The organism is Enterobacter sp. BRE11 (assembly GCF_031844285.1).
Lineage (GTDB): Bacteria > Pseudomonadota > Gammaproteobacteria > Enterobacterales > Enterobacteriaceae > Pantoea.
Genome location: NZ_JAUZUX010000008.1, coordinates 171,130 through 224,257 on the forward strand (window position 1 = coordinate 171,130; position 53,128 = coordinate 224,257).

Annotated in this window: 53 protein-coding genes and 1 pseudogene (1 of these 54 cut by a window edge); 32 read left to right on the forward strand and 22 right to left on the reverse strand. The window is 57.8% G+C overall.

Annotated features, from left to right (window positions below; translation table 11 throughout):
* From Q9R34_RS10485 to coaD, 7 genes are all read left to right on the forward strand, one after another.
* A protein-coding gene (locus Q9R34_RS10485) for a glycosyltransferase family 9 protein (RefSeq protein WP_485893482.1) crosses the window boundary here: on the forward strand, positions 1-586 show its 3' portion. The gene continues 524 nt to the left of window position 1, outside the view; the window shows 586 of its 1,110 coding nt (coding positions 525-1,110); its start codon lies off the left edge, out of view; the stop codon is at positions 584-586.
* The gene (locus Q9R34_RS10490) at positions 583-1,581 is read left to right on the forward strand and encodes a glycosyltransferase (RefSeq protein WP_485893484.1); all 999 of its coding nucleotides are present in this window, start codon (positions 583-585) and stop codon (positions 1,579-1,581) included. Before Q9R34_RS10485 ends, Q9R34_RS10490 begins: the two co-directional genes overlap by 4 nt.
* Before the next feature lie 72 nt (positions 1,582-1,653).
* A complete protein-coding gene (rfaQ, locus tag Q9R34_RS10495) occupies positions 1,654-2,730 on the forward strand; it encodes a putative lipopolysaccharide heptosyltransferase III (protein WP_485893486.1) in 1,077 nt (358 codons plus the stop codon).
* On the forward strand, positions 2,723-3,856 hold the full coding sequence (locus Q9R34_RS10500) for a glycosyltransferase family 4 protein (protein WP_485893488.1): 1,134 nt from the start codon (positions 2,723-2,725) through the stop codon (positions 3,854-3,856). Before rfaQ ends, Q9R34_RS10500 begins: the two co-directional genes overlap by 8 nt.
* Positions 3,857-3,941: 85 nt before the next feature.
* Positions 3,942-5,216: a lipid IV(A) 3-deoxy-D-manno-octulosonic acid transferase gene (gene waaA, locus Q9R34_RS10505; protein ID WP_485893490.1), complete on the forward strand. Its 1,275-nt coding sequence runs from the start codon at positions 3,942-3,944 to the stop codon at positions 5,214-5,216.
* Positions 5,216-5,992: a glycosyltransferase family 2 protein gene (locus Q9R34_RS10510; protein ID WP_485893492.1), complete on the forward strand. Its 777-nt coding sequence runs from the start codon at positions 5,216-5,218 to the stop codon at positions 5,990-5,992. The genes waaA and Q9R34_RS10510 overlap by 1 nt, the downstream gene beginning before the upstream one ends.
* Complete coding sequence (gene coaD, locus Q9R34_RS10515; protein WP_485893494.1) at positions 5,989-6,468, forward strand: pantetheine-phosphate adenylyltransferase; 480 nt, start codon at positions 5,989-5,991, stop codon at positions 6,466-6,468. Before Q9R34_RS10510 ends, coaD begins: the two co-directional genes overlap by 4 nt.
* Here coaD and mutM read toward each other — a convergent pair whose 3' ends face one another.
* From mutM to radC, 4 genes are all read right to left on the reverse strand, one after another.
* Positions 6,469-7,278 carry a bifunctional DNA-formamidopyrimidine glycosylase/DNA-(apurinic or apyrimidinic site) lyase gene (mutM, locus tag Q9R34_RS10520; RefSeq protein ID WP_485893496.1) on the reverse strand — a complete coding sequence of 270 codons (810 nt, stop codon included), beginning with the start codon at positions 7,276-7,278 and terminating at the stop codon, positions 6,469-6,471.
* Between the two features lie 69 nt (positions 7,279-7,347).
* A complete protein-coding gene (gene rpmG / locus Q9R34_RS10525) occupies positions 7,348-7,515 on the reverse strand; it encodes a 50S ribosomal protein L33 (protein ID WP_001051798.1) in 168 nt (55 codons plus the stop codon).
* Positions 7,516-7,526: 11 nt separating this feature from the next.
* Complete coding sequence (gene rpmB, locus Q9R34_RS10530; RefSeq protein WP_010616494.1) at positions 7,527-7,763, reverse strand: 50S ribosomal protein L28; 237 nt, start codon at positions 7,761-7,763, stop codon at positions 7,527-7,529.
* A 243-nt stretch (positions 7,764-8,006) separates the two neighbouring features.
* Entirely contained in the window at positions 8,007-8,663 is a 657-nt protein-coding gene (gene radC, locus Q9R34_RS10535) for a RadC family protein (RefSeq protein ID WP_434126453.1), read from the reverse strand.
* 184 nt (positions 8,664-8,847) lie between these two features.
* On the opposite strand from radC, the gene coaBC reads away from it, so the two are divergent.
* The 3 genes from coaBC to slmA all read left to right on the forward strand — a co-directional run bounded on the left by coaBC (position 8,848) and on the right by slmA (position 11,212).
* Positions 8,848-10,077, forward strand: coding sequence for a bifunctional phosphopantothenoylcysteine decarboxylase/phosphopantothenate--cysteine ligase CoaBC (gene coaBC, locus Q9R34_RS10540; RefSeq protein WP_434126509.1), 1,230 nt, complete (start codon positions 8,848-8,850; stop codon positions 10,075-10,077).
* On the forward strand, positions 10,046-10,504 hold the full coding sequence (gene dut / locus Q9R34_RS10545) for a dUTP diphosphatase (RefSeq protein WP_434126454.1): 459 nt from the start codon (positions 10,046-10,048) through the stop codon (positions 10,502-10,504). Before coaBC ends, dut begins: the two co-directional genes overlap by 32 nt.
* A gap of 111 nt (positions 10,505-10,615) precedes the next feature.
* Positions 10,616-11,212: a nucleoid occlusion factor SlmA gene (slmA, locus tag Q9R34_RS10550; protein WP_485893513.1), complete on the forward strand. Its 597-nt coding sequence runs from the start codon at positions 10,616-10,618 to the stop codon at positions 11,210-11,212.
* A 60-nt stretch (positions 11,213-11,272) separates the two neighbouring features.
* On the opposite strand, the gene pyrE is transcribed toward slmA, so the two are convergent.
* The gene (gene pyrE / locus Q9R34_RS10555) at positions 11,273-11,914 is read right to left on the reverse strand and encodes an orotate phosphoribosyltransferase (protein WP_434126457.1); all 642 of its coding nucleotides are present in this window, start codon (positions 11,912-11,914) and stop codon (positions 11,273-11,275) included.
* A 49-nt stretch (positions 11,915-11,963) separates the two neighbouring features.
* Positions 11,964-12,680, reverse strand: coding sequence for a ribonuclease PH (gene rph / locus Q9R34_RS10560; RefSeq protein ID WP_033754298.1), 717 nt, complete (start codon positions 12,678-12,680; stop codon positions 11,964-11,966).
* Between the two features lie 144 nt (positions 12,681-12,824).
* Between rph and Q9R34_RS10565 the strand changes: the two genes are divergently transcribed.
* On the forward strand, positions 12,825-14,009 hold the full coding sequence (locus tag Q9R34_RS10565) for a NupC/NupG family nucleoside CNT transporter (protein WP_434126458.1): 1,185 nt from the start codon (positions 12,825-12,827) through the stop codon (positions 14,007-14,009).
* A 35-nt stretch (positions 14,010-14,044) separates the two neighbouring features.
* Here Q9R34_RS10565 and Q9R34_RS10570 read toward each other — a convergent pair whose 3' ends face one another.
* Positions 14,045-14,476 carry a DUF3574 domain-containing protein gene (locus Q9R34_RS10570; protein WP_485893516.1) on the reverse strand — a complete coding sequence of 144 codons (432 nt, stop codon included), beginning with the start codon at positions 14,474-14,476 and terminating at the stop codon, positions 14,045-14,047.
* Between the two features lie 158 nt (positions 14,477-14,634).
* On the opposite strand from Q9R34_RS10570, the gene Q9R34_RS10575 reads away from it, so the two are divergent.
* Positions 14,635-15,498 (forward strand): YicC/YloC family endoribonuclease, encoded by an 864-nt coding sequence (locus Q9R34_RS10575; protein ID WP_434126461.1) that lies wholly within the window; start codon positions 14,635-14,637, stop codon positions 15,496-15,498.
* A gap of 375 nt (positions 15,499-15,873) precedes the next feature.
* On the opposite strand, the gene Q9R34_RS10580 is transcribed toward Q9R34_RS10575, so the two are convergent.
* Complete coding sequence (locus tag Q9R34_RS10580) at positions 15,874-16,233, reverse strand: HVO_A0114 family putative DNA-binding protein (protein WP_485893518.1); 360 nt, start codon at positions 16,231-16,233, stop codon at positions 15,874-15,876.
* Positions 16,234-16,237: 4 nt separating this feature from the next.
* Positions 16,238-16,519, reverse strand: a complete 282-nt coding sequence (locus tag Q9R34_RS10585) for a toxin-antitoxin system TumE family protein (protein WP_485893520.1) — start codon at positions 16,517-16,519, stop codon at positions 16,238-16,240.
* 563 nt (positions 16,520-17,082) lie between these two features.
* Here Q9R34_RS10585 and lpxP point away from each other — a divergent pair.
* From lpxP to Q9R34_RS10615, 6 genes are all read left to right on the forward strand, one after another.
* A complete protein-coding gene (gene lpxP, locus Q9R34_RS10590) occupies positions 17,083-18,006 on the forward strand; it encodes a kdo(2)-lipid IV(A) palmitoleoyltransferase (protein WP_434126464.1) in 924 nt (307 codons plus the stop codon).
* Positions 18,007-18,117: 111 nt separating this feature from the next.
* Positions 18,118-19,254 carry an alanine racemase gene (locus Q9R34_RS10595; RefSeq protein WP_485893522.1) on the forward strand — a complete coding sequence of 379 codons (1,137 nt, stop codon included), beginning with the start codon at positions 18,118-18,120 and terminating at the stop codon, positions 19,252-19,254.
* A 126-nt stretch (positions 19,255-19,380) separates the two neighbouring features.
* Positions 19,381-19,776 (forward strand): polyketide cyclase, encoded by a 396-nt coding sequence (locus Q9R34_RS10600; RefSeq protein ID WP_485893524.1) that lies wholly within the window; start codon positions 19,381-19,383, stop codon positions 19,774-19,776.
* Between the two features lie 433 nt (positions 19,777-20,209).
* Entirely contained in the window at positions 20,210-20,473 is a 264-nt protein-coding gene (locus tag Q9R34_RS10605) for a hypothetical protein (protein WP_434126467.1), read from the forward strand.
* Between the two features lie 71 nt (positions 20,474-20,544).
* Complete coding sequence (locus tag Q9R34_RS10610) at positions 20,545-21,189, forward strand: oligosaccharide flippase family protein (RefSeq protein ID WP_485893526.1); 645 nt, start codon at positions 20,545-20,547, stop codon at positions 21,187-21,189.
* A 373-nt stretch (positions 21,190-21,562) separates the two neighbouring features.
* Complete coding sequence (locus Q9R34_RS10615) at positions 21,563-22,180, forward strand: trimeric intracellular cation channel family protein (RefSeq protein WP_033754272.1); 618 nt, start codon at positions 21,563-21,565, stop codon at positions 22,178-22,180.
* On the opposite strand, the pseudogene ligB reads toward Q9R34_RS10615, so the two are convergent.
* Positions 22,121-23,864 (reverse strand): annotated as a pseudogene (ligB, locus tag Q9R34_RS10620) (NAD-dependent DNA ligase LigB); the annotation flags it as partial. The gene Q9R34_RS10615 and the pseudogene ligB overlap by 60 nt on opposite strands.
* A gap of 242 nt (positions 23,865-24,106) precedes the next feature.
* On the opposite strand from ligB, the gene gmk reads away from it, so the two are divergent.
* From gmk to Q9R34_RS10655, 7 genes are all read left to right on the forward strand, one after another.
* Positions 24,107-24,730, forward strand: coding sequence for a guanylate kinase (gene gmk / locus Q9R34_RS10625; RefSeq protein ID WP_033754269.1), 624 nt, complete (start codon positions 24,107-24,109; stop codon positions 24,728-24,730).
* Between the two features lie 54 nt (positions 24,731-24,784).
* Positions 24,785-25,060 carry a DNA-directed RNA polymerase subunit omega gene (gene rpoZ, locus Q9R34_RS10630; RefSeq protein WP_013511051.1) on the forward strand — a complete coding sequence of 92 codons (276 nt, stop codon included), beginning with the start codon at positions 24,785-24,787 and terminating at the stop codon, positions 25,058-25,060.
* 20 nt (positions 25,061-25,080) lie between these two features.
* Positions 25,081-27,189, forward strand: a complete 2,109-nt coding sequence (spoT, locus tag Q9R34_RS10635; RefSeq protein WP_434126471.1) for a bifunctional GTP diphosphokinase/guanosine-3',5'-bis pyrophosphate 3'-pyrophosphohydrolase — start codon at positions 25,081-25,083, stop codon at positions 27,187-27,189.
* A 3-nt stretch (positions 27,190-27,192) separates the two neighbouring features.
* Positions 27,193-27,891 (forward strand): tRNA (guanosine(18)-2'-O)-methyltransferase TrmH, encoded by a 699-nt coding sequence (gene trmH, locus Q9R34_RS10640; RefSeq protein ID WP_434126473.1) that lies wholly within the window; start codon positions 27,193-27,195, stop codon positions 27,889-27,891.
* Entirely contained in the window at positions 27,888-29,966 is a 2,079-nt protein-coding gene (gene recG / locus Q9R34_RS10645) for an ATP-dependent DNA helicase RecG (RefSeq protein ID WP_485893530.1), read from the forward strand. The genes trmH and recG overlap by 4 nt, the downstream gene beginning before the upstream one ends.
* Before the next feature lie 125 nt (positions 29,967-30,091).
* Complete coding sequence (locus Q9R34_RS10650) at positions 30,092-31,477, forward strand: nucleobase:cation symporter-2 family protein (protein ID WP_485893532.1); 1,386 nt, start codon at positions 30,092-30,094, stop codon at positions 31,475-31,477.
* 120 nt (positions 31,478-31,597) lie between these two features.
* Positions 31,598-33,277, forward strand: coding sequence for an AsmA family protein (locus Q9R34_RS10655; RefSeq protein WP_485893534.1), 1,680 nt, complete (start codon positions 31,598-31,600; stop codon positions 33,275-33,277).
* Between the two features lie 35 nt (positions 33,278-33,312).
* Here the strand turns inward: Q9R34_RS10655 and fabY are convergent, their stop codons facing one another.
* The 5 genes from fabY to typA form a co-directional block, all read right to left on the reverse strand.
* Positions 33,313-34,260, reverse strand: a complete 948-nt coding sequence (fabY, locus tag Q9R34_RS10660) for a fatty acid biosynthesis protein FabY (RefSeq protein ID WP_033754253.1) — start codon at positions 34,258-34,260, stop codon at positions 33,313-33,315.
* A gap of 59 nt (positions 34,261-34,319) precedes the next feature.
* Positions 34,320-34,757, reverse strand: a complete 438-nt coding sequence (dtd, locus tag Q9R34_RS10665; RefSeq protein WP_485893537.1) for a D-aminoacyl-tRNA deacylase — start codon at positions 34,755-34,757, stop codon at positions 34,320-34,322.
* Entirely contained in the window at positions 34,754-35,623 is an 870-nt protein-coding gene (locus Q9R34_RS10670) for a virulence factor BrkB family protein (protein WP_485893560.1), read from the reverse strand. The genes dtd and Q9R34_RS10670 overlap by 4 nt, the downstream gene beginning before the upstream one ends.
* Before the next feature lie 3 nt (positions 35,624-35,626).
* Positions 35,627-36,223 carry a glucose-1-phosphatase gene (gene yihX, locus Q9R34_RS10675; protein WP_485893539.1) on the reverse strand — a complete coding sequence of 199 codons (597 nt, stop codon included), beginning with the start codon at positions 36,221-36,223 and terminating at the stop codon, positions 35,627-35,629.
* A gap of 220 nt (positions 36,224-36,443) precedes the next feature.
* The gene (gene typA, locus Q9R34_RS10680) at positions 36,444-38,264 is read right to left on the reverse strand and encodes a ribosome-dependent GTPase TypA (RefSeq protein WP_434126485.1); all 1,821 of its coding nucleotides are present in this window, start codon (positions 38,262-38,264) and stop codon (positions 36,444-36,446) included.
* A 435-nt stretch (positions 38,265-38,699) separates the two neighbouring features.
* On the opposite strand from typA, the gene glnA reads away from it, so the two are divergent.
* The 4 genes from glnA to Q9R34_RS10700 all read left to right on the forward strand — a co-directional run bounded on the left by glnA (position 38,700) and on the right by Q9R34_RS10700 (position 43,025).
* Entirely contained in the window at positions 38,700-40,109 is a 1,410-nt protein-coding gene (glnA, locus tag Q9R34_RS10685; RefSeq protein ID WP_371244677.1) for a glutamate--ammonia ligase, read from the forward strand.
* A 221-nt stretch (positions 40,110-40,330) separates the two neighbouring features.
* Positions 40,331-41,380, forward strand: coding sequence for a nitrogen regulation protein NR(II) (glnL, locus tag Q9R34_RS10690; RefSeq protein ID WP_434126489.1), 1,050 nt, complete (start codon positions 40,331-40,333; stop codon positions 41,378-41,380).
* Between the two features lie 7 nt (positions 41,381-41,387).
* The gene (gene glnG, locus Q9R34_RS10695; protein ID WP_033792920.1) at positions 41,388-42,797 is read left to right on the forward strand and encodes a nitrogen regulation protein NR(I); all 1,410 of its coding nucleotides are present in this window, start codon (positions 41,388-41,390) and stop codon (positions 42,795-42,797) included.
* Positions 42,798-42,899: 102 nt separating this feature from the next.
* On the forward strand, positions 42,900-43,025 hold the full coding sequence (locus tag Q9R34_RS10700) for a YshB family small membrane protein (protein ID WP_143807603.1): 126 nt from the start codon (positions 42,900-42,902) through the stop codon (positions 43,023-43,025).
* A 23-nt stretch (positions 43,026-43,048) separates the two neighbouring features.
* Here Q9R34_RS10700 and hemN read toward each other — a convergent pair whose 3' ends face one another.
* Positions 43,049-44,422 (reverse strand): oxygen-independent coproporphyrinogen III oxidase, encoded by a 1,374-nt coding sequence (hemN, locus tag Q9R34_RS10705; RefSeq protein ID WP_485893543.1) that lies wholly within the window; start codon positions 44,420-44,422, stop codon positions 43,049-43,051.
* A 229-nt stretch (positions 44,423-44,651) separates the two neighbouring features.
* Positions 44,652-45,170, reverse strand: a complete 519-nt coding sequence (yihI, locus tag Q9R34_RS10710) for a Der GTPase-activating protein YihI (protein ID WP_434126494.1) — start codon at positions 45,168-45,170, stop codon at positions 44,652-44,654.
* A 650-nt stretch (positions 45,171-45,820) separates the two neighbouring features.
* Here yihI and yihA point away from each other — a divergent pair.
* Complete coding sequence (yihA, locus tag Q9R34_RS10715) at positions 45,821-46,453, forward strand: ribosome biogenesis GTP-binding protein YihA/YsxC (protein ID WP_033754226.1); 633 nt, start codon at positions 45,821-45,823, stop codon at positions 46,451-46,453.
* A gap of 70 nt (positions 46,454-46,523) precedes the next feature.
* On the opposite strand, the gene spfP is transcribed toward yihA, so the two are convergent.
* From spfP to Q9R34_RS10740, 5 genes are all read right to left on the reverse strand, one after another.
* The gene (gene spfP, locus Q9R34_RS10720; RefSeq protein WP_071892919.1) at positions 46,524-46,571 is read right to left on the reverse strand and encodes a small protein SpfP; all 48 of its coding nucleotides are present in this window, start codon (positions 46,569-46,571) and stop codon (positions 46,524-46,526) included.
* 272 nt (positions 46,572-46,843) lie between these two features.
* Positions 46,844-49,630, reverse strand: a complete 2,787-nt coding sequence (gene polA, locus Q9R34_RS10725) for a DNA polymerase I (RefSeq protein WP_485893545.1) — start codon at positions 49,628-49,630, stop codon at positions 46,844-46,846.
* A 375-nt stretch (positions 49,631-50,005) separates the two neighbouring features.
* Positions 50,006-50,635: a thiol:disulfide interchange protein DsbA gene (dsbA, locus tag Q9R34_RS10730; protein ID WP_434126500.1), complete on the reverse strand. Its 630-nt coding sequence runs from the start codon at positions 50,633-50,635 to the stop codon at positions 50,006-50,008.
* A gap of 27 nt (positions 50,636-50,662) precedes the next feature.
* Positions 50,663-51,646 (reverse strand): serine/threonine protein kinase, encoded by a 984-nt coding sequence (locus Q9R34_RS10735; protein ID WP_485893547.1) that lies wholly within the window; start codon positions 51,644-51,646, stop codon positions 50,663-50,665.
* A 45-nt stretch (positions 51,647-51,691) separates the two neighbouring features.
* The gene (locus Q9R34_RS10740; protein WP_033754214.1) at positions 51,692-51,967 is read right to left on the reverse strand and encodes a YihD family protein; all 276 of its coding nucleotides are present in this window, start codon (positions 51,965-51,967) and stop codon (positions 51,692-51,694) included.
* A 52-nt stretch (positions 51,968-52,019) separates the two neighbouring features.
* Between Q9R34_RS10740 and mobA the strand changes: the two genes are divergently transcribed.
* A complete protein-coding gene (mobA, locus tag Q9R34_RS10745; RefSeq protein ID WP_485893550.1) occupies positions 52,020-52,589 on the forward strand; it encodes a molybdenum cofactor guanylyltransferase MobA in 570 nt (189 codons plus the stop codon).
* The gene (gene mobB, locus Q9R34_RS10750; protein WP_485893551.1) at positions 52,586-53,089 is read left to right on the forward strand and encodes a molybdopterin-guanine dinucleotide biosynthesis protein MobB; all 504 of its coding nucleotides are present in this window, start codon (positions 52,586-52,588) and stop codon (positions 53,087-53,089) included. Before mobA ends, mobB begins: the two co-directional genes overlap by 4 nt.
* Positions 53,090-53,128 lie beyond the last annotated feature (39 nt).

Genomic DNA, 53,128 nt, shown 5'->3' on the forward strand with positions numbered 1-53,128 from the left:
GCTCTGGCAACCAGAGAGGCTGCCGGAAGAAATTTATTTGAGTCAGGGTGTTAAAATCGGCTTTAGCATCACCGCTGGCAACCAGGCTAAAACCATTCCTCCCGTCATCTGGAAAACGCTGTTTGATAGCCTGGACGATTTACCCTGCACTTTTTACGCCTTCGGCGCCCCTAATGAGCAGACTCGCATGCAGGAGCTCTTCAAGGTAACCGGCGAGCGAGAGAATATTGTTAGTCTCATCGGTAAACTTCCGCTGGAGAGCCTGCCGGCCGCTATTAGCGAAATGGACTTTTACGTTGCCTCAGACTCCGGGAATATCTATATCGCGGACGCGCAGCAGGTGCCGGTGATCCTGATATACGGGCCGTGCAGCGTTGAGGAGCAACGCCCTCTTGGCGACGTGCTGTTGATAGGCCCGGACCACATAGCCCCCTCCTCGTTTGTCTTTGAGGCGCTCTATCAGTTTCATCATCCGGCTGAGCAGCTCTATAAGCTGGACGCCCGCAAGCTTAACGATATCCACGATTTTATTTCTGCCAGACTGGACAAGCAGCTGGCGCGACGGAAAAACCAACGAACAATATGACAGGACAGCCCGATTCTTCCCCTTTGCTCAGCATCATCTCTCCCATGTACAACGCGGGTGAGATGTTCGATGCCTTTATGCAGTCGCTGCTGGCGCAGACGCTGACCTCGCTGGAAATCATTATCGTCGACGACGGCTCCACCGATGATTCCGGCGCGCGCGCCGAGGCGTATGCCGCGCAGCATGCCCATATCAGGGTTATTCATCAGGAAAACGGCGGCGTATCGCGCGCGCGTAATGCCGGACTGCGCGTCGCGCGCGGCAAGTACGTCACCTTTCCCGATTCAGATGACACCATGCGGCCCGAGATGTATCAAACGCTGGTAGAGATGGCGGAACAGGACGATCTCGACGCGGCGCAGTGCAACGCCGAATGGTTTTTCCAGCGCGACCAGCGCACCAAACCGATGATCCCGCTGGAACGCCTGCGCAGTACGCCGGTGCTGGGCGGCGCCGCCTGGCTGAATACCGCGCTGAAAACCCGGCGTTACCTGCATGTGGTCTGGCTGGGCATCTACCGCCGGTCGCTGATCGAGCAGAAGCAGCTCTGGTTTGAGCCAGGCTTGCATCATCAGGATATTCCCTGGACCACCGAATTTATGTTCAACGCGCGGCGCGTACGCTATACCGAACAGGTGTTCTATCGCTACTACCTGCACGACGCCTCGATCAGCAACCGCAAGCGTACCGGCCAGCGCAACGTGGAGTATCAGCGCCACTACCTGAAGATCGCCCGCATGCTGGAGGAGATTAACGCGCGCTACAAAAAGAGCGTGACGATCTACCCGGCTTTTCATGCGCAGATCACGCACGAAGCGCTGAGCGTCTGCCACTGCGTGCGCCGCGAACCCGACCCGGCCGCGAAACAGGCGATTATCCAGGATATTTTTGCCAGCAAGACGCATCTGCGTATGCTGCGCAACGCACGCGGCGTTAAACAGTGGTATCAGCTGCTGCTGTGGCTGAGTCGCCTCTGGCGCTGGCGAGACAAATAACCGCCGCCGCAGGTTTCCCCTCCGAAGGGTTTGCCCTACAATCGCCTCACTGAAAATTAAGAGCATTTGTGTATGGCAAACCCGACTCACGCAGACGTTACCCCACACAATATTTTGCTAATCAAGCTGCGCCACCACGGCGATATGCTGCTTACCACGCCGGTTATCAACGCGCTGCGCCAGCGCTATCCGCAGGCCAATATCGATGTGCTGCTCTACAAAGAGACGCGGCCGATGCTGGAGGCGCATCCGGCGATTCGCCAGCTGCACGTTATCGACCGCAAGTGGAAGCAGGAAGGAAGCTGGCGCAAACTGTGCCACGAGCGCGACCTGCTCGCCGCCGTACGCGCCAGCCATTACGATATCGTTATCAATCTCGCCGACCAGTGGCGCAGCGCGCTGATTACCCTGATGAGCGGCGCGCCGCTGCGTATCGGCTTCGCATTCAATAAGCGCAACAACGCCTTCTGGCGGCGCTGCCACAACTGTCTGGTACCGACCCGCAACCATAATCAGCTGCATACGGTCGAGCAGAATATGACGGCGCTGACGCCGCTCGGCATCTCGCCGCAGGGCGCGCGCGCCTCTATGCACTACAGCGCCGTCGACGGACAAAAAGTCGATGCGCTGCTGGCTGAGCAGGGCGTCGACGCGGCGTTTATCGTCTTTCAGCCCACCTCGCGCTGGAACTTTAAGTGCTGGGAGGAGGAGAAGGTCGCCGCGACCATCGACCAGCTGGCGCAGGCGAACCGTAAAGTGGTGCTGACCGCCGCGCCCGACCAGCATGAGATGGCGATGATCGCGCGCATTCAGGCGCTCTGCACGACGCCGCATCTGGTGACGCTGGCGGGACAGCTCACGCTGCCGCAGCTGGCGGCGCTGATCGATCGCGCCCAGCTCTTTATCGGCGTCGACTCCGCGCCGATGCATATGGCCGCCGCGCTCGACACGCCCTGCATTGCGCTGTTTGGGCCAACCAAACTGCAGTTCTGGCGACCATGGGGCGACCATAATCGCGTTATCTGGGCAGGCGATTACGGCCCGCTGCCCAATCCCGATGACATCGATACCAACACCCGCGAGCGCTATCTCAGCGCCATTCCTGTTAACGATGTGGTCGAAGCCGCAAGGGATTTTCTGCATGACTAAATTACGCCTGGCGATCGTCCGACAGAAGTATCGCCCCGACGGCGGCGCCGAACGCTTTATCTCGCGCGCGCTGGAGGCGCTCGGCAGCGAGCAGCTCGATCTCAATATCATCACGCGCAGCTGGCAGGGCACGCCGAATCCCGACTGGCATCTGCACATCTGCAATCCGCCGAAGCTGGGACGGATTTCACGCGAGCGCGGCTTTGCGCGTGCGGCGCGCGCCTGCTGGGAAAAAGAGCGGTTCGATATTGTTCAGAGCCACGAACGCATCGCAGGCTGCGATATTTTTCGCGCTGGCGACGGCGTGCACCGCGTCTGGCTGGAGCAGCGAGCGCGCATCGTCTCGCCGTGGCAGCGCATAAGCGCCGCCCTGAGCCCCTATCATCGCTACGTGCTGCAGGCGGAAGCGGAGATGTTCAACGATGCATCCCTGAAGGCGGTCATCTGCAACTCGGAGATGGTGAAGCGCGACATTCTGCGCTGCTTTTCGCTGAGCGCGGAGAAAATTCACGTCATTCATAACGCCATCGACGCTCAGCGCTTTCAGCCCGCCAGCGAGGCGAGCCGCCGTGCGACGCGCCAGCAGCTGCAGCTGCCGGAGAAGGCTACGGTGCTCATCTACGTCGGATCCGGCTTCGAGCGTAAAGGGTTAAAGGCGGCGATCGAGGCGCTGGCGAACAGCGACCGCTATCTGATTGTGGTCGGCCAGGACAAGCAGCTGTCGCGCTATCAGCAGCTCGCCAGTCAGCTCAACTGCCTCGACAGGCTGCGGTTTGTCGGCGTGCAGCAGGATGTGCAGCCCTTTTACCACGCCGCCGACGGCCTGCTGCTGCCGACGCTTTACGATCCCTTTCCGAATGTCGTGCTGGAGGCGATGGCCTGCGGCCTGCCGGTAATCACCAGCACCGGCTGCGGCGGCGCGGAATTTATTACCGCTGGTCAGGAAGGCTTCGTTTGCGATGCGTTAGATATCAAGGCGTTGAACCAGGCAATTATGGCGATACCGGCGCTTTCGGTTGATTCGCGTTTCGGCGAAGCTGCAAGGCGCAGAATCGAGCCTTACGGGCCTCAGCGTCTGGCGCAGTCGCTGACTTCGCTTTATCAGCAGGTCCTGCTGCGTCGCTGACAAAGTGGTGAGCGTATTTAGGCTTTCTGGTAACATAGATTGATTTATGTGAAATTTTTTCTGCCAGGCTGTCGAAACGATAACTATGACAACCCTCTATACCGTTCTGCTCTACCTCATCCAGCCGCTCATCTGGCTGCGCCTTTGGCTGCGCGGTCGTAAAGCGCCGGCGTACCGTAAACGCTGGGCTGAGCGCTACGGCTACTGCACGGGAAAAGTGGAGCCGGATGGCATCGTGCTGCACTCGGTCTCCGTCGGCGAAACTTTGGCAGCCGTTCCGCTGGTGCGCGCGCTGCGTCATCGTTATCCGACCCTGCCGATCACCGTGACCACTATGACGCCGACCGGCTCGGAGCGCGCGCAGTCGGCGTTTGGTAAAGATGTACATCACGTTTATCTGCCTTACGATCTGCCTGGCGCCATCAACCGCTTCCTCGATACGGTCAATCCGCGGCTGGTGATCATCATGGAAACCGAGCTGTGGCCCAATATTATCCGCATCCTGCATCAGCGGCAGATCCCGCTGGTCATCGCCAACGCGCGCCTGTCGGAGCGTTCTGCGAAAGGCTATCGCAAGCTGGGCGGCTTTATGCGCGACCTGCTGCAGCGCATTACCCTGATTGCCGCGCAAAATACGGAAGATGCCGACCGCTTCCTTGCGCTGGGGCTGAAACGCTCGCAGCTGGCGGTGACCGGCAGCCTGAAATTCGACATTTCCGTCACGCCTGAACTGGCCGCCAGAGCGATAACGCTGCGTCGTCAGTGGGCGCCGCGCCGTCCGGTCTGGATCGCCACCAGCACCCACGAAGGCGAAGAGGCGATCGTGCTGGACGTCCATCGCCGCCTGCTGCAAACCTTTCCCGATCTGCTGTTGATTCTGGTGCCGCGCCATCCAGAGCGCTTTACCGATGCGCGCAACCTGACGCAGAAACGCAACTTCAGCTTTATCCTGCGCAGCAGCGGCGAAATTCCTTCCGGTTCGACTCAGGTGGTAATTGGCGACACCATGGGTGAGCTGATGCTGCTTTACGGCATCGCCGACCTCGCTTTCGTTGGCGGCAGCCTGGTCGAGCGCGGCGGACACAATCCCCTCGAGCCGGCCGCCCATGCCCTTCCAGTGCTGATGGGTCCCCATATCTGGAACTTCAAGGATATCTGCGCCAGGCTGCAACAGGCGCAGGGGCTGATTACCGTCACCGACATAATATCGCTGGAGAAAGAGGTGACCAATCTGTTGCAGGATGAAGATTACCGTCTGTATTACGGCCGTCACGCGGTCGAGGTGCTGCACCAGAATCAGGGCGCGCTGCAGCGTTTGCTGCAGCTGCTTGAACCCCATTTACCGCCGCGGGCCCACTGATGAGCGCTCGCCAACGCCTTTCCGTGGTGATGATCGCCAAAAACGAAGCGGCGCTGCTGCCCGACTGTCTCGCCTCCGTCAGCTGGGCGGACGAGATTATCCTGCTGGACGCTGGCAGCAGCGACGAGACCGCCGAGATTGCGCGCCAGGCTGGCGCTAAAGTCTATCGCGCCGAGGCGTGGGCCGGATTCGGCAAACAGCGCCAGCGCGCGCAGCGCTACGCTACCGGCGAGATGATTCTGATGATCGATGCCGACGAGCGCGTGACGCCGACGCTGCGCGCCAGCATTGAAGCGGTACTGACGCAGCCGCCTTCCAGCACCGTCTACAGCCTGAACCGCAGCAACCTCTTTCTCGGCCGCTTTATGCGCCACAGCGGTTGGTACCCGGATCGCGTTATGCGCCTCTATCCGCGCGCGCTGAGCTATAACGACAATCTGGTACACGAATCGCTGGAGACGCAGGGCGCCCCGGTGGTGCGGCTGCAGGGCGACCTGCAACATCTCACCTGCCGTGACCTGATCGTTTTCCAGCAGAAGCAGCTGGCCTACGCCGCCGCCTGGGCGCAGGAGCGCCATCAGCGCGGCAAGCGCTGCGGCCTCTTCTCGATCTTTTCCCATACGCTGGGCGCCTTTCTGAAAACGCTTTTGCTGCGCGCAGGCTTTCTCGACGGCAAACAGGGCTGGATTCTGGCCGTGGTTAACGCCCAGTACACCTTCAACAAATATTCCGCGCTGTGGGCGCTGAATCATGCCGCAGAAAAAGGCCGTCTATGAGCACTAAAGCGATTTATCCCGGCACTTTCGATCCCGTTACGCTTGGCCATCTCGATATCGTGACGCGCGCCGCGCAGATGTTCGATCGGGTGGTGCTGGCGGTCGCCGCCAGCCCGAGCAAGAAGCCGATGTTTAGCCTGGACGAGCGCGTCGAGCTGGCGCGAAACATGGTGGCGCATCTGCCGAACGTCGAGGTGGCGGGATTTAGCGATCTGATGGCGAACTTCGCCCGGGCGCAGCAGGCCAACGTCCTGGTGCGCGGCCTGCGCGCGGTTTCCGACTTCGAGTATGAGATGCAGCTCGCCCATATGAACCGCCATCTGCTGCCGACGCTGGAGAGCGTGTTTCTGATGCCGACCGAGGGCTTCTCTTTCGTCTCCTCTTCGCTGGTCAAAGAGGTGGCGCGCCACGGCGGCGACGTCAGCGCCTTTCTACCGCCGCATGTGCTGCAGGCGTTGCTGGCGAAGCTGGCCTGATTAACGCTGGCAGTGGGGGCACCAGAAGGTGCTGCGCTGCCCATGCTTGCCGCTGACGATCGGCGTACCGCAGGCGCGACAGGGCTCGCCGGCGCGGCCGTAAACCTGTAGCTCCTGAGCGAAATAGCCGGGCTTGCCGTCGCTCTGTAAAAAGTCGCGCAGCGTGGTGCCGCCCTGCTCTATCGAGCGCAGCAGCACCGCCTTGATGGTCGCGGCCAGACGCTGCGCCTCTTCATCGCTCAGGCTCATCGCCGGACGATCGGGCAGGATCCCAGCCGTGAACAGCGATTCGCTGGCGTAGATATTGCCGACGCCGACCACCACCTTATTATCCATCAGCCACTGTTTAACCGCCGTACGCTTGTCGCGCGACTTCTCATAGAGATAGCTGCCGCTAAAGGCGTCGCTGAGCGGCTCAGGCCCCAGGTGCGCCAGCACGTTGCTCCCTTCGGGGTCGGTGCTCCACAGCCAGGCGCCGAAGCGGCGCGGATCGGTGTAGCGCAGCACTTTGCCATTGCTCATCACTAAATCGACATGATCGTGCTTTGCGGCGGGCTGCTCTTCCGGCAGCACGCGCAGGCTGCCGGACATACCGAGGTGGATAATGATCCAGCCGTGCGGCAGCTCCAGCAGCAGATATTTGGCGCGGCGCTGCACGCTCAGCACAGGCTGATCGCTGAGCGCATGGATCTCCTGCGACACCGGCCAGCGCAGGCGGCCATTGCGCACCACCGCATGTAAAATTTTTTCGCCCACCAGATGCGGTTCTATGCCGCGTCGGCTGGTTTCAACCTCGGGTAATTCCGGCATGTTCTCTCCTCATAAAGCGGCAAAAACAAAAAACCCGGCCGAAGCCGGGTTTTTCACAGAACACCAAAATTATTTAATTTTGGCTTCTTTGTAGATCACGTGCTGACGTACAACCGGATCGAACTTTTTCAGTTCCAGCTTCTCAGGTTTAGTACGTTTGTTCTTCGTGGTGGTATAGAAGTGACCTGTACCAGCAGAGGAAACCAGCTTGATCTTCTCACGAATACCTTTAGCCATGATTCAGTTCCTTAGTACTTCTCACCACGGGCGCGGATTTCGGCCAGAACCGTATCGATGCCCTTTTTATCAATAACACGCATACCTTTAGCAGATACACGAAGAGTAACGAAGCGCTTCTCGCTCTCAACCCAAAAACGGTGTGAGTGCAGGTTCGGAAGGAAACGGCGTTTCGTCGCGTTCATTGCGTGGGAACGGTTGTTACCGGTCACCGGACGCTTTCCAGTTACCTGGCAGACTCGTGACATGTCTATTCTCCAAAAATCAAATCAGCTCGAGCTTTAAAAACTAGGTCTTGGCCGCCTCGTCAGGCTCATAGCCCGCCAGGCGAGTTCCATGTGAACCCGCTAAGCTGGCCCAAACGCCAAACCCGAGATTCTCAAAGGTGGCGTAGTATACGCCGCTCAGCGCAAGTGCTCAAGTCCCGAACAGATAAAGATCCCTGAAGATCGTGCAAAAACCCGCCATCTGCACCTGCAGGCCCTGGCTTTTTACAGCCAGCCACGCTCCGCAAAAGAGACATATTCGCCGTGACCGATCACCAGATGATCGAGCAGGCGTATATTCAGCAGGGTGCAGGCCGCGCTGACCTTATGCGTAATATGGCGATCGGCGCGGCTCGGCTCCGCCATGCCGGAAGGGTGATTGTGCGCGAGAATAAGCGCCGCCGCGTTAAGCTTCAGCGCCTCGCGCACGATTTCGCGCGGATGTACCTCGACGCTGCTAATAGAGCCCATAAAGATCTTCTGCGCCTGCAATACGCGGTGCTGGTTATCAAGAAACAGCGCCATAAAGATTTCCCGCTCCTGATGCGCCAGTACGCTCTGCAAATAGTGTCGCGTGACCTGCGGGTTCGCCATCACATCTTCCCGCGCCATCTGGCTGGCGAAAAAGCGCCGCGCCAGTTCGGCGATGGCGTGCAGCTGCGCCAGCTTGGCGGCACCGACGCCTTTTATCTCGTCGAACTCCGCCGGCGCCGCGGTCATAAGGTGGTAAAGGGAGCCAAACCGCTGCAGCATCTGCTGCGCCAGCGTGATGACATTCGCACCGACCGTGCCGGTGCGCAGAAAGATCGCCAGCAGCTCGACGTCGCTTAACGCCTCTGCGCCCATCAACCGCAATTTTTCCCGTGGTGTTATATCGTCCATAAATGCCTCCTGCCGTTGACGACATCATGGTCAAATACTGTATACTTAACCAGTAACCTCTGCCGGATTTACGAGGCGGCTCGCAAACGCAGGAGGTGAAAAGGCGCGGGGTCGGCTTTATGATACAGTCCTGCCACCCGGCCGCGCCTGACGCGGCATCCAGCGAAATGAGGCCTACAGCATGATGGGATTAGCCGGAAAAAAAATTCTGCTTGGCGTGAGCGGCGGCATCGCGGCATACAAAGCGCCCGAGCTGGTGCGCCGCCTGCGCGATCGCGGCGCCGAGGTGCGCGTGATGATGACGCCCGCCGCCAAAGCCTTTATTACGCCGCTCAGCCTGCAGGCCGTTTCCGGCCATCCGGTATTCGAAGACCTGCTCGATCCCGCGGCTGAAGCGGCGATGGGCCATATCGAACTGGCGAAATGGGCCGATTTAGTAGTGCTGGCGCCGGCGTCGGCCGACCTTATCGCCCGCCTGAATGCCGGCATGGCCAACGATCTGGTGACCACCGCCTGTCTCGCCACCGCCGCGCCCGTGGCGGTGGTGCCGGCGATGAATCAGCAGATGTATCGCGCCGCCGTCACGCAGCATAACCTGCAGCAGCTTGCGGCGCGCGGCCTGCTGATTTGGGGACCCGACAGCGGCAGCCAGGCGTGCGGCGACGTAGGCCCTGGCCGCATGCTCGACCCGCTGGCGATTGTCGACCATGCCATGCAGTGGGCGTCGCCCGTCAACGATCTGCAACATCTCAACATTATGATCACCGCCGGTCCAACGCGCGAGGCGCTCGACCCGGTGCGCTATATCAGCAACCACAGCTCCGGCAAGATGGGCTTCGCCATTGCCGCCGCCGCCGCCAGCCGCGGTGCCAGCGTGACGCTGGTGAGTGGTCCAGTGAGCCTGCCAACGCCGGCGGCGGTTCGCCGTATCGACGTGACCTCCGCGCTGGAGATGGAGGCCGCCGTCATGGCGGACGCGGCGAAACAAGACATTTTTATCGCCAGCGCCGCGGTAGCGGACTATCGCGCCGCGACCATCGCGGCGGAAAAGATGAAAAAGCAGGGCGGCGAAGATGATGCCGTCACGCTCCAGCTGGTGAAAAATCCGGATATCGTAGCGGGCGTCGCCGCGATGCCGCAGAACCGGCCCTACGTGGTTGGATTTGCCGCAGAAACCCAGAATGTGGAAGAATACGCACGACAAAAACGGGTAAGAAAAAATCTGGACCTGATCTGCGCTAACGACGTAGCGAAAGCCGGGCAGGGATTTAACAGCGATACCAATGCGCTTCACCTTTTTTGGCAGGAGGGAGAAAAGCGCTTACCGCTCAGCGATAAGACGCTCCTTGGCCAACATTTATTAGACGAGATTGTCCGCCTTTATGATGAAAAAAATCGACGTAAAGATTCTTGATGCGCGCGTGGGCGCGGAGTTTCCGCTGCCAACCTACGCAACTTCTGGCTCCGCCGGGCTCGATTTACGTGCCTGCCTGGAGAGCGCGCTGGAAATCACGCCCGGTATGACCACGCTGGTACCGACCGGTCTGGCGATCCATATCGGCGATCCCAGCCTGGCGGCGGTTATCCTGCCGCGCTCCGGCCTGGGACATAAGCACGGCATCGTGCTGGGCAATCTGGTAGGCCTGATCGACTCTGACTATCAGGGCCAGCTGATGGTATCGGTCTGGAACCGCGGCCAGCAGAGCTTTACGCTGCAGCCAGGGGATCGTCTTGCGCAGCTGGTCTTCGTACCGGTGGTTCAGGCTGAGTTCAACCTGGTGGAAGATTTCGACGCCAGCGCCCGTGGGGAAGGCGGCTTCGGTCATTCAGGCCGTCAGTAACGCCCATTTTTGCTTAACCATCTGTTTATTTCCACTCAGCCTTAGGCCTCGCGCCTGGGGCTGACAGGAAGGTGTGCCTGTTTAAGGTGAATTTCAGGGGTTTTTAAGGTCATGGCAGAAAAAAAACTCGCCAAACGGAACCGTCGCGAAGAAATTTTGCATGCGTTGGCGCAAATGCTGGAATCCAGTGACGGTAGCCAGCGCATCACCACCGCCAAGCTGGCGGCCAGCGTCGGCGTTTCTGAAGCGGCGCTCTATCGCCACTTTCCCAGCAAAACGCGCATGTTTGACAGCCTGATTGAGTTTATTGAAGACAGTCTGATTACCCGCATCAATCTGATCCTGAAAGATGAAAAAGAGACGATGGCGCGCCTGCGTCTTATCGTGCAGCTGATTCTGGGGTTTGGTGAGCGTAATCCGGGGCTGACCCGCATTTTGACCGGCCACGCGCTGATGTTCGAGCAGGATCGCCTGCAGGGACGCATCAATCAGCTGTTTGAGCGTATTGAAGTGCAGCTGCGCCAGGTGATGCGCGAACGCAGAATGCGTGAAGGCGAAGGCTTTGAGACGGACGAGGCGCTGCTGGCGAGCCAGCTGCTGGCCTTTTGCGAAGGCATCCTGTCGCGTTACGTGCGCTCGGAGTTTCGTTTTCGGCCGACCGCCGACTTTGATATTCGCTGGCCGCTGCTGGCCGCGCAGCTGGTGTAGCCCGCGTACGCCAGCCGGGCTGGCTTCCCTTTCCCTGGCGGGAAAAGGAAGCCATTGGCATCAGATGCCGTACTCTTTCTGGTAGGCGCGCACTTTCGCCAGATGATCCGCCATTTCCGGCTTCTCTTCCAGGTAGCTAATCAGCTCCTTCAGGGTAATGATGGCGGTAACCTGACATTTATAGTCGCGCTCCACCTCCTGAATTGCTGAAATATCGCCGCGTCCGCGCTCCTGTCGATCCAGGGAAATCAGCACGCCCGCCAGCGTGGCGTTATGCGCATTGATGATGTCCATCGATTCGCGTATCGCCGTGCCGGCGGTGATGACGTCATCCACCAGCATAACGCGGCCCGCCAGCGGGCTCCCTACCAGCAGACCGCCTTCGCCATGATCTTTTGCCTCTTTGCGGTTGAAGCAGTAAGGCACGTCGCGGTCATGGTGATCGGCCAGCGCCACGGCGGTGGTCGTGGCGATAGGAATGCCTTTATAGGCCGGCCCGAACAGCAGATCGAAGTCGACGCCGCCGTCCACTAACGCCTGCGCGTAGAAACGGCCCAGCAGCGCCAGATCGCGACCGCTGTTAAACAGGCCGGCATTGAAAAAATAGGGGCTTTTACGGCCAGACTTCAGGGTAAATTCGCCGAACTTCAGCACCTGCTTGTTCAGGGCGAATTCAATAAACTGACGCTGCCAGGCTTTCATCTCTCACTCCTCTCGCAAAAAAAAGGCGACTCTCTGGTCGCCTGGTAAATCAGTTGTTCAGCGCTGCTTTCTGCGCCTGAATCAGTTCCTCAATGCCGCCGCGCGCCAGCGCGAGCAGGGAGAGCAACTCCTCATGGCTGAACGGCTCGCCTTCCGCCGTGCCCTGCACTTCGATCATGCGGCCATCTTCCAGCATCACCACGTTCATGTCGGTTTCGGCAGCGGAGTCTTCTACATACTCCAGATCGCAGCGCGCTTCGCCTTCAACGATACCGACAGAAATTGCCGCCACCATGCCCTTCATCGGGTTCGCTTTCAGCTTGCCGTCGGCCACCAGCTTGTTCAGCGCATCGGCCAGCGCCACGCAGGCGCCGGTAATCGACGCGGTACGGGTGCCGCCGTCAGCCTGAATCACGTCGCAGTCCAGCGTGATGGTAAATTCGCCCAGCGCTTTAAGATCGACCGCCGCGCGCAGAGAGCGCGCGATCAGGCGCTGGATTTCCAGCGTCCGTCCGCCCTGTTTGCCTTTGGCCGCTTCACGCGCCATACGGCTATGGGTGGAGCGCGGCAGCATGCCATATTCGGCGGTTACCCAGCCTTGTCCCTGCCCTTTCAGGAAACGCGGGACACTCTCTTCCACGGTAGCAGTGCAGAGCACTTTGGTTTCACCGAACTCTACCAGCACTGAGCCCTCGGCATGTTTGGTGTAGTTTCGGGTCAGGGTGACGGGACGCACCTGCTGTGCGCTTCGGCCTGCTGGACGCATGGTAATCTCCGGCTGAAATGAATTGGCTGCGCATTATACGGACTTCCTCGCCGCCTGTCTTGCTGACGGGGTGACGCATTGGCGGATGAATTTCCGCGCGGTCTGTGGCTAAATGCGCCTTCCTCACTCACTGAAAATAAAAGTATGACCTCAATTCTGCATTTCCTGCTGGCGCTGGCGGTGATTTTCGCCCTTGCGCTGCTGGTCAGTCATGACCGCAAACAGATACGCCTGCGTTATATCGTGCAGCTGATCGTGGTGGAAGCCGCGCTGGGCTGGTTTTTCCTGCACGCCGCCAGCGGACAGGCGGCGGTCGGCGCCTTCAGCGGCTTTTTTGAAAAGCTGCTGACCTTCGCCGCGCAGGGCACCGACTTCGTGTTTGGCAATATGAGCAAGCAAGGGCTGGCCTTTATTTTTCTTGGCGTGCTCTGCCCTATCGTGTTTATCTCGGCGCTCATCGGCATTCTGCAGCACTGGCGCATTCTGCCGCTGCTGATTCGGCTGGTGGGCACGCTGCTGTCGAAAGTTAACGGCATGGGCAAACTTGAGTCGTTCAACGCCGTCAGCACGCTGGTCCTCGGCCAGTCGGAGAACTTTATCGCCTATAAAGGTATTCTGGCCGATATTCCGCCGAAACGCCTTTACACCATGGCCGCCACGGCGATGTCCACCGTGTCGCTCTCTATCGTCGGCGCCTATATGTCGATGATCGAGCCGAAATATGTGGTCGCCGCGCTGCTGCTCAATATGTTCAGCACCTTTATTATTCTCTCGATTATCAATCCCGGCAAAGCGCAGGATGAAGTGGCGATCCCGCTCGACAAGCTGCATGAAGAGCAAAGCTTTTTCGAGATGCTCGGCGAGTACATCCTGGCGGGCTTTAAGGTCGCGATGATTATCCTGGCGATGCTGATCGGCTTTATCGCGCTGATTGCCGCGGTCAACGCGCTGTTCAGCGCGCTGTTTGGCTACAGCTTCCAGCAGATCCTCGGCTATCTCTTCTATCCATTCGCCTGGCTGATCGGCATTCCCGCCGCCGACGCGCTGCAGGCCGCCAGCATTATGGCGACCAAACTGGTGGCGAACGAGTTTGTGGCGATGATTGAGCTGCAGAAGGTGGCGGCCGGCATGACGCCGCGCGGGCTGGGTATTCTCTCTGTGTTCCTGGTGTCGTTCGCCAACGTCGCCTCGATCGGCATCGTCGCCGGCGCGATCAAAGGACTGAACGAACAGCAGGGTAATGTGGTTTCCCGGTTCGGCTGGAAGCTGGTTTACGGCTCTACGCTGGTGAGCCTGCTGTCGGCAGCCTTCGCCGGTCTGTTTATCTAATCTCTGCACGGCGGCCTTCCAGCCGCCGTTTTTATTCAAAATCCTACACACACCGGCGCATCAACGCGCATCACTGACTCCTGGCCAAAGCGTTGCTTGTAAAGCATGCGCAGCGCCTCGATATCATCGTTGACGCCCTTCTCCGTGCCGTGAATAAGCATTAGCGCCTTGCTCGGCTCGCGCGCCAGCTTGCCGCTTTGCTCCAGCCACTGACCGCTGGCGTCGTAGACGCTGAGTCCCGCTTTAAAGCGCGGCGTCACCTCTTTGTCCAGAAACTGCTGCCAGTCGTCGCGGCTCACCATTCCGCCCTGCGGTTTGCTGAGACCGAACCAGAGCGTGGTCTGCATCATCATTTCACCGCCGGCGCACACGGCAATCGGTTTGGTCGGCGGCGGGAGCGGGCGCGGCGCCTGGCAACCGGCCAGCAGCGCGGCCAGCGCCACGGAAAGGGCAACAGAGCGGAACATCGACGGTATCCTTATCAAAACGGTTAGCAGCCATCATAAGTGTCTGTCCACAAAAGCGGAAATGTTTCCTTATTCGCCCACGCCTGCGCTTATGCCTGTTAGCGCGCGGCGGGTGTCGCTATACTTGCTGCATAATTTCTGACAAAGAGTAGCCGATTATGATCCGCAGTATGACCGCTTACGCCCGCCGCGAAGCCAAAGGCACCTGGGGCAGCGCCGCCTGGGAGCTTCGCTCCGTTAACCAGCGTTACCTTGAAACCTATATCCGTCTGCCGGAGCAGTTTCGCAGTCTGGAGCCGGTTATCCGCGAACGCATTCGTCAGCGCCTGACGCGCGGCAAAATCGAGTGCAACCTGCGTTTCGACGCCGATCCCGGCGCGCAGGGCGAACTGATGCTGAATGAAACCCTGGCGAAGCAACTGGTGCAGGCCGCCAACTGGGTGAAGATGCAGAGCGACGAAGGCGCCATCAATCCGATGGACATTCTGCGCTGGCCTGGCGTGATGTCCGCGCAGGAACAAGACCTTGATGCGATTAACGCCCAGCTGCTGAGCGCGCTGGACGGCGCGCTGGATGACTTTATCGTCGCGCGCGAAAGCGAAGGCGCAGCGCTGAAAGCCATGATTGAGCAGCGACTCGACGGCGTGAAGCAGGAAGTGGCGAAAGTGCGCGCCCAGATGCCAGAGATCCTGAAATGGCAGCGCGAGCGCCTGGTGGCGAAGCTGGAAGAGGCGGAAGTGCAGCTGGAAAACAATCGTCTCGAGCAGGAGCTGGTGATGATGGCGCAGCGTATCGACGTTGCGGAAGAGCTGGATCGCCTGGAGGCGCATGTTAAAGAGACCTATAACATCCTCGGCAAAAAAGAGGCCGTTGGCCGCCGCCTCGACTTTATGATGCAGGAGTTCAACCGCGAATCGAACACGCTGGGGTCGAAATCGATCAATGCGGACGTGACCGCATCGGCGATTGAGCTGAAGGTATTAATTGAACAGATGCGCGAGCAGATTCAGAATATCGAATAAGAATTTAGAAAGTATCATCAGGACGCACAAACCCAACAAAGCCCGCATAATGACGGGCTTTGTTGTTATCAGGAGCTATCATAACGTCGTACTAAAGCGCATGATTACCGGAAAGAGATCGCCGCAGGCCTTAACCCTAAACAGTTTGCCGAAGTGCTGAAAAACGCCGGGATGCTAATACCCCCTAACAGCGGGCGCGGCTATCAGCGCAAGTCTCCACGCATTCAGGGACGGAAGTTTAATGTATACGTCCTCAGCCATCTGCCGGAGGATTACGGGCTGGCGGGCAGTGAACCAACTGAACGAAAATATCTCCGTTGTGTATGCATCACCGGCCAGAATAAATCCTTTTCTGGCCGGTACCGGATTCAGTGCTTATGCTACCGCATCGTCTGAGTTGAACTCGATGTGAATCCGGTCATAGGGCAGCACGATTTTATCGCCCTGCTTATCCAGCACGCCACCATTGAGTAATGACTGGACATCGTTATAAACGCCGCGAAAGTCACGACCTACCAGCCGCGAAAGTTCCCGGATAGATATGGCTTCTTTGCCCTCCATCGCCTTAATGATTTGCCAGCGATTAGGTGCAAGCATCGTTTTTGCCAGTTGTTCTACAGTGGGAAATACCAGCTCTGAGCCTATAAAATCCCCGCTCATGGCGCGTGACGCATCAAACATTGCCGCCCGGAAAGCATCGTCAGCGGCCATCACTCTGACTGTTAATACTCGCATGGTGTTACCTCCTCAGCAGGCTAATATCGTTCTGAAAGCTGGCTATCAGGTTCTCAATGCTGGTGAACAAAACCGGATATTCTCGATCGCCAATATGCTTATGGTCTCCTTTGCCGCGCTCGTTGTTATAACGCATCACGCAGACACCTTCCACGATGTAAGCCAGGCTGTATTTATACTGGTGTTTGCTTCCCAGTATTGCCGGGGCGACCTGTAAAATGCGGATAGTGGCGAAAGCATTGTCTGCTATCTGGATACGCCGATTCATTAACTCGACAGCGGGCATAGAAACATCTCCTTGTTGATGTAAACGATAACATCAACAAGTCTGTGATGTAAATAAATACATCATTAGTTAAGGACTCACGGTTTCCGTGTACACAAGGGTGTACCTAATGAGAAAACGTATTTCAGAAAACCCAGTAAAAAATAAGGCGCTGGGCGCCCTACTCAATAAACAGATTTAACAGTCGACGCCTGCTGAACGGAAGGCTCGCCTCCGGGCGAGCTTTTGGCTGTTTTCTCCCCCCCTAGCGTAAACACTGCGTAAATAAACATAAGCATTCATTTCCAGACCACTCTTAATGTTAGCTCGCCTGCTATAGGCTACTCCGCCGGGAAGATAATAACCTTCTGTTTATATTAGTTATTTATCCAAGAGCATTATTTCTGCCTACGATAATCACTCCCTCAATGAAACATTCATCTCCATATGATTCTGCGGTTTCACTTTCTTTCGTGGCACTTTTTGCTAATGTGCCGGTCCGATTGACTACAAGCTGTAACGCTGGGGAACTTAGGGAAGTGCTTCTTTATGCGATACATACACTCATCACATAAAGGTGCGCTATGAAAAAGACCGGAGCTTTCTGCCGTTCAATGCTGCATCCGCGTTACTGGTTAACCTGGTTAGGTCTGGGCATCCTGTGGCTGCTGGTTCAGCTTCCTTATCCTGTTCTGATGCGTCTCGGCGCCAACGCCGGCACGCTTTCTCGTCATTTCCTTAAGCGTCGGGAACGAATTACGCGACGCAATATCGAACTCTGCTTTCCTGGCATTGCCGAACACGACATAGAGCGCATGATCGCGGGCAACTTCGCTTCGCTGGGCATGGCGCTGATGGAAACCGGCATCGCATGGTTCTGGTCGGATCGCGCGGTGAGAAAACTGTTCGACGTGTCAGGCATGCACCATCTGCGCTCCGCTATGGAGCAGAAGCGCGGCGTAATGGTTATCGGCGTGCACTTTATGTCGCTGGAGCTGGGCGGTCGCATCAGCGGTTTGTGCCAGCCGATGATGGCAATGTACCGCCCGCACAATAACCGGGCGATGGAGTGGGCGCAGACCAAAGGCCGTATGCGTTCTAACAAAGCGATGATCGATCGGCGCGATCTGCGCGGCATGGTGCAGGCGCTGAAAAAAGGCGAATCGGTGTGGTTTGCGCCGGATCAGGATTACGGCCCGAAAGGCAGCGTCTTTGCCCCGCTGTTCGCCGTTGAGAAAGCCGCAACCACCAACGGCACCTTCGTTCTGTCGCGCCTGGCCAATCCGGCAATGCTGACCATCTCGCTGATCCGCAATCCCGATAATTATGGCTATCAGCTGATTATCGATCCCGAGCTGGAAAACTACCCGCATACCGATGAAGCTGCCGCCGCCGCCTATATGAACAAGGTGATCGAAAGTCAGATTCTGCGTGCGCCCGAGCAGTATCTGTGGCTGCACCGCCGCTTCAAAACCCGTCCGCCAGGCGAAGCCTCGCTCTACGTTTAGTCTGTTCCGCATCATGACAACCTTCATGATGCGGTTTTCGCTTTTTGCGGCTGGTATCTCGCCGCAGATTGCTGAATGATGAGGTTTTCTCTGTTTGTGCAGGAACCTCGTATGGATATGAACCAACGCTGGCAACGTCCTCTGCCTGACGATCGTCTGACGCCCTATATTGAAATCGATGCCGACAGGCTGGAAACCAATCTGCGGAGTATGCAGGAAAAAGCCAGCCGCGCAGGCGTCGCGCTCCGCCCCCATATCAAAACGCATAAAAGCCTCTATATCGCCCGCCGCCAGCGTTCGCTGGGCGCCTGCGGCATCACCGTCTCTAAGCCGAGCGAAGGCGAAGTCTTTATTCGCGGCGGCGAGCGCGATGTTCTGCTGGCCTACCCGGTGATTCGCGCTGACAGCATTGCGCCGCTGCTGAAGCTGGCAGCGCAGCATCAGGCGAAGGTGACCCTGATTGTCGATGCGCAACCTGGCGTAGCCGCGATTGCTGAGGCGCTGCGCCAGCAGCCTGATGCCGATGTTAGGGTGGCGATTAAAGTCGATGTTGGGCTCCATCGAATTGGCGTCGATCCGCATCGCGACGACGCGGTAAAGCTGGCACAGGCAGTGCAGACAGCGCGGCTGCGTTTTGCCGGTCTGATCTCCCACGCCGGGCACGCCTACGGCGCGGGGAACCGTGACGCCATTGCGGAGATCGCGCAGCAAGAAGCGCAGCTGATGCAGCAGGTGCAAGGCCAGCTGCGCGCCGCGGGGTTCGCCCACTGCCCTGTTTCCGTCGGTGCGACGCCCACGGCGCTCGCCGCGCCGGTGGCTGATGGAACCGACGAGATCCGGCCGGGAAACTACGCCCTGCTCGATCTGACCGCCTGCCGCCTTGGCCTGAGCCGCGTTGACGCGCTGGCGCTGAGCGTGATCGCGCGCGTGGTTGCGGTAAACCGCCACTTCGCCATTATCGATGCCGGTTCTAAAATGTTGAGTTCGGATAAAGGTCCGCACGGCACCCTTGCCAGCGGCTTCGGCGTCGCTGTCGATGAGAGCGGCACCTGCTATGAGGTGAGTAAGCTATCGGAGGAGCATGGCTTTATCGCCTGGCAGGATAATGCGCCCCGCGTCGGCGCCCTGCTGCGTATCTACCCGAATCACAGCTGTGCGGTTATGGCGCAGTCGGACAGCTATGTGCTGCGTCACGCCGACGGTCGTGCAGAGCTCCAGCTGATTGACGCGCGCGGACGTTTCCTTTGATCGGTTCCGGCAGGCCGCCCGGCCTGCCGGACGAAACCCTGCCTACACCACACTTCTGGTTGTGGAGGATTCTCCCCCTGCATACAACATGTTTTAATGCCTTTTTAACCCGGTTCCGGAGGTAGCATGTTGTTGTCCCAGGTTGTCAGTCAGACCATTGCGCGTAACTGGTTAGATTTGTATGAAACTATCTGGAAACCGGAATACTTCGCCAAATGGGCCTCCGGACTGAGCAGCAGTACGCTGGAGCAGGAAGGCAGTTGCTGGCGTGCGCGCGGGCCGGACGGTGCAGTAAAGCTTCGCTTTACCCCGCATAATCCCTTTGGCGTAATGGATCACTGGATTGACAGCGGCTTTGGTAAAGAGATTTATATGCCGATGCGCGTGGTCGCCAACGAACAGGGCGCGGAAGTGGTGATGGTGGTTTATCGCCAGCCGCTTATGTCTGACGGCAAATTTTCTCAGGATATTGAATGGGTAAGAAGCGATCTTGCTCGTCTTAACGCTCTGCTCACCCAGTAAAACCGGCGAAGAAGCCATCGATATTTAGTCATGGCTGGGCCTTACGGCTCAGAAAAGTGAAAAAAGTTCAGTAAAAACGCATAAGCGTTTTCACCTTTTTCATAAGTCATCTTCGCTGTTCCCAACAGTTTTATTAAAGCCCGCTATCCGGGAAAATTCCTGGGTAGCTAACGCTGCCGTTTCGCTGTAACGCCTGAAATACATGCATTCTCTGTGCATGCGCATTTTTTATACCTGCCACTTCCCCTTTTTACTGCACAACGATTAATAAACCTTTAGAACGGAAGTAAAAAAAATTTCATGCAAAGAGTGAATCCATTTATTTCTACAGCGGCGTTATCGGAATTTTCTTATGGTGTTAAATTAAAAAAAACGAGGTATAAATTAGCCACACACACAGCAACACTAATAATAACAACACCAGGAAATAAAAATGGACTGCTCAACTACGGCTCTGCTGTCAGAAGAAGAACTTGTTGAGATTGCCAGTAGGATGCTGGCTGGAGAATATAAAAATATAAAGGGATTTGCCCAGGACCTGGCCACTTTTCTGTTAACCACAGAAAAGACGGCCCTGTCCCGGGATAATAATAATGGGGACATTATTTACGTTTCAGAAATCCATCGCATTGAATCAATAATAACAGGTGAGGCCTGGCGTACTGCGTCTGGACTTCGCGCAGGCGAATGGCATTAATTATTAGTATGAAATAGCCTGCTATTTCATACGTCACATTTTACTCGGTACCTGTACCTAACGAGCATATTATGGCGATACGTGAACGAAGCCTTACCGGCGCAAAATGGTCGATTCTCTCATCGATCAAAATCATCGGCATTGGGGTACTTCAGCTCTCTTTACTGGCGCAAATACTGCAGGCTAACGAGCTTAACCTGCTGGCGATCGCCATCATCGGGCTGCTGGTCATCGATACGCTGGCCGATCGCAGCTTTTCCAACGCGCTGATCCGCAGCGGCACGCTGTCGGTACGCGATCAGTCGATGCTTTACTGGGGCAATATGCTGCTGAGCATAGTTATTTTCGCCGTGCTGTTTACCGGTAGCGATCTTATCGGTAACTACCTGCAGCAGCCCGAACTGGCTATTATGCTGGAAATGGTCTCTGTTATTTTTATTATTATTCCGCAGGGGCAACATTATCGCGCCGTTCTACAGCGTGAAAGGCAATTTACTCGCATCGCCTTTACTGAAACGTTGTCGGTGCTTTTTGGCCTTGGCGTGACGTTATTTACCGTCTGGCTGACGCCCTCGGTACTGTGTGCCATCTGGGGTTATCTGGCATTGGCCTCAGTTCGCATGCTGACCTACTGCTATTATGGCCGCTCGAGCTTTCAGCCGGAATATCGTTTTAATCTCAAAGATTACAGTCGCATTCGCGCAAGAATCGCATAATAAAAACAAGTCTGTATGGTGGGCTCTGGGCATCTGATAAGATGCATTCGCGTGCTGGCGACAGCACGCTTTTTTCTTTTTATCCGCGCGATATTTTTATTTCTTCCCCAAATGTTCCTGACTGGCTAAGCGGTCTCTTTCATGCTTTCCCCAATAGCCTCGCCTTAATAGCGCTTCGCTTCATTGCCTGCCCTGTTGGTAATTCGTTTTTCTTATCCTGCCGCCGCCGCGCTACACTGACCTTCCCGCTACGTCGGCGTTTTTCCGCGGGCCGTCATAAGTTAAACTGATGCGAAGCAATCGCCTGAGAAATTCTCAGTTGCTGAGATTTTACTCACCCCGTAGCCTTGCCGCCCACCTTCTGGAGCCAGCTATGTTATTAACCGTCCTCTATATTATCGGCATTACGGCGGAAGCCATGACAGGCGCGCTTGCCGCCGGACGACGCAAAATGGATCTGTTCGGCGTGATTATCATCGCGTCGGTCACGGCAATTGGCGGCGGATCGGTGCGGGATATTTTACTGGGCCATTACCCGCTCGGCTGGGTGAAGCATCCGGAATACATCATGATTGTAGCTGCTGCTGCCGTGCTGACGACCTGGCTTGCACCGCTGATGACCCACCTGCGCAAAGTTTTCCTGGTGCTGGATGCGTTAGGCCTGGTGGTCTTCTCGATTATTGGTGCGCAGGTGGCACTGGACAGCGGCCATGCGATGATTATCGCCGCGATTGCCGCGGTGATTACCGGCGTATTCGGCGGCGTGCTGCGCGATATGTTCTGTAATCGTATTCCGCTGGTGTTTCAAAAAGAGCTCTATGCCGGTATCGCCTTTGCCTCCGGCTGGATTTATATCCTGTTGCTGAAAACCTCGCTGGCACATGAGGCTGTGGTAATTATTACGCTGCTGTTTGGCTTTCTGGCGCGCCTGCTGGCGCTGCGCTTCCGGCTTGGCCTGCCGGTTTTCAACTACCCTCATCCGGAGCACTGACCTCACCCGGAATGCCCTGCTGTCGCAGAAAAGCGATCAGCTTTTGTATCTGCGCGTCCTGCAGCATGGCGTGAATACGCTGCGCCAGGATCGCGCCGACGCCTGGCAGCGCCTGCCACTGCTGTACGTCGCGCTGCTGCACCTCGTCCCAGCTCCTGTCCAGCAAGGCGTTTAGCGCAAGGCGCGGCAGCGGTATGCCGAGCGCGCCGATCCAGCGGCGCAGTGGCTGCTGACGGGTCAGGTTGAACCGATGCCAGAGCTGCTGCGCGCGCGTCGGGCTGATGCCTGAGCTCTGCGCGATTTGCTCCGGCGTCAGCGTCAGCCAGGAGAAAAGATGCGACATGGCGCGGTTCTCCAGCAGCCGCAGCCAGGTGCTGCGCTGCACACCCGCGATATCCAGCACCGATTTCTGGCTTAGCCAGCTTAGCCGCGCCAGCAGCTGCTGGCGGCAGGCGGGCGTAGCGCTCAGGCAGCTAAGCGGCGTAAAACTTTCAGCATCCGGTGGCTGCGGGTAGTCGCGTTCTGCGACTCGCCAGATCACCCTTTCCAGACGAGGAATGCCCTGTCCCGCCAGGCTAATGGCCACCTGATCGCCGGGAATAACGTCCCATGCCCGCCAGCGCCGCAGCGAGCCGAGGTTCACGCGCCGGACAATTTTGTCGTCGAGCGCGACCGGCTGAAGGGTGAGCACCACAGCGATATTGCCGGTGCGACCGGTGGTAAAATCAACCGAACGTACTTCGCTGGTGGCGTCCGGCGGCTCAAACTTCCACGCCACCGCCCAGTCGCCCTCACCAGGCATCCAGCTTTGTCCGGCCGGGCGCATCGCCTGATGCACCACCACACCGTCCGTTGCGAAAGGCAGCGGCGCGTTGAACCAGCGTTCGCGCCAGACCGCGACCTCCTCTTCATCCCGTACCGGCTGACTCCACGCTTGCGCCAGATCCAGCCCCCAGTCAGCAAGCTGCCGCAGACGATCACCCATCCCAGCGGGCCCATCTGGCCATCCCCAGATAAACAAGCCGATATCGGCCAGCAGCGGCCCAGGCGTCTGACTCATCAGCGCGCCCGCTACCTGCGCCCGCGCGTTTTTACCGCCGTCGCGCGACTGGCGGTGATCGGTCATCTTCAGGAAGAGTTCGCCCTGCAGCACCACTCGCGGCGCATCGCTCTTAATCTTCAGCGGAATGGCGGGAATATAAGCTGCTTTCGCTAACCAGGATTCGCCGTGCAGCCCGTCACCGCGGCTAATTAATGCTGCCAGCTTTCCCGTCTCGTAGACCAGCGTGACCGCGACGCCGTCGATTTTCGGCTGCACCCATAAGTCGCGCCGATCCTGCATCCAGTACGCCAGCGCCAGCTTATCGCGCAGCTTTTTTACGCCGGTGTGCGCCACTGGATGCGCGACCCTGCCGCTGGCAGGCAGTTGCGAGTCATAGGTCGGGTGGGTGGGTGTGAAGCAGCGCTGCCAGCTTTTTAGCCGCTGCAGCAGCGTGTCATAGTCCGTATCGCGGACCAGGCTTTGGCCATCGCGGTAGTAGGCCTGGTCCCAGCGCTCCAGCTGCCGCTGCAGACGGGCGATCTCCTCGCCGGCGCGCGCAGGCGTCCATGCCGGACAAAGCGCCTGCGCTGAGCCAGCAGCCAGCAGCAACAGGTACAGCAGCAGGTATAATCTCTCTTTCATAATGCGCCTCCTCGACGTTTCGCCTATTGAAGCGGCGTGAAATTGGCGGAGCGACGGCCAAAACAGCAAAATGGAAGGGAACAGGCAGAAAACAGCGGCGTTTGCAGGCTGGAAAAGGCGGCTTTACGCGCCGCGCCGCAAAAGATTTAGCGCAGCGCCATGCGCAAACGCTGCGTGACCGCCTTAAGCCGTGTATACTTTGCAGGAAATCGACTCCGCTCTTTACTCAATTCAAGAAGACCATGGCTCAAGGCACGCTTTTTATTGTTTCCGCCCCCAGCGGCGCGGGTAAATCCAGCCTGATTCAGGCGTTATTAAAGACACAACCGTTGTACGATACGCAGGTGTCCGTTTCTCACACCACCCGCGGCATGCGTCCCGGTGAAGCCCATGGCGAACACTATTACTTCGTCTCAAAAGATGAGTTTGAAGCGATGATCGCGGAAGACGCCTTCCTCGAGCATGCTAAAGTCTTCGACAACTATTACGGCACGTCGCGTAAAGCGATCGAGCAGGTGCTCTCCACTGGCGTCGATGTGTTTCTTGATATCGACTGGCAGGGCGCGCAGCAGATCCGTGCGAAAATGCCCGCCGCGCGCAGCATCTTCGTGCTGCCGCCCTCGCAGGACGAGCTGGACCGCCGTCTGCGCGGCCGCGGTCAGGACAGCGAAGAGGTGATTGCCCGCCGCATGGCGCAGGCGGTCTCCGAGATGAGCCACTACGCCGAATACGACTATTTAATTATCAATGATGATTTCGATCTGGCGCTGTCGGATCTGAAGACCATCATCCGCGCTGAACGCCTGCGCATGGGGCGCCAGAAGGCGCGTCATGATGCTTTAATCAGCAAACTATTGGCAGTCTGAAGACAGTTTCAGTATTATGCCCAGTCATTTCTTCATCTGTGGAGTAGCACACCTATGGCACGCGTAACCGTTCAGGACGCAGTAGAAAAAATTGGTAACCGTTTTGACCTGGTGTTGGTCGCTGCACGCCGTGCACGTCAGATGCAGGTAGGCGGCAAAGATCCGCTGGTTCCGGAAGAGAACGATAAAGCCACCGTTATCGCCCTGCGCGAAATCGAAGAAGGCCTGATCACTAACCAGATCCTCGACGTGCGCGATCGTCAGGAGCAGCAAGAGCAGGAAGCCGCTGAATTGCAAGCCGTTACCGCTATCGCTGAAGGTCGTCGTTAACAGCAACCTGCAGGCCAACCTTGTATCTGTTTGAAAGCCTCAATCAGCTGATTGAAAAATACCTGCCGGAGGAGCAAATCAAGCGCCTCCAGCAAGCGTATCTTGTCGCACGTGATGCTCACGAGGGACAGACACGCTCCAGCGGCGAGCCCTACATTACCCATCCTGTTGCCGTTGCCTGCATTCTGGCGGAGATGAAGCTCGACCATGAAACGCTCATGGCCGCGCTGCTGCATGATGTGATTGAAGACACGCCAGCAACCTACCAGGATATGGAGCAGCTGTTCGGCAAAAGCGTGGCGGAGCTGGTGGAAGGCGTATCCAAGCTGGATAAGCTGACCTTCCGCGACAAGAAAGAGGCGCAGGCTGAGAACTTCCGCAAGATGATCATGGCGATGGTGCAGGATATCCGCGTCATTCTCATCAAGCTGGCCGACCGCACGCACAATATGCGTACGCTGGGTTCGCTGCGTCCAGACAAGCGTCGTCGCATCGCGCTGGAAACCCTGGAGATCTACTCTCCGCTGGCGCATCGCCTGGGTATCCATCACCTGAAAATCGAGCTGGAAGAGCTGGGTTTTGAGGCGCTCTACCCTAATCGCTATCGCGTGATTAAAGAGGTCGTCAAAGCGGCGCGCGGCAACCGCAAAGAGATGATTCAGAAGATCCTGTCGGAAATCGACGGACGCCTGCAGGAAGCGGGCATTCCCTGCCGCGTCAGCGGCCGTGAAAAACATCTCTACTCGATCTACCGCAAAATGACGCTGAAAGAGCAGCGTTTTCACTCCATCATGGATATCTACGCCTTCCGCGTGATCGTGAAGGACGTGGACACCTGCTACCGCGTGCTCGGTCAGATGCACAGCCTGTACAAACCGCGTCCAGGCCGGATGAAAGATTACATCGCCATCCCCAAAGCCAACGGCTATCAGTCGCTGCATACCTCAATGATCGGTCCGCACGGCGTGCCGGTCGAGGTGCAGATCCGTACCGAAGATATGGATCAGATGGCAGAGATGGGGGTCGCCGCGCACTGGGCTTATAAACAGGCGGGCGAAAGCGGCACGACCGCGCAGATCCGCGCCCAGCGCTGGCTGCAAAGCCTGCTGGAGCTGCAGCAGAGCGCGGGCAGCTCATTTGAATTTATCGAGAGCGTGAAATCCGATCTCTTCCCTGACGAGATTTACGTCTTTACGCCGGAAGGCCGCATCGTCGAGCTGCCGGCCGGTGCGACGCCGGTCGATTTCGCCTATGCGGTGCATACCGATATCGGCCATGCCTGCGTCGGTGCGCGCGTCGATCGCCAGCCCTATCCGCTCTCACAGCCGCTGACCAGCGGCCAGACGGTAGAGATCATTACGGCGCCGGGCGCACGTCCCAACGCCGCCTGGCTCAACTTCGTCGTCAGTTCCAAAGCGCGCGCCAAAATTCGCCAGCTGCTGAAAAACCTCAAGCGCGAAGACTCCGTCAATCTTGGCCGTCGCCTGCTGAGCCACGCGCTTGGTGGCAGCCGCAAGCTGGCGGAGATTTCGCCCGCGAACATTAAGCAAGAGCTGGATCGCATGAAGCTGACGTCGCTGGACGATCTGCTGGCGGAGATCGGCCTCGGTAATGCCATGAGCGTGGTGGTGGCGAAGAACCTGCTGCAGTCGAGCAATGCGACGCCGCCGAGCAGCAGCAAACGCGGCAAGCTGCCGATCAAAGGCGCAGACGGCGTCCTGATCACCTTCGCCAAGTGCTGCCGTCCGATTCCCGGCGATCCCATCGTGGCCCACGTCAGCCCCGGCAAGGGACTGGTGGTGCATCACGAATCCTGTCGAAATATTCGCGGCTACCAGAAAGAGCCGGAAAAATTCATGCCGGTAGAGTGGGATAAGGTCACCGATCAGGAGTTCGTGGCGGAGATTAAAGTCGACATGTTCAACCATCAGGGCGCGCTGGCGAACCTGACAGCGGCGATCAATACCGCAGGCTCGAACATCCAGAGCCTTAATACCGAAGAGCGCGACGGCCGCGTTTACAGCGCGTTTATCCGCCTGACCGCGCACGATCGCGTCCATCTGGCGAACATTATGCGTAAAATTCGCGTGATGCCGGACGTGATCAAAGTCCACCGAAACCGTAACTAGCGCATGAACGCCCAACGCTTCGCTCGTATTCAGGAGATGCTGGCGCTTCGCCAGCACGACCTCACCGTCTGTATGGAACAGGTGCATAAACCGCACAACGTATCGGCGGTGATCCGCACGGCGGATGCGGTGGGCATTCACGAAGTGCACGCCGTCTGGCCCAGCGAGCGGATGCGCACCATGGTTTCCGCTTCCGCCGGCAGCAACAGCTGGGTGAAAGTTAAAACTCACCGTACTATCGCCCAGGCAGTTACCCACCTGAAAGATCGCGGCATGCAGGTGCTGGCGACCAACCTGTCGGCCAGAGCGGTCGATTTTCGCGACATAGATTACACCCGTCCGACCTGCATTCTGATGGGTCAGGAAAAAACAGGCATCACCGCCGAAGCGCTGGCGCTGGCCGATCGCGACATCATTATTCCTATGGTCGGCATGGTGCAGTCGCTGAACGTCTCCGTGGCCTCCGCGCTGATCCTTTACGAAGCGCAGCGCCAGCGGCAGAACGCCGGACTCTATCAGCGCCAGCACAGCCTGCTGGACGAAGAGGAGCAACAGCGCCTGCTGTTCGAAGGCGGCTATCCGGTGCTGGCGCGCGTGGCGAAGCAGAAAGGTCTGCCCTATCCGCATATCAACGCTCAGGGCGAAGTGGAAGCTGACGCCGACTGGTGGGCCAGCATGCAGGCCACGGGGAAAAAGAAATGAAAGGCCGCCTGCTGGATGCCATACCGCTCAGTACCCTGACCGGCGTCGGCGCCAGTCAGGCGGCGAAGCTGGCTAAGCTCGGCCTGCATACCATTCAGGATCTGCTGCTCCATCTCCCGCTACGCTACGAAGACCGCACCCAACTCTATGCCATTAACGATCTGCTGCCCGGCATCTGGGCCACGGTAGAGGGCGAGGTTTTGCAGTCGGACATCTCCTTTGGCCGACGCCGCATGCTGGTATGTCAGATCAGCGATGGCAGCGGCGTGCTCACTATGCGTTTCTTCAACTTCAATGCCGGGATGAAGAACAGCCTGGCGCCGGGTCGTCGCGTCACCGCCTATGGCGAGATCAAGCGCGGCCAGCGCGGCGCGGAAATCATTCACCCCGAGTATCGCGTTCAGGGCGAGCAGAGTCCGGTTACGCTGGAAGAGACCCTGACGCCGGTCTATCCCACCACCGAAGGTATCCGTCAGGCCACGCTGCGCAGCCTTACCGATCAGGCGCTGACGCTGCTGGAGAGCGTGCCGATCGCCGAACTGCTGCCGCAGGAGCTGGCGCAGGGATTGATTAGCCTGCCGGAGGCGCTGCGCACGCTGCATCGTCCGCCGCCGGACCTGCGCCTGAGCGAGCTGGAGCATGGCCGCCATCCGGCGCAGCGTCGTCTGATCCTGGAAGAGCTGCTGGCGCACAACCTCAGCATGCTGGCGGTACGCGCCGGCGCGCAGCGCTATTACGCGCTGCCGATGGCGCCGCGCCATACGCTGAGCGACAAACTGCTGGCTGCATTGCCCTTCTCACCGACCAACGCGCAAAAACGCGTGGTGCAGGAGATTGAGCGCGATCTGACCAACGATTTCCCAATGATGCGCCTGGTGCAGGGCGACGTGGGATCCGGTAAAACCCTGGTCGCGGCGCTGGCGGCGCTCGACGTCATCGCCCACGGTAAACAGGTGGCACTGATGGCGCCCACCGAGCTGCTGGCAGAGCAGCACGCCAGTAACTTCCGCAGCTGGTTTGCGCCGCTGGGCATCGAAGTCGGCTGGCTGGCTGGCAAACAGAAAGGCAAAGCGCGACAGGCGCAGCAGGAGGCGATCGCCAGCGGACAGGTGGCGATGGTGGTCGGCACGCATGCGCTGTTTCAGGAGCAGGTGCAGTTCAACGGCCTGGCGCTGGTGATTATCGACGAGCAGCATCGTTTCGGCGTGCATCAGCGGCTGGCGCTGTGGGAGAAAGGCGAAGAGCAGGGCTTCCATCCGCATCAGCTGATTATGACCGCGACGCCGATTCCGCGCACCCTGGCGATGACCGCCTACGCCGATCTCGATACCTCGACCATTGACGAGCTGCCGCCGGGCCGTACGCCGGTCACCACCGTCGCTATCCCCGACAGCCGCCGCGATGACATCATCGCCCGCGTGCGGCACGCCTGCCAGGATGGCCGCCAGGCTTACTGGGTCTGCACGCTGATCGAAGAGTCCGATCTGCTGGAGGCACAGGCAGCGGAAGCGAGCTGGGAAGCCCTGAAAGTCGCGCTGCCCGACCTGAATATTGGTCTGGTACACGGCCGCATGAAGCCTGCAGAGAAGCAGGCGGTCATGGCAGCCTTCAAGGCCAATGAGATGCAGCTGCTGGTGGCGACCACGGTGATTGAAGTCGGGGTCGACGTGCCTAACGCCAGCCTGATGATTATCGAAAATCCGGAACGCCTGGGGCTGGCGCAGCTGCATCAGCTGCGCGGACGCGTCGGGCGCGGCGCAGTGGCGTCGCACTGCGTATTGCTCTACAAAGCGCCGCTGAGCAAAACCGCGCAGCGTCGTTTGCAGGTGCTGCGCGACAGCAACGACGGCTTCGTCATCGCCCAGCACGATCTGGAGATTCGCGGTCCGGGCGAGCTGCTGGGCACGCGCCAGACCGGCAACGCCGAGTTTAAGGTAGCGGATCTGCTGCGCGATCAGGCGATGGTGCCGGAAGTACAGCGTGTGGCGCGCCATATCCACCAGCACTATCCTGAACAGGCGAAGGCGCTGATCGAGCGCTGGCTGCCGGAAACTGCACGCTATACCAACGTCTGATTCCCTCTCCTCTCTGATCTGACTGCGCTTGCGCCTGGACGCGCATAAGATAAAGGCTGGCAAACGATTGCTTTCAGCCATCAGCGGTTTAAAATCCCCCTCTTCACAGACCGGGAAGCCACTTTATGTCCGTTAATCAACCAGACGTCACACACCCGACATCGACGCCGCCGCGCCAGAGCGAACTGATTTACCGTCTTGAGGATCGTCCGCCGCTGCCGCAAACGCTGTTTGCCGCCGGTCAGCATCTGCTGGCGATGTTTGTGGCGGTCATCACGCCCGCGCTGCTGATTTGTCAGGCGCTGGGCCTGCCTGCGCAGGATACGCAGCACATTATCAGCATGTCGCTGTTCGCCTCCGGCGTCGCCTCGCTACTGCAGATTAAAACCTGGGGCCCGATTGGCTCGGGCCTGCTGTCGATTCAGGGCACCAGCTTCAACTTTGTCACGCCCCTGATTATGGGCGGCATGGCGCTGAAAAACGGCGGCGCCGACGTGCCGACCATGATGGCGGCGCTGTTCGGCACGCTGATGTTGGCCTCCTGTACTGAAATGGTGCTGTCGCGCGTTCTACACCTGGCGCGCCGCATTATCACTCCGCTGGTCTCCGGCATTGTAGTGATGATTATCGGCCTGTCGCTGATTCAGGTCGGCCTGACCTCTATTGGCGGCGGCTTCGCCGCAATGAACGATCACAGCTTCGGCGCGCCGAAAAACCTGCTGCTGGCGGGCGTGGTGCTGGCGGTGATCATCGTGCTCAACCGTCAGCGCAATCCTTACCTGCGCGTCGCGTCGCTGGTTATCGCCATGGCGATCGGCTATCTCGCCGCCTGGCTGATGGATATGCTGCCGCCAACCGCCGCGCCGACCAGCCAGCCGCTGGTCGCAGTGCCGACGCCCCTCTATTATGGGCTGGGCTTCGACTGGAACCTGCTGGTGCCGCTGATGCTGGTGTTTATGGTCACCTCACTGGAGACGATCGGCGATATTACCGCGACCTCGGATGTTTCAGAGCAGCCGGTGAGCGGTCCGCTCTATATGCAGCGTCTGAAAGGCGGGGTGCTGGCGAACGGGCTGAACTCATTTGTCTCCGCGCTGTTTAATACCTTTCCCAACTCCTGTTTTGGCCAGAACAACGGCGTTATCCAGCTGACCGGCGTCGCCAGCCGCTACGTCGGCTTTGTGGTCGCGCTAATGCTGATCGTGCTGGGTCTGTTTCCAGCGGTGAGCGGTTTTGTGCAGCATATTCCGGAACCGGTGCTGGGTGGCGCGACCATCGTCATGTTCGGCACCATCGCCGCCTCCGGCGTACGCATCGTGTCGCGCGAGCCGCTGAACCGCCGTGCGATTATGATTATCGCGCTGTCGCTTGCGGTCGGGCTGGGCGTATCACAGCAGCCGCTGATCCTGCAGTTCGCGCCAGACTGGCTGAAGACCCTGCTCTCTTCCGGCATCGCCGCAGGCGGCATCACCGCCATCGTGCTGAACCTGATCTTTCCGCAGGAAAAGTAACCTCTCCGGCGGGCGGCGGCCCGCCTCTGCTATTTATTCGTATTTACATCCAGGCTGTTGAGCTACAACGGTAATTCAGGCATAACAAGCACTGACCGGAAAGATGGCGGGATGGATACAATGAAATTTCTTGGAAAATTTTTTCTTACGGTACTATTGCTGCTGGTGCTGACCCTGGTGGTGATCTACGTTCTGCTGCAGACGCAGTGGGGCGCAGGCTGGTTCAGCCGCTACGTGAGCGATAAAACGGCCTGGCATCTCTCCATCAGTAAGATAGAGCACAACTTTTCCTCGCCTTCGCACATCATTCTCGACAACGTTACCTTTGGTCATGACGGCCAGCCAGCCGCCGTGGTGGCGAAGCGCGTCGATCTCGGATTCGCGCTGCTGCAGTTCAGCGATCCGCTGCACTTCGGCAGCATCGAGCTGCGCGACGGCGCGGTGAATCTGGCAAACCTGACGCCTGGCGACGCGCTGCCTTTCCAGGCAGGACGTCTGCAGCTGAATAATATGCGCATAGACAGTCCAGACTCGCCGCTTCCGCTTACGGCTCAGCGGGTAAACGGCGGCGTTATGCCATGGAAACCCACGGCGAAGAGCATGCTGGGCAGTGATGCGCAGTTTCAGATGAGCGCTGGCGGCCTGACGCTGAACAAGGTGTCGGGCGCTAACGTCCTGATTCAGGGCAGCGTAGCGCAGGGTCGCATGCTCTTCAGCAACGTCGGCGCCGATCTGGCGCGCGGTTCGATGACCGGCAGCGCCGAGCGCGACGCGCAGGGCAACTGGCTGATCCACCAGCTTCGCCTCAACGATATTCGCCTGCAAACCGCCCAGAGCCTGACGGACTTCCTGCGGCCAATTCAGGCGCTGCCTTCCGTTACCATTAATCGTCTGGATATGACCGATGCGCGCCTGCAGGGTCCGGACTGGGCGGTTACCGATCTCGATCTGACGCTGAAAAACCTGACCTGGCAAGGCGATGACTGGCGCAGCGACGACGGTTCGATCGCGCTGAACGCCAGCAACTTTATCAACGGACGCTTTGAGCTTAACGATCCGATCCTCAATCTCGACCTGTCGCCGCAGGGTATCGCGTTGACCCAGTTTAGCTCGCGCTGGGCCAATGGCGTGATCCGCGCCGACGGCCGCTGGAGCCGCAGCGACAAGCGCCTGACGCTGAATAATCTGGCGGTCGCCGGACTGGAATATACGCTGCCGGAAACGTGGCGCGATCGCTGGCAGGCGGCGCTGCTGACCTGGCTCGATTCGCTGGAGGTGCGACGCTTCACCTCTAATCGCAACCTGATCATCGATATCAATCCGGCGTTTCCGTTTCAGATGACCTCGCTGGAGGGCAGCGGCGAAAATCTGCTGCTGGCGCGTCAGCATCAGTGGGGGATCTGGTCAGGCAAGCTGAGTCTTAACGCCGCCGAGGCGACATTTAACCGCGTCGACTTGCGCCATCCGTCGCTCTCTCTTATCGCCGACGATCGGCAGATCCAGGTGACAGAGATGAGCGCTTTTAGCGGTAATGGACTGCTGGAAGGATCGGCCAGCGTCGGCCAGCAGCCAGATCGGCCGGTGGCGCTGACGCTGAAAGGCCAGGCGGTGCCCGCAGGGATACTGCAAAACTGGGGCTGGCCTGCGCTGCCCGCGAGCGGCCCGAGCAATTTTCAGCTTCAGCTCAACGCCTCGCTCAAGGCGAACGCGCCGTTGAAATCCTCGGCGAGCGGCTCGCTCTCGCTGCGTACCGACACGCAGCAGGTTGAGCAGCAGATGCAGGCGGGCGAAGTCAGATAAAGAGTGCACCAGGGCCGCATATCAGCCCTAGTGATTTAGTTGATGCGCGCGCCGGACCCGCCCTCTTCCAGCGGCTCGTCGGGATCGGCGGGCAGCACGATATAGACCCCTTCAAATACCGCGCCCGGCTCCTCATTGCCATACAGCTCGACTTCAAGGCGCACGCGCGCTTTGCGTCCGCGCGCCAGGCGATCCAGATCGCCGCTCATCGAACCGATATCGGCAATTGCACCGGGACGTCCGGCGATCGGCTTGCTGTAGCGAATATGGGCGTCCGCCAGGATGATAGTGCCGCCAAGATGGCGCTCGCGCAGCAGCAGCCAGATTAACCCCCAGCCGGTCAGGGTCGCCAGCGAGAAGAGGCTGCCGGCAAACAGGGTGTGGTGCGGGTTCTGGTTGCCGGTTTCCGGCATGGTGGTGATAAATTTTTGCCCGGTGAACTGCAAAATGCGCACGCCCATCTTCTCGCTGAGCGGAATATTGTCGTACCAGGCCTGCTGCAGCTGGCCGCACCAGTCAGCGCGATGCAGAATATCGTCCAGCGTTACCACCGGCTTAATCATCAGGAAGTGGCGCACCGGCGTGGTCTGCGGCGCGGTGATCTCTCCCTGATTGAGGTAGCCCAGCTTGGCGAAGAACTCGACCGCGTCTTCGCGCGCGGCGCAGGTTACGCGCTTCACGCCTTCCTGCCGCGCCACCGATTCCAGCGTCATCGCCACCAGCGTGCCCAGCCCTTTCCCCTGCACCGACGGATGCACGGCAAGGAAGCGAATCGAGGCTTCGTTATCGGCATTGATATAGAGACGTCCGGCGGCCACCGGCTGACCGTGCTCGTCCACCACCATCTGATGATGCGCCAGCGCGTCCCAGCCGTCCCGCTCGGAGCCCTGCGGCTGGCGCAGCGGCTTGCGTAACATTTCCCAGCGGAACTGGTAGTACATATCCAGCTCTTCCGCCGTTTGCGGTACCCGAAGATGATACATAAAGTGGTTCTCTCGTTCAGAGCTTGCGTGGCCAGTCCCGTGCCGCTCAGCTGCCAGACTCACACCTGCAACCAGAAGGTAACGGGGCCATCGTTGACCAGCGCGACCTGCATATCGGCGGCGAAGCGGCCGTTGGCGGTGGTTACGCCCTGGCGACGACAGCAGTCGCTGAAATAGTCATACAGGCGGTTTGCTTCAGCGGGCGCCGCGCCGCCGGAAAAAGAGGGACGCATGCCTTTTTGCGTATCCGCCGCCAGCGTAAACTGCGACACCACCAGCACACTGCCGCCCGCCTGCTGGACGCTCAGGTTCATTTTTCCCTGCTCGTCGCTGAAAATGCGATAGCCCAGCACTTTTTCAGCCAGCCGTTCGGCGCGCTTCTCATCGTCCTCTTTTTCTACGCCTAACAGCACCAGCAGGCCAGGCCCGATTTCGCCTACCACCGCGCGATCCACGCTAACGCTGGCGCTAAGTACTCGTTGAATCAACGCAATCATGCAACCTCTCGTTCTTTTTCGCCTTCCTGGTGTTTTAGCTGGCGATAATCGTCCAGCGTCGCGGTAATTTCCGCGCCTAACAACACAATACACCAGGTCCAGTAGACCCAGAGAAACAGGATTGGAATAACTGCCAGCACGCCATAAATCAGCTGGTATGAAGGAAACATCGTAACATAGAGGGCAAAGCCCTTTTTACCCAGTTCGAACAGCGCGCCCGCCACCAGCGCGCCGATCAAGGCGTCGCGCGACGGCACGTTACGCGTCGGCACGATGCTGTAAAGCAGCCAGAACGTGAGCCAGGAGAGCAGCAAGGGGAAGACTCTCAGCACCTGATCGATCACGCCGTAGACGCCGCTGGCGCTTATCCAGCGCAGCGAGAGCAGATAAGAGCTGATCGCCAGACTGGCGCCGGCCAGCAGCGGCCCCAGCGTCAGGATCATCCAGTAGACAGCGAAAGAGTAAACCAGCGGGCGCTTTTTATGGCTGCGCCAGATGGTGTTGAGCGCGGTATCGACCGAATGCATCAGCAGCAGCGCGGTGACAATCAATCCTATCGCGCCCAGCGCCGTCATACGGTGCACGTTGGCCACGAACTGATTCAGATAGCGCTCCACCACGTTGCCGGTCGCTGGCACAAAGTTGGCAAAGATGAAATTTTTCAGCTGAACGCTGACTTCCGAAAAGACCGGAAACGCGGAGAACAGCGCGAAGACCACGGCGATCAGCGGCACCAGCGCCAGCAGCGAGACAAAGGCCAGATTGCCGGCCTGCGTCGTCATGTTGTCCTGGTCGATGCGTTTCCACAGCAGCCTGAGCCACAGCCAGAGCGCGTGGCAGGTCGAAATAAAAGGGCGCGACGTCATCATTCAGCGATGGCTTGCCAGCCAGGTCGGCACGGTTTTGCTGTCGGTGACCAGTACGCTTCTGATGCCAAGCGCCTCCGCGCCTGCAATATTATCCGCGTTATCGTCAAAGAAGATCGCCTGATCGGCGCGATAACCCTCCTGCTGCAGCACGTGCTCAAAGATACGTGCCTCAGGCTTACGCATGCCCAACTCCTGCGACAGATAGATGGCGTCCGCCGCGGCGCGCACGTCCGGATACTGCGTCGGCCAGAATTCGGTGTGCAGCTTGTTGGTATTGGAGAGGATCACCACGCGATGCCCGTCGGCGCGGAGCTGATTCATCAGCGCCAGCGTATCGGCACGCGCGCCCATAAATACCGCCTGCCAGCCCGCCACGAACTGCTCATAGCTCAGCGCAATGTCGAGCCGCTCGCACAGCTCTGCGGCGAAATGTTCGTCGCTGATCTCGCCGCGCTCGTGCTGCTCAAACGCCTCATCCATCTGGAAGCGGCTTTGCAGCAGCGCCAGCGGAACGCGGCCGAGGTCACTCCAGACGCCCAGCACGCGATTGAAGTCGATATCAATAATCACATTGCCTAAATCAAAAATGTACAACATGCCGTTACTCCTCTGGTTCCCTGGATCATTCACTCTAGCGGCAAAATTAGGGGCTGAACAGGTAACAGGCAGGAGAAAATCCGTTATTGAAGCTGGCGCAGGCCAACTTCAGGCGCATGGTTGACGGACGGCGCCGTCGCAGCGGGATAACGCGCATCAGACAGAGGACAGGAATAAAAAAAGCCCCGCTAAGCGGGGCTTTTTATCAGAGCGAAACGTCTTACTCTTTCGGACCGCGCGACGCGCGTTTGCGGTCGTTTTCGGTCAGGTGACGTTTACGGATACGCACCGACTGCGGGGTAACTTCAACCAGCTCGTCGTCATCGATGAATTCGATGGCCTGCTCAAGGGTCATCTTCACCGGCGGCACCAGCGTGGTTGCTTCATCCGTACCGGAAGCACGCATGTTGGTCAGCTTCTTACCGGTCAGGCAGTTAACGGTCAGGTCGTTTGAGCGGCTGTGAATACCGATGATCTGGCCTTCATAGACTTCCGCGCCGTGGCCCAGGAACAGCTTGCCGCGATCCTGCAGACCGAACAGGGCGAAGGCAACCGCTTTGCCCTGGCCGTTAGAGATCAGCACGCCGTTCTGACGCTGGCCCACTTCGCCCGGACGAATGTCGTCGTAGTGGCTGAAGGTGGAATAGAGCAGACCGGTACCCGAAGTCATGGTCATGAATTCGTTACGGAAGCCGATCAGCCCACGGCTTGGGATCACGTAGTCAAGACGTACGCGGCCTTTGCCATCCGGATCCATGTTTTTCAGATCGCCTTTACGCTCGCCCATGGCTTGCATGACCGCGCCCTGATTGTTCTCTTCGATATCCAGCGTGACGTTCTCGAACGGCTCTTGTTTACGGCCGTCGATTTCACGGAAGATAACTTTCGGACGGGAAACCGCCAGTTCGAAGCCTTCGCGACGCATGTTTTCGATCAGCACCGACAGGTGCAGTTCGCCACGGCCCGATACGCGGAACGCGTCCGCATCTTCTGTTTCTTCTACGCGCAGCGCAACGTTGTGCACCAGCTCTTTGTTCAGGCGCTCAAGGATCTGACGCGACGTCACATACTTGCCTTCCTGACCGCAGAACGGCGAAGTGTTGACGTTGAAGAACATGGTCACCGTCGGTTCGTCGACGCTCAGCGCCGGCAGCGCCTCTACATTCTGCGGATCGCAAATGGTATCGGAGATGTTCAGCTCGCCCAGACCGGTGATTGCAACGATGTCGCCCGCTTCCGCCAGGTCAGTATCGATACGCTCCAGGCCCAGGTGGCCCAGCACTTTACCGACTTTACCGTTGCGCGTTTTGCCTTCGCTGTCGATAACGGTAACCTGCTGGTTCGGCTTGATTTTACCGCGCTTGATGCGGCCGATGCCGATCACGCCCAGGTAGTTGTTGTAGTCCAGCTGCGAGATCTGCATCTGCAGCGGCGCGTCAACTTCCACCTTCGGCGGAGAAACATGCTCAACGATCGCCTGGTACAGCGGGGTCATATCTTCAGCCATGTCGGTGTGATCCAGACCGGCGATGCCCTGCAGCGCAGATGCGTAAATGATCGGGAAATCAAGCTGCTCGTCGGTAGCGTCCAGATTGACGAACAGGTCGAATACCTGGTCAACAACCCAGTCAGGACGCGCGCCCGGACGGTCAATCTTGTTGATAACGACGATCGGCTTCAAACCATGGGCAAAGGCTTTTTTGGTCACGAAGCGAGTTTGCGGCATAGGGCCATCCATCGCATCGACAACCAGCAGCACCGAATCAACCATGGACATGACGCGCTCTACCTCACCGCCAAAGTCGGCGTGTCCTGGGGTATCAACGATGTTGATACGGTAGTCATTCCATTTGATAGCGGTGTTTTTAGCGAGGATGGTAATTCCACGCTCTTTCTCCAAATCGTTGGAGTCCATCACGCGCTCAGTCGCTTCGGTACGCGCGTCAAAGGTACCGGACTGTTGCAGCAGCTTATCAACCAGGGTGGTCTTACCATGGTCGACGTGCGCGATGATGGCGATGTTACGCAAATTTTCGATCACAACTTTGCCTCAGGCATTAGAAATAGCGCGCTATTGTACACGGATTAAGCGGGATACTGAACACGATCACACTTTTCACCTGAAGTTTATTGCACTGACGGAAATTTGCGCTGGATGCGGTGCACTTAATGCACTAAGTTGGAGGCTTGCACCATTTTAGTGCCACTAAAAGGCGGGCAAGCACAACTTTGGTGCAAATTTGCCACGCTGGTGCAGCGCGCTGGCAACAAAAGGGTGCGCACAGGCGGGGTTTAGCCGCAAAAAAGAAAGTTGGCACAGAATTCGCTTTATCTCTTATAAGCGAAAACAGCAGTTGCACAACGGTTGCAGAGCTTGCCGAGATCGGTTGGTTGGGGATGGCGGTCGGACACTTCAGGTTTCAGACGACGCAGCCACTCACCACGATGACAATGACCATTTCCAGGAGAGTTGAGTATGTCCGCTGAACACGTTCTCTCGATGATGAACGAGCACGAAGTTAAGTTTGTTGACCTGCGTTTTACCGATACCAAAGGTAAAGAACAGCACGTTACTATCCCTGCTCACCAGGTTAACGCTGACTTCTTCGAAGAAGGCAAAATGTTTGATGGCTCCTCTATCGGCGGCTGGAAAGGCATTAACGAATCAGACATGGTGCTGATGCCGGACGCGACCACCGCCGTTCTGGATCCGTTCTTCGAAGACCCGACGCTGATCATCCGTTGTGACATCCTCGAGCCAGGCACCATGCAGGGCTACGATCGCGACCCGCGCTCTATCGCTAAACGCGCTGAAGAGTATCTGCGCTCATCAGGCATCGCCGACACCGTGCTGTTTGGACCGGAGCCGGAATTCTTCCTGTTCGACGACATTCGCTTCGGCTCTTCAACTTCCGGCTCGCACGTCGCTATCGACGATATCGAAGCGGCCTGGAACACCGGCAAAGAGTACGAAGGCGGCAACAAAGGCCACCGTCCGGGCCTGAAAGGCGGCTATTTCCCGGTTCCGCCGGTTGACTCCTCACAGGATATCCGCTCCGCTATGTGTCTGACCATGGAGCAGATGGGCCTGGTGGTTGAAGCACATCACCATGAAGTGGCAACGGCTGGTCAGAACGAAGTGGCGACCCGCTTCAACACCATGACCAAGAAAGCGGACGAAATTCAGATTTATAAATATGTGGTGCACAACGTTGCGCACGCCTACGGCAAAACCGCGACCTTTATGCCGAAGCCGATGTTTGGCGACAACGGTTCAGGTATGCACTGCCATATGTCGCTCTCTAAAGGCGGCGTGAACCTGTTCGCTGGCGACAAGTACGGCGGCCTGTCTGAAACCGCGCTGTTCTACATCGGCGGTATCATCAAGCACGCGAAAGCGATCAATGCTCTGGCGAACCCGACCACTAACTCCTACAAGCGTCTGGTGCCTGGCTACGAAGCGCCGGTTATGCTGGCTTACTCTGCCCGTAACCGCTCCGCCTCTATCCGTATTCCGGTTGTCGCCAGCCCGAAAGCCCGCCGTATCGAAGCGCGCTTCCCGGATCCGGCCGCTAACCCGTACCTGGCGTTCACCGCGCTGCTGATGGCTGGCCTGGACGGCGTGATCAATAAGATCCACCCGGGCGATGCAATGGACAAGAACCTGTACGATCTGCCGCCGGAAGAAGAAGCGGAGATTCCAAAAGTAGCGGGTTCGCTGGAAGAAGCGCTGAACGCACTGAACGAAGATCGCGAGTTCCTGACCCGCGGCGGCGTGTTCACCGACGACGCCATCGATGCCTACATCGAACTGCGTAAAGTCGAAAATGACCGTATCCGCATGACGCCGCACCCGGTTGAGTTCGAACTTTACTACAGCGTTTAATCTTTATTCTGCACCGGTCGCGTTGCCGCCTCAGGCGGCAACAGGATAGTTCCCGGGGCTGCTAACGCAGCGGCGACGCGCAGGGCGCAGAAGATTTTTGTTGCCGTGGAAACTTTAGCCCATCTCCGGATGGGCTTTTTTCGCCGCGAAATCATCGTTCAGCCGTCTGAAAACAGGCGCGGAAGAGTATAATGCACTAAATCAGTGCAGAGGAACGCTGTATGGCAACTGGCTCCCTGCCCGACGCGGGGCAAATTCTCAACTCCCTGATAAACAGTATTCTGCTGGTGGACGACGATCTGGTCATCCACTACGCCAATCCGGCGGCGCAGCAGTTACTGGCGCAAAGCTCACGCAAACTGTTCGGCACGCCGCTGCCCGATCTGACCGGCTATTTTTCACTGAATATTGAAGTGATGCGCGAGAGTCTGGAGGCTGGCCAGGGCTTTACCGACAGCGAAGTGACGCTGGTGGTCGACGGCCGCGCGCACGTGATGGCGCTGACGGCGCAACGGCTGCCGGACGGTTTTATTCTGCTGGAGATGGCGCCGATGGATAATCAACGCCGTCTCAGCCAGGAGCAGCTTCAGCATGCGCAGCAGGTGGCGGCGCGCGATCTGGTGCGAGGACTCGCACACGAAATTAAAAATCCGCTGGGCGGACTTCGCGGCGCGGCGCAGCTGCTGTCGCGCGCGCTGCCCGACCCGTCGCTGAACGAATATACCAAAGTCATTATCGAGCAGGCGGACCGCCTGCGTAATCTGGTGGATCGTCTGCTCGGTCCGCAGCAGCCTGGCATGCATATCACGCAGAGCATTCACCAGGTGGCGGAGCGGGTAGTGAATCTGGTGTCGATGGAGCTGCCGGAGAATGTCTCGCTGGTGCGCGATTACGACCCCAGCCTGCCGGAGCTGCCGCACGATCCCGATCAGATTGAGCAGGTGTTGCTCAACGTGGTGCGTAACGCGCTGCAGGCGCTGGGCAACGAGGGCGGCACCATTATTTTACGCACCCGCACCGCCTTCCAGCTTACCCTGCACGGTACGCGCTATCGTCTGGTGGCACGCATTGACGTTGAGGATAATGGCCCGGGCATTCCGGCTCAGCTGCAGGATACCCTGTTCTATCCGATGGTGAGCGGACGCGAAGGCGGCACCGGCCTGGGTCTCTCTATCGCCCGTAGCCTGATTGATCAGCATTCAGGAAAAATTGAGTTTAACAGTTGGCCTGGACACACCGAATTTTCGGTTTATCTGCCTATTCGCCAGTGAGGTTTCTATGCAACGAGGGATAGTCTGGATCGTCGATGACGATAGCTCCATCCGCTGGGTGCTCGAACGCGCGCTTACTGGAGCCGGGTTAAGCTGCGCCACTTTCGACAGCGGCAATGAGGTGCTGGACGCGCTCTCGAGCAAAACCCCAGACGTTTTACTGTCAGATATTCGCATGCCGGGCATGGATGGACTGGCGCTGCTGAAACAGATTAAACAGCGTCATCCGATGCTGCCGGTCATCATTATGACGGCGCACTCCGATCTCGACGCGGCCGTCAGCGCTTATCAGCAAGGGGCCTTCGACTATCTGCCGAAACCCTTCGATATTGATGAGGCGGTAGCGCTGGTGGAGCGTGCCATTAGTCATTATCAGGAGCAGCAGCAGCCGCGCAATCAGCCGGTCAGCGGCCCCACCACCGATATCATCGGCGAAGCGCCGGCGATGCAGGATGTCTTCCGCATTATCGGCCGTTTGTCGCGCTCGTCGATCAGCGTGCTGATCAACGGCGAATCGGGAACCGGGAAAGAGCTGGTCGCGCATGCGCTGCATCGTCACAGCCCGCGTGCCAAGGCCCCTTTTATCGCTCTTAATATGGCCGCCATCCCGAAGGATTTGATCGAGTCGGAGCTGTTCGGTCATGAAAAAGGGGCGTTTACCGGCGCGAATCAGATTCGTCAGGGCCGTTTCGAGCAGGCGGATGGCGGCACGCTGTTTCTGGATGAGATCGGCGATATGCCGCTCGACGTGCAGACGCGTCTGCTGCGCGTGCTGGCCGACGGGCAGTTTTATCGCGTCGGCGGCTATGCGCCGGTTAAAGTTGACGTGCGCATTATTGCGGCCACGCACCAGAATCTCGAGCTGCGGGTGCAGGAGGGCAAATTCCGCGAGGATCTGTTCCACCGCCTGAACGTGATCCGCGTGCATCTGCCGCCGCTGCGCGAGCGCCGTGAAGATATTCCTCGCCTGGCACGCTATTTCCTGCAGGTGGCGGCCCGCGAACTGGGCGTCGAAGCGAAAATCCTCCATCCGGAAACCGAAGCGGCGCTGACGCGTCTGCACTGGTCCGGCAACGTGCGCCAGCTGGAGAACACCTGCCGCTGGCTGACGGTGATGGCGGCCGGCCAGGAGGTGCTGATTCAGGATCTGCCTCCTGAGCTGTTTGAGTCCAGCACGCCGGACAATCCGGTGCAGTCGCTGCCGGACAGCTGGGCAACTCTGCTGGCGCAGTGGGCCGACCGCGCGCTGCGTTCCGGTCATCAAAACCTGCTCTCCGAGGCGCAGCCGGAGATGGAGCGCACTCTGCTGACCACGGCTTTGCGTCATACGCAGGGACACAAGCAGGAGGCGGCAAGGCTGCTGGGCTGGGGACGTAATACCCTCACGCGCAAGCTGAAAGAGCTGGGTATGGAGTAACGAGCGAAGGGCAAGGCGACTTTTTACACAAAACCTCGCCTTGTCCCGCTTTACACGCCGATGCCGTTCAGTATCATACGGGCGGCTATCGGGAGATGAACGATGTTAGATTCCTTTCTTCACATGATTTCGCACAATGTCGCTGTTATCGGCAGTGCCCTCGGCCACTCGCCGCAGGCTGCCTTCGCGACCGTGCTGTGCGCCATCATGGTCAATCTGTTTAACTAAACTCCGCGCCAGCGCGTTTTGCCTTAAATCACGCGCGAAAACTGCTGCTGGCGCGCCTTCTGGCGCAGATACACGTCAAAGCACATGCAGATGTTGCGGATCAGTAAACGGCCTGCGCCGGTGACCTGCAAACCATCCGTGCGCCGTGCCACCAGACCATCGTCAATCAGTGGCTGCAACAGCGCTAAATCCTCGGCGAAATAGTCGCAGAAGCGAATCGCATGCTGCGCTTCAACGGCGCCAAAATCGAGCGAGAAGTTGCAAATTAGCTGCTTGATGACGTCGCGTCGCAGGCAATCGTCCGCGCTTAGCGCTACGCCGCGCCACAGCGCCTCGCCGCGCGACGCCACCGCGTCGTACCAGCGATTCAGCTCTTTCTCGTTCTGTGCGTAACTGTCGCCAATCATGCTGATGGCGGACACGCCTAGCCCCAGCAGATCGCTGTCGCCCTGAGTGGTATAGCCCTGGAAGTTGCGATGCAGCAAGCCAGCGCGCTGCGCCTGCGCCAGCTCGTCCTGCGGTTTCGCAAAGTGATCCATGCCGATAAAGTCATAGCCCTGTTGCGTCAGCGTCGCGATGGTCTGCTGCAGGATTTGCAGCTTCTGCTGCGCCGACGGCAACTCCTGCTCTTTGATTTTACGCTGCGCCGCAAAAAGCGTCGGCAGATGCGCATAGTTGAACACGCTCATGCGGTCCGGATTAAGCGCAATCACGCGCTGTAGGGTATAGGCGAAGCTCTCCGGCGTTTGCAGCGGCAAGCCGTAGATAAGATCGATGCTGGTAGAGTGAAAGCCCTGCTCGCGTGCCCGCGCCATCAGGGCAAAGATCGCCTCTTCATCCTGAACGCGATTTACGCGCTCCTGCACCGCTTTATTGAAATCCTGCACGCCCATGCTCAGCCGGTTAAAACCGAGCTGGCGCAGGTGCGAAATGGTATCGGGATCGATTTCGCGCGGATCGACCTCGATCGACATCTCCAGATCGTCCGCCAGGCTAAAGTGATCCCTCAATAATGCCACCAGCCGTGAAAGCTGGTCATGATTAAGAAAGGTCGGCGTGCCGCCGCCCCAGTGCAGCTGCGTGACGCGTCGGTCGCGGAACAGCGGCGCGCGCTGGCGAATCTCCTGTGCCAGCGCGTCAAGATAGCAGTCAGCTTTATGCAGCTGCCGCGTGACGACCTTATTGCAGCCGCAGAAATAGCAGAGCTTATGGCAGAACGGGATATGAACGTAGAGCGACAGCGGGCGCGCCGGATAGCGCGCCACGGCACGCAGAAAATCCGCCTCGCCGTAGCTGTCGCTGAATTCAAGCGCAGTCGGGTATGAGGTATAGCGCGGACCGGCGTAATTGTATTTTTCAATAAGCCGCTGGTCCCAGGAGACAGGTTGCAAAGACATGCTTACTCCTTCCGGTGACGTCTGAGAGAGGGTCGCGATGCAGAAGAGAGGAAAGGTGGGCGGGACGGAACCCGACGTAAACGTGACTTCAGACGCGACAGGCGGCGTAGTTTAGCCAATAACCAGATGAGATAACATGACAGCAGCAGCGCTAAAATTGATCCAGGCCAAAACATAACGATTTACCTGTCTGGCGCGGCATGCGCCTGCGCGCATGCCGATCAAAAACTCAGTTGCCTTTCAGCAGACGATACATATCTTCTTCAGCCTGCTCATCTTCCGCTTCGTCATCCATATCGATGCCGAGCTGTTCCATCAGTTCATCGATGCGGTCCAGAGTTTCATCCAGCCAGGCCTGTTCTTCCGCCGACAGCGTGTCGCCGTTTTCCATGCGATCCAGCAGCGCATCAAGACGCTCGCTGTTTTCCAGCTGCGCCAGCTCCTCTTCCGGGGTGAGACGCACTTTTTTCGCCACGGGCTTCGCCGCTTTTTTTACCGGCGCGCTCGCAACTGCACCATCCGCCACCAGCGGGATCGGCTTTTTGCTGCCGATGCGCGGATCTTTGGCTTTGTTTCCCTGAGCAGATTTTCCCGCGCTGGTAACAGGATTGGTACGGCTGCCGGAGGCGTTGCCGCGATGCTTTTTGTCACGCTTGCGATCGCGTGCGGCCTCGTTAAGTTCTTCGCGCGATTTGCGTTTTGTTTTACTTGCCGGTTTAGCGTGTGCGCCGCGTACAGGTTGCTTCATGATGTCAGGTCTCACTGTTTTTAATCAGTATCAGTATAACCCTCTCACTCCTGACGCTGCTTTTTTGTGGGCGATGCGCACCTTAACGTACGTATCCGCTTCTCAAGCTCGTCTGACAACAGAGGGGGACAGAATTGCGGCGAAATCTAGCAGAAAGCGGACAAAGAAAAAAGGCGACAGCCTAATGCTGTCGCCTTATTTCGCACCTTCCGCAGAAGGAATCATATTTTTATTCCCTTTTGGCTCGCAACGTCCCGGTCAATCCCGCGCCTGCTCAACTCCTGAGCGAATCCCTGTCCTTATCCGGCCTGTTATCCCTGACCGTCTCCTTTCCATTGCTCGCGGTCGTCCTGACGCTCCTGAGCACATCATCCTGATGGGTGCAGCCCCGCACTGCCCAATAATGTAGACCAACCTGCGGAACCCACAACCTGACATCAGGCTTTTTTGTGCATTTAAAGGTCTTATTACTCCCAAGCTCATGATTAAAGAGGTTTTTAATTTTTAAAATTTTTAGTAAAAACAGTCATCGCTGGCAGCTTTTATAGCTGATATCTTACAAAAGCCCACCGATCGATGCGCTCGGGCACTTTTGCGCCATAACGCGTATAATCAGCGCCAATGCCCGCATTCGTCTCTGGAGTTAAACTTTGTCTGCACTGAATTATCACGTAACCCATTTCATTCTCAGCGCCCCGGATATTCGTCACCTGCCAGCCGACACCGGTATTGAGGTCGCCTTCGCCGGGCGTTCCAACGCGGGGAAATCGAGCGCGCTGAACACGCTTACCAATCAAAAAAGCCTGGCGCGCACCAGTAAAACACCCGGACGCACGCAGCTAATCAACCTGTTTGAGGTTACTGAAGGCAAACGTCTGGTGGATTTGCCCGGCTACGGCTATGCGGAAGTCCCGGAAGAGATGAAGCGCAAATGGCAGCGTGCACTGGGTGAATATCTGCAAAAGCGCGAAGCGCTGAAAGGCCTGGTGGTATTGATGGATATTCGTCATCCGTTAAAAGATCTCGACCAGCAGATGATTCAGTGGGCGGTAGAGAGCGGCATCCCGGTGATGGTGTTGCTGACTAAGGCGGATAAACTCGCTTCCGGCGCGCGCAAAGCGCAGCTCAATATGGTACGCGAAGCGGCGCTGGCCTTTATGGGCGATGTGCAGGTGGAAATGTTCTCTTCCCTGAAAAAGATGGGCGTCGACAAGCTGCGTCAAAAACTGGACGTCTGGTTTAACGAACTGGCGCCCGCGCAAGATGACTCCGCCGAGGCGTAATGGCCTTGCGAAGCTGACCAAAAGCCCAATAAAAAACGCCCCAGTCATAAATGACTGGGGCGGCTAATATTCAGCCAAATCCGATTACGTGAAGTAAAAGGTCTGAAAGATAGAACATCTTACCTCTGTACCCTACGCCTCGAACTTTACCTGATTTTTTCTGACGCACAAAGGTTTTTTTGTAGTTAGCTTTCATCAAACGACATGATTTTTCATGTGTTCGTCACAAAATTCGCCTCTGCCTGTAGTTTAATTACCAGAAAAATGCTTAACCGATAAGCAGTTAGAACCTGCGTACTTTTAGCTGTGGCTGAATCGGTTAAACCGACTTTTTTCTTATGCCTGAAGCGACTGGCAACGAAGCGTCGTCGCCAGCCTGAGCGATCTCAATCAGTGTGCCTCGTCCCAGTTTTCGCCGACGCCGACTTCAACCTGCAGCGGCACGTCCAGCTTCATACTGCCTTCCATGAGTGCGCGGATCTGCTGGCTGGCGGACTCAACTTCATCGCCCTGCACTTCGAACACCAGTTCATCGTGAACCTGCATGATCATCCTGATCGCGCCGTCGTTGCGCTGCTGCAGCCAGTCATCCACCGCAATCATTGCTCGCTTAATGATATCGGCTGCCGTGCCCTGCATCGGCGCATTGATAGCCGCTCGTTCAGCCGCTTTACGGCGAATAGCGTTGCTGGAGTTGATGTCCGGCAGCCACAGGCGACGTCCGTCCAGGGTTTCGACGTAGCCTTTGCTGGCCGCCAGCTGGCGCGTATTTTCCATGTAGCGCAGCACGCCGGGATAGCGTTCGAAGTAGAGATCCATATAGCGCTTCGCTTCTCCTGCGCCGATATTGAGCTGACGCGACAGGCCAAACGCGCTCATGCCGTAAATCAGGCCGAAGTTAATCGCCTTCGCGCTGCGGCGCTGTTCGCCGCTCACTTTATCCAGCGCAACGCCGAAGACCTCTGCCGCGGTGGCGCGGTGAATATCCTCACCGTGCGCGAAGGCGTCCAGCAGACCTTTATCCTGCGAGAGGTGCGCCATGATGCGCAGCTCAATTTGCGAGTAGTCCGCCGCGACGATGCGGTTGCCTTTCCCGGCGATAAATGCCTGACGGATGCGACGGCCCTCGTCATTGCGTACCGGGATGTTCTGCAGGTTAGGATCGGTAGAGGAGAGACGCCCTGTCGCCGTTACCGCCTGGTGATAGGAGGTATGGACGCGGCCAGTGAGCGGATTGATCATCTGCGGTAGCTTGTCGGTGTAGGTAGACTTGAGCTTCGACAGGCCGCGATGTTCCAGAATAACTTTCGGCAGCGGATAATCGAGCGCCAGCTCCGCCAGCACCTCTTCACTGGTGGAAGGCGCCCCGCCCGGCGTTTTCTTAGTCGGTTTAATGCCCTGTTTTTCAAACAGGATGGTCTGCAGCTGCTTGGTAGACGACAGGTTAAACGGCTCGCCCGCCAGCTCGTGCGCCTTCTGCTCCAGCTCCGCCAGCCTGAGCGTCAGCTCTTTAGAATGCTGCGCCAGAATGCCCTGGTCGATCAGCACGCCGTTACGCTCGACGCGCGAGATCACCGTGACCAGCGGCATTTCGATCTCTTCGAAGACGTGCTTCGGGCCCGCCTCTTTTTCCAGCTCCGCCCACATTTTCAGGTGCAGCTGGAGCGTGACGTCGGCATCTTCCGCCGCGTAGTGCGCGGCCTGCTCCAGCGCGATTTGGTTGAACGTCAGCTGATTTTTTCCTTTGCCGGCGATCTCTTCGAAAGTCACGGTTTTATGGTTCAGCCAGCGCGCTGACAGGCTGTCCATGTCGTGTTTGCCCACCACGCTGTTAAGGATATAGGACTCCAGCATGGTATCGAACTTAATGCCGCCCAGTTCAATATCGTAGTTTTTCAGAACGCCGCGATCGTACTTCAGGTTCTGACCCACCTTCAGCGCGTTGCCATCTTCAAGAATCGGCTTAAGCTGCGCCAGCACCTCGCGGCGATCGAGCTGATCCGGCGCATCAAGATAGTCGTGGCCTACCGGCAGATAGGCGGCCTCGCCCGGCGCAACGGCCAGCGCGATACCGACGATGTTAGCGCTAAGCGTATCAAGCGAATCAGTTTCGAGATCAAATGCAAACAGATCGCTCTGTTTCAGCTTCTCCAGCCATGCGTCGAGCGTCGCCTGATCGAGAATGGTGACGTAACCGTCGGAGGCGAGCACGCTGGTCGCTTCTGGCTTAACCGGCGCTTCATCCGGCAGTGCCTGCTGCGCTTTCAGGTTGTTCTTTTTGCCCTGCAGCCATTTGCCGTCCTGCAGATCGGCCAGCCAGCGTTTGAATTCGTAACGACTGAACAACGCCTGCAGAGCGGCGACGTCCGGCTCGGCGACCGTCAGCTCACTACAGCTCAGCTCAAGCTCAACGTCGGTTTTGATAGTGGCCAGCTGATAAGAGAGAAAGGCGACCTCGCGGTTCTGCTCCAGCTTGGCCGCCATGGTTTTCGCGCCGCGGAAGGAGAGCTCCGCGACCTTATCCAGATTGTCATAAATCGACCGCATGCCGCCTAATCCCTGCAGCAGCGCCTGCGCGGTTTTTTCGCCAACGCCCGGCACGCCTGGAATGTTATCCGAGCTGTCGCCCATCATCGCCAGAAAGTCGATGATCAGCCCCGGCGGCACGCCATACTTTTGCTCGACCTCTTCAGGGCCGAGGATGGTATTGGTCATGGTGTTGATCAGGGTGATATTGGGCGTCACCAGCTGCGCCATATCTTTATCGCCGGTGCTAATCAGCACAGGACGGCCCTCTTTTTCCGCCTGCAGCGCCAGCGTACCGATCACGTCGTCCGCTTCGACGCCGCTTACCGCCAGCAGCGGCAGGCCCATCGCCTTCACCATCTCGTGCAACGGCGCGGTTTGTGCGCGCAGATCGTCCGGCATCGGCGGGCGATGCGACTTGTAGTGCTCGAACAACTCATCCCTGAAGGTTTTGCCCTTGGCGTCAAATACCACGGCAACGTGGCTTGGATTGTATTGCGCCAGCAGACTCTTCAACATGTTGAGCACGCCATACATCGCGCCGGTAGGCTCGCCTGCGCTATTGGTGAGCGGCGGAAACGCATGATAAGCGCGGTAAAGGTAGGATGAGCCATCAACCAGAATCAGGGGATTTTCTGCAATTTGCGCCATAAGTCTGTGTAATCTTCGTTGCCATGGGTTGGACTATAAGGATGCCACAGCTTGAGCAGAATGTTGAACGCAGGCCGCCCATGCTGCGATTTTTTCGCGCCTTTACGGTGCGGATCGCAAGGATCTTTCTGTGGATAACTTTGTGCGCAAAAATCATAACGCATTACGGCTAATGGTATAAAATGCCGACATGATTTGTAAAAGCAACTTAAATCAGTAACTTAAGTTATCACCGTGACAGGGTGTGCCTTTCTGCACAGGCAGTGGCTTATGTGGATATTAATCGGAAAGGATGCAGATGGACTATTTAGCTAAATAATTTCAATCATAAAAAAACGCCGACACTGTCGGCGTTTTCAGACGTAATGCGCGTTTTTATTTCTGGCTGACCAGGAATTTCACCACGTTGGCATATTCCGCGACAAAGTTATCCATGGAACTGGTGTCGAGACCGCCGTTATTGACCATATATTTGCCGTTGACGAACATCGCTGGCACGCCGCGCAGATCGACGTCAGAAGCGGCTTTTTGCTGTTGAGCAACCAGCGCTTTTACGGCAAAGCTGTTCCAGGCAGCATCATATTCCTGTGATGAGATGCCTGCCGCTTTAATAAAGGCTGCTTTCAGGCTGTCAGGATCGGTAATCGTCTGAGTTTTTTGAATACCGTCGAAGATGGGCGCCGTAACTTTATCCTCAACGCCTAGCGCCATTGCCACCGCCCAGGCATGCGTCACAACCGGGCCAAAATCGCCGCCCAAAAAGTCGACATGATATTTAACCACTTTGGTGTCTGCGGGCAGATTCTTTCTTACGGCCTCACCGACGTGGTAAACACGCTCAAACTGATAGCAGTGCGGGCAAAAGAAGGAGAAGAACTCCAGCACCTGCGGTTCGCCAGCGACGGGTTTCGGCAGGCTGACGTATTGCTGACCGTCGGTAAACTGGGCAGCAGAGGCGCTGAACGCCAGCACTAAACCAACCAGTGCAAACCAAATTTTCTTCATTGTGAAAAATTCTCCTGACTTCTCTATTTAAAATTGCGGGGTCAGCTGCAGCGGTGGTTCCTGCAACAGCTTCTCCTGCTCGGTAAATTGCGAAATCTGTCTGCGCCAGAAATCCTCATCCGTCATCCATGGAAACGCACGGGGAAAGGCCGGATCCTGCCAGCGGCGCGCAACCCAGGCCAGATAATAAACCATGCGCATAGCGCGTAAAGGCTCAATCAGTGACAATTCATTAATATCAAAATCGCTGAACTCAGTATAAGCCTCAAGCAGGATATCCCACTGAACGCGCTGCTCCTGCCGATCGCCGTTGATCAGCATCCAGAGATCCTGAACCGCTGGCCCGTTACGCGCATCGTCAAGATCGACGAAGAATGGCCCGTCTCGCCACAGAATATTGCCAGGATGACAATCGCCATGAAGACGCAGCGGCTGCCAGCTGTGATGCCAGCGCTGCTGCAAGGCGACACCAAGCTTATCTACAGCCTGCAACAGCGCTGCCTTCAGGGAAGCCGGCACCAGGACATTGCTCGCCAGTTCGGCGCGCGGCTGATGCAGATACTCCTCCAGGTCCATTGAGGGACGGTGTTCAAAGCGCTGCTTGCGACCGGTCTGGTGTATGCGGCCCAGAAAGCGGCCGACCCACTCCAGATGCTCATCATTGTCGGTTTCATACTGCCGACCGCCAAGGCCAGGAAACACGGTAAACATAAAGCCAGCATGGGTATGCAGCGTTTTTCCCTGCAGCATCAAAGGCGCGGCGACCGGCACCTCATCTGCCTGCAGATCGCGCGTGAAGCGATGCTCTTCTTCAATCTGCGCCGCGCTCCAGCGCTGCGGGCGATAAAACTTTACCACGTAGCGATGCCGGTCTTCATCACTGAACTGATAGACGCGGTTTTCATAGCTGTTAAGCGCGGTTAACCCAGACTCAATCCGAAGTCCGGTTTCCCATAGCGCATCAAGGATGGCGTCAGGATCAAGCGTCTCGAAATTAAAAGCGGCATCCATAGGATTATCCGTTACAGTCTCTACTGGAAGCCGCCAAGCATAGCATTAGTTATCATCCTTAATCACACCACGCGCGCGCAGCAGCGCAGTTTTAAAATCGGTTTCATAATCTTTTTGTCGACCGGGAATTTCCGCATACTTATCGGCGTTGCGCATTTTCAGATGGTAAATCAATACGTCATCGGTTAATTCACTTAATGGGCCACTGAATCCCGATTCCTGCGCCAGTTTTTGTAAAAACTGCGTCAGGTTAAGATCGGGCTCCTGTTGCCACGCAGGACGCAGCAGCTCAAGCAATTCATTCAGGCGATGGTATTTCATCTATTTGTCCTCATAACAGCGTTGTTATAAGCCTTCAAACAGGAGTATCGGCATGACAGCATTAACCGGCGTTATTCTGGCCGGCGGTCAGGGGCGTCGCATGGGCGGTCAGGATAAAGGGCTGGTGCTGTTTCGCGGCATCCCGCTTTATCAGCATGTTCTTCAACGGCTCAGGCCGCAAGTCGACATTGTCATGATAAGCGCCAACCGTAACCTTGATCGTTATCAGTCGAGCGGCTGTAGGGTGATCTCAGATACCTTGCCTGACTATCCGGGACCGCTGGCGGGCATGCTGAGCGGTTTGCAAACCGCACAAACGGAATGGGTGGCCTTCTGTTCCTGCGACACCCCCTTCGTGCCCGTTGATTACGTAAAGCAGCTACAACGACGTAAAGCAGAGGCGCCTGCCGTATGGGCGCGCTCGGCCGAGCGCGATCATCCCGCCCTGGCGCTGTTACATCGCAGCCTGGCGGAGCCGCTGGCTGATTATCTGCAGCGCGGAGAGCGGCGCCTGATGCAATTTTTACGCGAACAGGGGGGCCATGCAGTGACGATAAGCCAGGATGACGCCGCGTTTCGCAATGTGAACACGCCTGACGATCTTGAGGATAACGCGCTATGACGCTCCCGTTACTGGCTATCGCCGCCTGGAGTGGCACCGGAAAAACTACGCTTTTGCAACAGGTGATTCCGCAGCTGAAAGCGCGAGGCATTCGGCCCGGCCTGATAAAGCATACTCATCATCAGATGGAGATCGATACGCCGGGAAAAGACAGTTATCTGCTGCGAAAAGCAGGCGCCGATCAGGTTATTGTCGCCAGTTCACAGCGCTGGGCGCTGATGTGCGAGACGCCGGATGCCATGCTTGATTTGCGCTATCTGGTCAGCCGCATGGATGCAACGCTGCTGGATCTGGTGCTGGTAGAAGGATTCAAAGATGAGCCGGTGCCGAAAATTGCTTTGTGGCGGGCTGGCGTAAAAGGCGAGGACTTACCGCTGCTGGACGAGCACGTTATTGCTGTTGCCAGCGATAGCCGCTTTGATACAGATGTGCCCTTGCTGAATCTCAATCGTCCCGACGAGATTACCGGCTTTATCGTCGAATGGTTAGGCAGAGCGTAACCCGATCTGATGTGCTGAAGGAGAGATCTTTCAGCATAT

Excerpts from the sequence above, each read along its gene's own strand:
- gmk (WP_033754269.1), top strand. The coding sequence starts at position 24,107 with ATGGCTCAAGGCACGCTTTTTATTGTTTCCGCCCCCAGCGGCGCGGGT.
- rpmB (WP_010616494.1), bottom strand. The coding sequence starts at position 7,763 with ATGTCACGAGTCTGCCAGGTAACTGGAAAGCGTCCGGTGACCGGTAAC.
- yihX (WP_485893539.1), bottom strand. The coding sequence starts at position 36,223 with ATGTTGTACATTTTTGATTTAGGCAATGTGATTATTGATATCGACTTC.
- Q9R34_RS10650 (WP_485893532.1), top strand. The coding sequence starts at position 30,092 with ATGTCCGTTAATCAACCAGACGTCACACACCCGACATCGACGCCGCCG.
- Q9R34_RS10735 (WP_485893547.1), bottom strand. The coding sequence starts at position 51,646 with ATGGATGCCGCTTTTAATTTCGAGACGCTTGATCCTGACGCCATCCTT.
- Q9R34_RS10610 (WP_485893526.1), top strand. The coding sequence starts at position 20,545 with ATGGCGATACGTGAACGAAGCCTTACCGGCGCAAAATGGTCGATTCTC.
- dut (WP_434126454.1), top strand. The coding sequence starts at position 10,046 with ATGATGAAAAAAATCGACGTAAAGATTCTTGATGCGCGCGTGGGCGCG.
- trmH (WP_434126473.1), top strand. The coding sequence starts at position 27,193 with ATGAACGCCCAACGCTTCGCTCGTATTCAGGAGATGCTGGCGCTTCGC.
- rpoZ (WP_013511051.1), top strand. The coding sequence starts at position 24,785 with ATGGCACGCGTAACCGTTCAGGACGCAGTAGAAAAAATTGGTAACCGT.
- radC (WP_434126453.1), bottom strand. The coding sequence starts at position 8,663 with ATGGACGATATAACACCACGGGAAAAATTGCGGTTGATGGGCGCAGAG.
- Q9R34_RS10605 (WP_434126467.1), top strand. The coding sequence starts at position 20,210 with ATGGACTGCTCAACTACGGCTCTGCTGTCAGAAGAAGAACTTGTTGAG.
- Q9R34_RS10595 (WP_485893522.1), top strand. The coding sequence starts at position 18,118 with ATGGATATGAACCAACGCTGGCAACGTCCTCTGCCTGACGATCGTCTG.
- glnA (WP_371244677.1), top strand. The coding sequence starts at position 38,700 with ATGTCCGCTGAACACGTTCTCTCGATGATGAACGAGCACGAAGTTAAG.
- coaD (WP_485893494.1), top strand. The coding sequence starts at position 5,989 with ATGAGCACTAAAGCGATTTATCCCGGCACTTTCGATCCCGTTACGCTT.
- mutM (WP_485893496.1), bottom strand. The coding sequence starts at position 7,278 with ATGCCGGAATTACCCGAGGTTGAAACCAGCCGACGCGGCATAGAACCG.
- Q9R34_RS10490 (WP_485893484.1), top strand. The coding sequence starts at position 583 with ATGACAGGACAGCCCGATTCTTCCCCTTTGCTCAGCATCATCTCTCCC.
- coaBC (WP_434126509.1), top strand. The coding sequence starts at position 8,848 with ATGGGATTAGCCGGAAAAAAAATTCTGCTTGGCGTGAGCGGCGGCATC.
- lpxP (WP_434126464.1), top strand. The coding sequence starts at position 17,083 with ATGAAAAAGACCGGAGCTTTCTGCCGTTCAATGCTGCATCCGCGTTAC.
- Q9R34_RS10600 (WP_485893524.1), top strand. The coding sequence starts at position 19,381 with ATGTTGTTGTCCCAGGTTGTCAGTCAGACCATTGCGCGTAACTGGTTA.
- Q9R34_RS10565 (WP_434126458.1), top strand. The coding sequence starts at position 12,825 with ATGACCTCAATTCTGCATTTCCTGCTGGCGCTGGCGGTGATTTTCGCC.
- fabY (WP_033754253.1), bottom strand. The coding sequence starts at position 34,260 with ATGTATCATCTTCGGGTACCGCAAACGGCGGAAGAGCTGGATATGTAC.
- slmA (WP_485893513.1), top strand. The coding sequence starts at position 10,616 with ATGGCAGAAAAAAAACTCGCCAAACGGAACCGTCGCGAAGAAATTTTG.
- Q9R34_RS10510 (WP_485893492.1), top strand. The coding sequence starts at position 5,216 with ATGAGCGCTCGCCAACGCCTTTCCGTGGTGATGATCGCCAAAAACGAA.
- dtd (WP_485893537.1), bottom strand. The coding sequence starts at position 34,757 with ATGATTGCGTTGATTCAACGAGTACTTAGCGCCAGCGTTAGCGTGGAT.
- mobA (WP_485893550.1), top strand. The coding sequence starts at position 52,020 with ATGACAGCATTAACCGGCGTTATTCTGGCCGGCGGTCAGGGGCGTCGC.
- rph (WP_033754298.1), bottom strand. The coding sequence starts at position 12,680 with ATGCGTCCAGCAGGCCGAAGCGCACAGCAGGTGCGTCCCGTCACCCTG.
- rpmG (WP_001051798.1), bottom strand. The coding sequence starts at position 7,515 with ATGGCTAAAGGTATTCGTGAGAAGATCAAGCTGGTTTCCTCTGCTGGT.
- dsbA (WP_434126500.1), bottom strand. The coding sequence starts at position 50,635 with ATGAAGAAAATTTGGTTTGCACTGGTTGGTTTAGTGCTGGCGTTCAGC.
- Q9R34_RS10500 (WP_485893488.1), top strand. The coding sequence starts at position 2,723 with ATGACTAAATTACGCCTGGCGATCGTCCGACAGAAGTATCGCCCCGAC.
- Q9R34_RS10670 (WP_485893560.1), bottom strand. The coding sequence starts at position 35,623 with ATGACGTCGCGCCCTTTTATTTCGACCTGCCACGCGCTCTGGCTGTGG.
- rfaQ (WP_485893486.1), top strand. The coding sequence starts at position 1,654 with ATGGCAAACCCGACTCACGCAGACGTTACCCCACACAATATTTTGCTA.
- polA (WP_485893545.1), bottom strand. The coding sequence starts at position 49,630 with ATGGCGCAAATTGCAGAAAATCCCCTGATTCTGGTTGATGGCTCATCC.
- Q9R34_RS10740 (WP_033754214.1), bottom strand. The coding sequence starts at position 51,967 with ATGAAATACCATCGCCTGAATGAATTGCTTGAGCTGCTGCGTCCTGCG.
- Q9R34_RS10585 (WP_485893520.1), bottom strand. The coding sequence starts at position 16,519 with ATGCCCGCTGTCGAGTTAATGAATCGGCGTATCCAGATAGCAGACAAT.
- glnL (WP_434126489.1), top strand. The coding sequence starts at position 40,331 with ATGGCAACTGGCTCCCTGCCCGACGCGGGGCAAATTCTCAACTCCCTG.
- Q9R34_RS10655 (WP_485893534.1), top strand. The coding sequence starts at position 31,598 with ATGAAATTTCTTGGAAAATTTTTTCTTACGGTACTATTGCTGCTGGTG.
- hemN (WP_485893543.1), bottom strand. The coding sequence starts at position 44,422 with ATGTCTTTGCAACCTGTCTCCTGGGACCAGCGGCTTATTGAAAAATAC.
- Q9R34_RS10580 (WP_485893518.1), bottom strand. The coding sequence starts at position 16,233 with ATGCGAGTATTAACAGTCAGAGTGATGGCCGCTGACGATGCTTTCCGG.
- recG (WP_485893530.1), top strand. The coding sequence starts at position 27,888 with ATGAAAGGCCGCCTGCTGGATGCCATACCGCTCAGTACCCTGACCGGC.
- yihI (WP_434126494.1), bottom strand. The coding sequence starts at position 45,170 with ATGAAGCAACCTGTACGCGGCGCACACGCTAAACCGGCAAGTAAAACA.
- Q9R34_RS10575 (WP_434126461.1), top strand. The coding sequence starts at position 14,635 with ATGATCCGCAGTATGACCGCTTACGCCCGCCGCGAAGCCAAAGGCACC.
- waaA (WP_485893490.1), top strand. The coding sequence starts at position 3,942 with ATGACAACCCTCTATACCGTTCTGCTCTACCTCATCCAGCCGCTCATC.
- mobB (WP_485893551.1), top strand. The coding sequence starts at position 52,586 with ATGACGCTCCCGTTACTGGCTATCGCCGCCTGGAGTGGCACCGGAAAA.
- pyrE (WP_434126457.1), bottom strand. The coding sequence starts at position 11,914 with ATGAAAGCCTGGCAGCGTCAGTTTATTGAATTCGCCCTGAACAAGCAG.
- Q9R34_RS10615 (WP_033754272.1), top strand. The coding sequence starts at position 21,563 with ATGTTATTAACCGTCCTCTATATTATCGGCATTACGGCGGAAGCCATG.
- glnG (WP_033792920.1), top strand. The coding sequence starts at position 41,388 with ATGCAACGAGGGATAGTCTGGATCGTCGATGACGATAGCTCCATCCGC.
- Q9R34_RS10570 (WP_485893516.1), bottom strand. The coding sequence starts at position 14,476 with ATGTTCCGCTCTGTTGCCCTTTCCGTGGCGCTGGCCGCGCTGCTGGCC.
- Q9R34_RS10700 (WP_143807603.1), top strand. The coding sequence starts at position 42,900 with ATGTTAGATTCCTTTCTTCACATGATTTCGCACAATGTCGCTGTTATC.